The sequence below is a fragment of the Niameybacter massiliensis genome (genome assembly GCF_001282685.1).
Taxonomy (GTDB): Bacteria; Bacillota; Clostridia; order Lachnospirales; family Cellulosilyticaceae; genus Holtiella; species Holtiella tumoricola.
The window spans coordinates 57,672-115,342 of sequence record NZ_LN875030.1 but is presented as its reverse complement, the minus strand read 5'-3'; the positions used below and the strand labels follow the sequence as shown (position 1 = coordinate 115,342).

The window sequence follows — 57,671 nt, the reverse complement described above, 5'->3', positions numbered from 1 at the left end:
AGTATTTAATTCGTCTTCTATTTGATCTGCAGTATGTTGTACAAGTACCACTCTACTTACCATATTGCCAGCTTCTTGATTAAGAATATAGCCTCTTGCTGTTGCTAATAAATCATATCCTTCTGCTCTAAGTAATGCAATATCTTGAACTACTACTTGTCTACTAATTCCAAATGCATTAGCTAAAGCTGTCCCACTTAATGGCTTAGTTGCCTCTAATAACATACGTATCATTTCTTTTCTTCTTGTTTGTCCATCCATTTTCTCACCTACTCGTATACTTTTTTCCTCAAGTATATCAAATCTTTACTTAAAGTGATACTCCCTAACTCCTACCCTATACTTCGTTGTATAACAAAGAGGTCGCTAAAAGCGACCTCTCTTTTAATTAATCATTAATTCTTTTTACAAGTACTTCTCTTAATTCTTCATATCCTTTTTTACCAAGTAAAGCAAACATATTTTTCTTATATTCTTCTACACCTGGTTGGTCAAAAGGATTTACACCTAATAAATAACCACTAATACCACATGCCTTTTCGAAGAAGTAAATTAATTTACCTACTGTAAAAGCATCTAATTCTGGCACATTTACAACAATATTAGGTACGCCACCATCTACGTGAGCTAAAAGTGTACCTTCAAATGCTTTTTTATTAACGAAATCCATTGTTTGACCTGCTAAATAGTTAAGGCCATCTAAGTCTACTGATTCTTCTTCTAATGTTACATCTAATCTTGGACTTTCTACATTAAGAACTGTTTCAAATAAAAATCTTTGACCATCTTGAACATATTGACCTAATGAGTGTAAGTCTGTAGAGAAGTTTAATGAAGATGGGAAGATACCTTTTTGATCTTTTCCTTCACTCTCAGCGTAAAGTTGTTTCCACCATTCTCCAAAGTATTGAAGACATGGTTCATAGTTTACAAGAATCTCAACGTTTTTGCCTTTTCTAAGAAGTGCATTTCTTACTGCTGCATATTGGTAGCAAACATTTTCTGCTACATTTTCATTTGAATATTCACTTCTACCTTCTGCTGCACCTTGCATTAAAGCTTCAATATCAATACCTGCAACAGCAATTGGTAAAAGACCTACAGCTGTAAGTACTGAGAATCTACCGCCTACATCATCTGGAATAACAAATGTTTCATAACCTTCTTCTTTTGCTAATGTAAGAAGAGCACCTCTAGCTGCGTCTGTTGTAGCATAGATACGTTCTTTAGCTGCTTCTTTACCGTATCTTTCTTCCATATATTTTTTAAATACTCTAAATGCAATAGCTGGCTCTGTTGTTGTACCTGATTTTGAAATAACATTAACACTAACTTCTTTACCTTCACAAACATCTAATAAGTTTTTAAGGTATGTACCAGAAATGTTATTTCCTACAAAATAAACTGCTGGTGTTTTTCTTTGTTCTTTAGATAAGCTATTATAGAATGTATGAGATAAAGCTTCAATACAAGCTCTAGCACCTAAGTAAGAACCACCAATACCAATAACGATTAATACATCTGAATCATTTTTGATTTTTTCTGCTGCTTGTTGAATTCTTTCAAATTCTGCTTTGTCATAATCTGCAGGAAGGTCAATCCATCCTAAGAAATCGTTTCCAACTCCTGTTTTATTGTGTAGCATCTCATGTGCTAATTTTACTTGTGCCTCAAAAAACTCTACTTCATGCTTATTAATACCTGTTTTAGAATAATCTAAAGTGATTTTACTCATCTTCATCCTCCTTAATTAAGGCATCTACTTGTGAAGTCTCTATTTAGTCTGCCTTTTTTCCAAACCCTATTATAACCTATAATCTTTAATATTCCAATAAATGTAATAGAATTTTCATTTAAAAAAGACTTTTGCACGTTACTCCACATAATATTGCATAAATATTTATGCAATAACCTTTTTTGAATACCATCATTTAAACTCCTACTTATTTTATGGAGATAATATTTTTTCATACAAAAAAGCATTCTCTTTTTAGAGAATGCTTTATAAATCTATTTTGCTAAGTAATATCTTAATGTCTTCTTCATTTATCTGGGTCGCTTGAGGAAGCTTTTCATTTCCCATATGATATTGTTCTAACTCTGCCTCTAATTCCTCTATCCTTGCAAGTAGTGCCTTAACATCTTTTTGTTTATCTTTCCATTTCATTTCACTTGGATAAGTATTAATCATAAAATCTTGAATCTTAATAAAAAGTTGTTCTCTTTCTTCAACAATATTTTTAATAACCCCCATTAAGGAAATGATTAAGCATAAAATTGTACTTGCAATAATAAAGATAAAATTCTTAATAGAACTTCCAGGTGATTTACTCAAAATCTCTATAAATACTTGTATACTTAAGACTCCCCACATAACAAGCTTACTTTTAAGTGCAATATTTTGTATCGTAATATATGAAAATCTACCTATTCTCTTCTCATAAAAGGCATTTTGAACCATTGTTTCTACTTCAATGTTCTCTCCATTTTGAGCTTCAAAAACACGTTGGTACTTATCAATTAAATTACGTATAAAATCTATTTCACTTTCTGTTTTATAGGCCTTAGGATTAAGATAGACCTGAATACTCTTATTAATTTTTTCAAAATGATTTTGAAGCATACGCGTTGTAAATGTAACAATTAAAGCTAGTAAAGCATTTATCCCAAACAATACCCCTATCATATATACCCCCACTTAATTATACTTAACTATATTATACCATTTTTTTACATTAGCACAAGTACGTTGTATACACAATTCTATCCAACTTTTGTTACAATGCTTTCTATCATCTTACTTGCATTACGTGCAGCTAAATTAACAAATTCCTCAAAATTCATTTCTGCACCACTATTTGCTTTATCTGAAATCGCACGAATTACAACAAATGGAATTTTATTTAAATAACAAGTATGTGCAATTGCTGCACCTTCCATTTCTGCACAGTATGCTGTAAATGTTGTATAAATATCTTGTTTTACTTTAATACTTGCTACAAATTGGTCACCACTAGCAATGCGTCCTACCCAAACTTTATGTTCTTTAAGTACTTCATTAGCTGCATCTTTTGCTAATTCTACTAATTGGTTATCTGCTTCAAAGAATGAATTATCCATTCTTGGAATAACACCTTTAGGATCTCCAAAAGCTGTTGTATCCATATCATGTTCTACTGTATCACTTGATATAACTACATCTCCAATATTTACTTCTGGATGAAGTCCACCTGCAACTCCTGTATTAATGATGTAAGTTGGATTAAATCTATCTATTAAAATTTGTGTACATACAGCAGCATTTACTTTGCCGATACCGCATCTTACTACAATAACTTGTACATCTTTCATTGTACCTTCATAGAATTCCATCCCTGCTATTTGATGAACCTCTTTAAGTTCCATTTTTCTACGAAGTGATATTACTTCCTCTTCCATTGCTCCAATAATACCTATTATTTTCATTGATTTTCTCCTTCTAATTATATTGATTTCATTATACTATAAAATGACTTTATTCTTAAAGCATTTATTATGACTTTCCTCATTAAAAAAGGTTATAACAAAGCTATCTATCTCTGTCATAACCTATTTTTTAATTTTTTATTCCTAAATCATTGAAACATCTTTCCTATTAATATCTTTTTAAGAGTATTAATTACTTCTGCTTGATTTGTTTCCCAATTTGCAGCTATATAATCCATTTGATCAATTGCAACATCTATAACTGTATTAATCCATGTAATAATCTCTTGTGGCTGCATAAAAGAATCATAATAAATCGTTACAACTCCGGAAGTAAAATCTGGTTGTATCTCATTAATACCTTGTTTTAATTTTAGAAATTCATATATATAAGGTGCAAACTGTAAATAGTCTTCATTTAGTTTAGGTAAGTTATTTACCTTTATCTTTAATATCCCCGGGTCACTACTTACTAACTGCATCTTTAAATAATTTTTGATAAGTTGCTTTTTTAGGCTCATATAGGCACCCCCAATTACACGAAACATTCCTATTCACCTATTTATATGCTTTATAAACTGATTTTATGTCTAATATCTTCTACCTTACCTACTCTTTCGAACGCTGCCTGTTCACCCCTTAGCTCCGCCTTTAACTGTTCATTATAGTACATCTGAAGTTCCATTTTTCCATCTAATACTTCATACACAGTTCCTTTCATGGCACCTTTATTCGGTGCTTTTAGCATATGTCCCTTATCATAATAAGTTTTTATTCGTATAATTTCTTTACCCTGTCTAATACATACTTCTATACTATCTTCTTCCTTTGTTATCTGTTCAATTCTTGCTCCTGTATAGGTTGCAAAAATTCTTGTTTCATCCTCTATACTTATAACGCATAAAAATCCTCTGAAATTACATGCTAAAAATGGAATATCCGCTATCGCTAGCATAACTGATAAAGATGATTGAGTAAAATGATTACATTGCATCCAGAGATAGCTTTTAGGGAAACTATTTCCCCAATCCCTCTCAATATAACCTTTTCCATTTTCAAAGTTCATAAGGTTATCGTTAATTAATAGCTTCCCCCATAGGTTATGTCCCATAGAAAGTACATCATGATAGCACTCCATAAAAGGTATATATCCAAACGGTCCCATTAATCCCTTTTGTAATATTTTCTTAGGTAATCTAGTAAAGCTATCAAAATAGATAATTCCTTTAATATTAATAGAACCACTAATATTTAGATATATATAGTCTTCAGTAAAAATACTATTGCCTATCCGTAAACTAAAAGGACTTTCTTGATAGCTAAATGTCTTGATGTCATAAGGAATATAATAACTCTTAGAATCTCCATTTCTAATTACCTGGATAAATGCTTCTTCACCTTTCTCCCTAGCCTTACCTACAATGAATACAATTGTATTCTCCTGTGTATTGCACTTAAAATACCATCCTTCAAAATAACATCTATTATTCACTTTGACTACTCCTATTCCATTTTGATCTAACGTTTACAATACATCTACTTATTTAGAGTCTTGTCGGAATGGATAAGTCTTATGCTTTCTTTCATAAAAAATAGAGATTACTACATCTCTAAAGTCTGTTAGCAATCCCTTATAATAATTTTCTATTCAAAAAATGTCCCATACTTTCTAAAACGTTCATAACGTTGATTTACTAAGTCCTCTTCATTTATTCGGTTAAGTTCATCAAGCTGACTTATTAAATAGGTTTCTAACATTTTAGCTGCTTCTTCTGGTGCTTTATGAGCTCCTCCTAATGGTTCATTCACAATATTATCTATGATTTGACTTTCTAGAAGGTCTACTGCTGTAATCTTCATCATCTCAGCAGCTTCCCTAGCTTTACTACTATCTTTCCATAAGATGCTCGCAAAGCCTTCTGGTGAGAGAATGGAGTAGGTTGTATTTTCTTGCATAAATACCCTATCCGCTACACCAAGTGCAAGCGCACCACCACTTCCACCTTCTCCAATAACACCTGCAATTATAGGCGTTTTTAATCGTGCCATTTCCATTAAATTTCTAGCTATAGCTTCACCTTGACCACGTTCTTCTGCACCTAAGCCACAGTATGCTCCTGGTGTATCAATCAAACATACTACTGGTCTATGGAATTTTTCAGCTTGTTTCATTAATCTTAAAGCTTTACGATATCCTTCTGGATGAGGCATACCAAAATTTCTTTCGATATTTTCTTTAGCATTCTTTCCTTTGTTTTGAGCAATAATGGTTACAACATGCTCACCAATCTTACCAATACCACCGATAATCGCTTGATCATCTTTAAAACTTCTATCACCATGTAGCTCTACAAAATCTGTAACAAATTGATTGATATAATACATACTTCTTGGTCTATCCATCATTCTTGCGATCTGAACTTTATCCCATGCAGTATAATTATCAATAATTTCTCTTTCTAATTTTGTAGAAAGGGTTTCTAAACGCCTAATTTCTTCTGCTACATCTATATCATTACCTACTGATTTAAGATCATCTATCATCTTCTTTAAGTGTTCTAACTTTTTAGTATCCTCCATTACTTACCTCCTTTATATGCAGTTTAAGGAGTGTATAGAGTTCTTCCCTCATGTTCTTTCTTTCTACAATGCAGTCAATCATCCCGTGTTCAAGCAAGAATTCTGCTCTTTGAAACCCTTGTGGGAGTTTCTGTTTAATCGTTTGCTCAATAACACGTGGACCTGCAAATCCAACTAGTGCATTCGGTTCTGAAATAATAATATCACCTAGCATAGCAAAACTTGCTGTAACGCCACCTGTTGTTGGATTAGTTAATACGCTAATAAAAAGAAGACCTGCATCATCGTGCCTAGCAAGTGCCGCACTGGTTTTTGCCATTTGCATTAAAGAAAAAATTCCTTCTTGCATTCTTGCTCCACCAGAAGCTGAAAAAATAATAATAGGTAATTTATGATCCGTTGCGTATTCAATAGCACGTGTAATCTTCTCACCTACTACAGACCCCATACTTCCCATAATAAATCTAGGATCCATAACTGCTATAACTGTTTCAATTCCTTTAATCATGCCTTTTCCTGTTATAACAGCTTCTTTTTGTTCTACTTTTTTCATAGTAGTTTTAATCTTATCTTCATAACCTTCAAAGTCCATTGGATTTGCACTGGTCATATCTTTATCAAATTCTTCAAAGGTTTCTAAATCTATTAATTTACTAATTCTTCCATTTGGTGAAATAGGTAAATGATTACTACAACTTGGACACACTCCAATATTTGATATAAGATCAATTACATAGATATTTTTCTTACATTGAGGACACTTAGTATACATTCCTTTAGGGACCTCTGGCTTAGCTTGAGTAGTCTTCGTCCTAGCATACTTTTTCTGCCTACCAATAAGTGCACTTAACATACTACTACTCCTCTCCTAAAATAACCTCTAAATTCTTTTCAATAAAAGATGTATCAAAATGCCCTTTATCAAATTCTTTTGTATGAATTAAATCATATTGAAACTCTATATTTGTATCTATACCTTCAACTACAATTTCAGCTAATGCACGTCTCATAATACTTAGTGCTTCTTCACGATTATCACCATAAGCAATAATTTTCGCTAACATAGAATCATATGTTGGTGGCACATTGTATCCCGGATAAATAGCTGTATCTACACGTACACCTCTTCCACCAGGTAAATGAAGTTCTGTAATTTTACCTGCACAAGGTCTAAAGTTCATAGCTGGATTTTCTGCATTAATACGGCATTCTATCGCATGCCCTTTAATCTGAATATCCTCACTTGTAAAACTTAACTTTTTCCCTGATGCAATACGTAGTTGTTCTTTGATTAAGTCAATACCTGTAATCATTTCTGTTACAGGATGCTCTACTTGAATTCTTGTATTCATTTCAATAAAATAGAAATTCTTATCTTTATCTAGGATAAACTCTATTGTTCCTGCATTTTCATACTCTGCAGCTTTAGCTGCCTTAATAGCTGCTTTTCCCATTTCTTCTCTAAGTTCTTCTGAAATACATGGTGAAGGTGCCTCTTCTATTACTTTTTGATGACGTCTTTGCATAGAGCAATCTCTTTCTCCTAGATGCACTACATGCCCATATGCATCACCTAGTATTTGAAACTCAATATGTCGTGGTTCTACAATATACTTTTCTAAGTACATGCTGCCGTCACCAAAAGCAGATAAAGCTTCATTACTTGCTGTATTAAAAGCCTTTTCTAAGTCTTTTTCTTGCCATACAATACGCATACCTCGGCCACCACCGCCAGCTACTGCCTTTAAAATAACTGGATATCCTACTTCTCTTGCTAAATTTTTAGCTTCTGATACTTCTTCTATGATTCCATCTGACCCTGGAACTACTGGCACCTCGGCTTCTATCATCATCTGACGTGCTCTTGCCTTATCTCCCATGGCTTCAATCATTTCTGGTGAAGGTCCGATAAACTTAATATTGCATTCACGACATATACGTGCAAACTTTGCATTTTCTGATAAAAATCCAAATCCAGGGTGTATTGCATCTGCACCTGTTAAAACTGCCGCTGTTATGATACTCTCTATATTCAAATAACTATCTTTAGGTTGTGCTTTACCGATACATACAGCTTCATCTGCTAATTTGACATGTAAAGCATCTTTATCTGCTACCGAATAAACAGCAACTGTTTCAATACCCATTTCTCTACACGCACGCATAATACGTACTGCAATTTCTCCTCTATTGGCAACCAATACTTTATTGATCATTCCCTCACCTCCTTTAGCCTATGGCAAATGTAAGTTCAGCCTTCGCTACGACTTTACCATCAACTGTAGCTACAGCCTCTCCTATTCCAATTGGTCCTCTTTGTTTTACAAGTCTACACTCTAACTTCAAAGTATCTCCAGGTACAACCTTTTCTTTAAACCTTGCTTCCTTAATACCACCAAAGAAAGCTACTTTCCCTTTAAATTCTTCTTGTGAAAGAATAGCTATAGCGCCTACTTGAGCTAATGCTTCTATAATAAGTACACCTGGCATAACAGGAAGTCCTGGAAAATGTCCTTGGAAAAATGGTTCATTCATCGTAACATTTTTATATCCTACAGCTCCTTTGCCATCTTCATCAATCTCAGCCTTATCTACTAATAAGAAAGGATAACGATGAGGAATGATTTCCATAATTTCTTGTGTTGTTAGCATGTTATCTCTCCTTATCTAATACGAAACATAGGTTGATCAAACTCTACCATATCTTCGTTTTCTACTAAAATTTCTATAATTTCACCATCTTGGTCAGCTTCTACTTCATTCATTAGCTTCATAGCTTCAATGATACAAATAACATCACCTTTTTTAACTTTTGTTCCAACTTGAACAAACTCTGGTTGATCTGGTGCACTTGCTCTATAGAAAGTACCTACCATAGGTGATTTGATAAGGTGTCCTTCTACTTTCACCTCACCTTGTGGCTGTTCTGTAATATTAATCTGCGCTGTTGCTACTTGTGGTGCTTGGATCATTGGTGCTGAAGCTACTTGTATAGATGTAGAACGTTCAAGTTCTAATTCAAACTCTTGACTCTTTAGTTTAATACGAGTTAAATCACTATCTTTAAATTCGTTCATCAGTTCTTTTACAAGTTCAATATTCATTACGCTTCTCCCTTCCACTTTTTAAGTAAAACAGTGCCATTGTGCCCACCAAATCCTAATGAATTGCTTAATGCATATTCAAGCTTTACTTCTCTTCCTACATTTGGTACATAATCTAAATTACATTCTTCATCTGGCACTTGATAACCAATAGTAGCTGGAATAAATCCTTCTTCTAATGCTTTTGCAGTTGCAATAACTTCAATAGCTCCTGCTGCTCCAAGTAAATGTCCTGTCATAGACTTAGTTGAACTTATTGCTACTTTTGTATCTTCTCCAAACACTTTTTTAATAGCAAGTGTTTCAAATTTATCATTATATTCTGTGCTTGTTCCATGTGCATTGATGTAGCCTACTTGGCTTGGTGTAATGCCAGCTTCATTAATAGCCTCTTCCATAGCTCTTGCTGCACCTTCTCCTTCTGGATCTGGAGATGTAATATGATACGCATCACCTGTTGCACCATATCCTACAACCTCAGCAAGAATTTTTGCACCTCTTTTTGTAGCATGCTCCAATGTTTCCATTACAACAATCCCTGCACCTTCTCCCATAACAAAACCATTTCTTTCTTTATCAAATGGAATTGATGCACGCTTTGGATCTTCTGACTTAGATAGTGCTGTGAGCGATTGGAATGATGCAATTCCCATAGGCGTAATAGATGCTTCTGCTCCTCCAGCAAGGATTACATCATTTGTTCCTCTTTGAAGTGCTCTAAATGCTTCACCAATAGAATGCGTACCTGATGCACACGCTGTTACCATACTTGTGCAAATGCCTTTTGCTCCTGTATAGATTGCAACGTTTCCTGCACCCATATTTGAAATAACCATCGGAATAAATAAAGGTGATACACGTTTTGGACCTCTTTCAAAAAGTGTTTTCATACCTGTTTCGATAGTTCCTAATCCACCAATACCTGACCCTACAATAACACCTACTTTAGTTGGGTCCTCTTGCGCCATATCAATAGCAGCATTTTCTAATGCTTCTTTAGCTGCATAAATGGCATATTGTGAGAAAAGATCTAGTCTTCTTACTTCTCTTTTATCAATATATTTACTTGCATCAAAGTCTTTTACCTCTGCTGCTAATGTAACGTCATAGCCTTCAACTAAGTCAAATTTAGTGATACGATCAATACCACATACACCTTCTTTGAGGTTATTCCAAAATGCTTCTCCTGTATTTCCAAGTGGTGATACCACTCCAACTCCTGTAATAACAACTCTATTCTGCATAGTTTTCCTCCTTAATCAACATTACATTGCCATGCCGCCATCAACTTTGATGACTTCACCTGTTACATAACTAGATAAATCACTTGCTAAAAATAATGCTACATTTGCTATTTCTTCAACATTTCCAAATCTATTAAGTGGAATACCTTTAAGGGTATTTTCTTTAATTGTTTCTGGCAATTTATCTGTCATATTAGATACAATAAATCCTGGGGCAATTGCATTAATACGCAAATTTTTAGATGCAAATTCTCTTGCTGCTGACTTTGTCATACCTATTACACCTGCTTTTGAAGCAGAATAATTACATTGTCCAATGTTTCCATGTAGACCAACTACAGAAGACATATTAATAATGCTTCCACCTTTTTTCATCATGAAACGTGTAGCATGCTTCATACAGTTAAATACACCTTTTAAGTTAATGTTAATAACACTATCAAATTCTTCTTCTGTCATTCTAAGAAGAAGCATATCTCTTGTAATACCAGCATTATTAACTAAAATATCTATTGTACCAAAAGTATCTACTGTCACCTTCATAAGTTGTTTAGCTTGTTCAAAATCAGATACATCTGCCATAACTGCGATAGCTTCACCACCCGCCTCGATGATTTCAGCTACTATTTTTTCTGCTTCTCCTTTTGATCTCTCAAATGGATAATTAATAACTACCTTAGCACCATTATGTGAGAACGTACGAGCAACTTCTTTTCCAATTCCGTTGCTACTGCCTGTAATTACTGCTACTTTATCTTTTAACATTATTGTTCTCCTCCTAAAATGTTCATTACATTTGTGAGTGATACCATATCTTCTATATTAAGAACTTGAACATCTGATGAGATTTTTCCTACAAAATTACAAAGTGTCTTTTTAACACCGATTTCAATAAAAGTATCAAAACCATCATCTATAAGTTTTTCTATACTTTCTCTGAATCTAACTCCTCTTACAATTTGAAGTGGAATATTTTTCATAGCTTCATCTTTATTCATATAACCTGCTGTTACATTACTTACAATAGGTGTTGTTACTTCATTAAATATATGATTTGGAAGCTCTTCTTCTAAATGCCTTGCTGCATCGTCCATAAGTGGACTATGGAATGCACCACTAACATTTAGAGGCATAACGCGTCTTGCTCCCTTTTCTTTTAATAGAGGTGTTGCTTTTTCAATTGCTATTTTTTCGCCTGATATAACAACTTGCCCTGGGCAGTTATCATTTGCGACTACGAGTTCCAATCCTTCTTCTCGAATTAGTTGACATATCTCTTCTATTAATTCAATCTGAAGTCCAATAACAGCAGCCATACCTCCATCTTTCTCTTGTGCACATTGATCCATATACTGTGCACGTTTATCTACAATCTTTAAAGCTTCTTCAAAACTTAAAATGCCACTTGCCACAAGTGCACTGTATTCACCTAAACTAAATCCTAGTACCGCTTCAGGTACAATTCCTTGTGACACAGCAGCATTAAAGGCAGCAATACTTGTAGTAAAAAGTGCAGCTTGCGTATAACGTGTTTGATTAATAAGTCCATTTTTATCTTCAAAACATACTTCTTGAACATCCCAATCTAATATGTTTGAAGCATCATTGAAAGCCTTTTTGCTTTCTGTATAATTATCATATAAGTTCTTACCCATTCCTGGATATTGGACACCTTGCCCAGAAAATAAAAATGCAATTTTCACCTTTACCACCCTGCCTCTAGTTTGATTTTCAAAGTTTGAAATACAAAGTTTGTTTTTCAAAGTATTTTACATAAGTTTTATTCATTAATGTGTGAAAGTCTTCTGTTCTCTTTTGTCATGATTTCTTCAATTATTTCTTTTGCTGTCTGCTCTTCTTTTACCATACCAGCAATTTGTCCTGACATCACTGTGCCATTTACAACATCACCGTCAACAACTGCAATTCTTAATCCACCTGCTCCTAATGCCTCTAGTTCTTCTACACTTGCTCCTTCTTTTTCAAGACGTGTAAACTCTCTAGATAACTTATTTCTAAGTGCACGCACTGGATGCCCTGTACTTCTTCCTGTAACAACAGTGTCAATATCACTTGCTTTAAGTACACGTTGCTTATAATTTTCATGTACCGTACATTCTTTAGCTACTAAAAATCTTGTTCCAATTTGAACTGCTTCTGCACCTAACATCATAGTTGCTGCAAATCCTCTATGGTCCGCGATTCCACCTGCTGCAATGACAGGAATATTAACTGCATCTACAACTTGAGGTATAAGTACCATTGTTGTAAGTTCACCAATATGTCCTCCCGCTTCACACCCTTCCGCAATAACTGCATCAGCACCTTGTTTTTCCATTCTTCTTGCTAGTGCTACAGATGGGATAACAGGGATAACTTTAATGCCTGCTTCTTTCCACATATTCATGTATTTGCCTGGGTCGCCCGCACCTGTTGTAACAATGCTTGCACCTTCTTCAACTACAATCTTTGCAACTTCTTCTGCATATGGACTAAGCAGCATAATGTTAACACCGAATGGTTTATCTGTAATCTTTTTCAATGCTCTAATTTCATTTCTAAGCCATTCCCCTGGAGCATTACCAGCGGCAATAATTCCTAATCCCCCTGCCTCAGATACAGCGGCAGCAATAGCGTGGTCAGCGATCCACGCCATGGCCCCTTGGAAAATAGGATATTGAATATTTAACATTTCACATAGTCTGTTCATTGTTCAATCTCCTTATCTTGCCTAATTCTTGTAAAGCTCAATTAATTATTGTCTTTCTGTGATGTATTGAACTGCATCACCAACTGTTTTAATACCTTCAACATCTTCATTTGAAATAGAAACACCAAATTCATCTTCAAGAGCCATAACTACTTCAAATAAATCTAATGAATCCGCATCTAAATCTTCTTTGAAACGTGCTGTTTCAACAACTTCTGAAGCATCTACTCCTAATTTATCAGCTACGATTTCTTGTAATTTTTCTAAAATCATTTCTAATTCCTCCTAGAATTTAAATATAATTAATAAATTTATTTATCCTTAAAGGCCTAAAGCCTGTACGGAACTATTCCCATATAAGGAGCACACTGCCCCATGTTACGCCACCACCAAAACCACATAAAATAACAGGATCTCCTGAAGCTAATTGCTCTTGTAAATCATAAAGTGCCATTGGAACACTAGCTGATGATGTATTGCCATAATGCTGTAGATTCTTCACGAACTTCTCACTATCAACTTCTAGCTTCTTAGCTACACTATCCATTATTCTTGAGTTTGCTTGATGTAAAACAAAATACTTAATATCATCTATGTTATACTCTGTACCTTCTAATACCTTTTGAATACTCGTAGGTACTACTGTTGTTGCAAACTTATAGACAGCTCGACCATCCATAAACATATATGGACTAATACGCTCACTTTGTACACAACAGTTATTTAGAGGTATGCTTGGTAAAGTTAGACATTCGCTAAGCTCACCATTACTCTGAGTATAGATGTTAATTATGTTATTTTTATGATGTTTTTTAAAAATTGCTGCACCCGCTCCATCACCAAAAAGTACACAAGTACTTCGATCTTCCCAATCTACTGTTTTACTCAGTACTTCGGCTCCTATAACAAGTGCATATTCACATGAACCTACTCTAATAGCATCTGTAGCAAGCTTAGTCCCATAGACAAACCCACTACATGCTGCTGCAACATCAAATGCCGTAGCATTGACTGCACCTATAGCAGCCTGTACCCTACATGCCGTACTTGGCATAATATAGTCTCCAGTTATAGTTGCTACTATAATCATACCTATTTGTCTAGGGTCAACGCCTCCATTTTTAATAGCTTCTTGTGCTGCAGCAATTGCTAAATCTGTAGTAGTCTCTCCCTCTGAAATATGTCTTTCTTCTATTCCTGTCCGAGATTTAATCCACTCATCTGAAGTATCTACAATTTTTGAAAGGTCATCATTAGTCATATTACGTGCTGGTACTGCCTTTCCCATTGATAAAAGTTTTACACCGTACACGTTGTATCACTCCTTTCTATTTTTTTACAAGGTGATACTTTTCCTTAAAGAAATCTGATAATCTAGTAAGTGACTTAATGAGTACTTCATTATCTTCATTAGATAGACCTTCTATCATATGGTTAACCATAATTTGATGGAAAGCTTCATGTACTCTATGGGCCAATTTACCTTTATGGCTTAACTCAATTTCTACATATCTCCTGTCTTCCTCAGAACGTCTTCTTGTTACATATTCCTTTTTAACAAGTCTATTAATAGATGTTGTAAGTGTTCCTACTGTGATACCTAACTGGTCTGCAACATCTGTCATTGTCCTAGAACCTAGACCAATAGCTTCTAGAACATGCATTTCTGTAATCGATAAATCTTTAAAAGGTGATTCTTGTAAAGCTGCTTTTTCAATCGTTAAGATTTCATTAAAGAGCTGTACTAATAATTCATTCACTAACTTTGCAGTATTCTGCAAATCTCTCGCCTCCACTCATTATGTTTTATATTATACTTTGTATTTCAAATTATTTTATATTCAAAGTATATAGTTTCCTTTTTTACTTGTCAAGTGTTCCTTCGTTTAAACATTCCCTATTCTTGGCAATACTTATCTTTATAGGAGGTTTACCATATGCTAAAATCTATTACCCGTAACCCCTTCTTAGATTTAAGAAGGAAATTAACTCTACTTTATATTCTTAATGCATCTGATATTGTATTTACTTTTGGTCTATTAAAAACAGGTATGTTTGAAGAAGTCAACTCACTTATGATTAATATTGTCGATAACCCTTGGTTAAGTATCATTACTAAGCTTATTGTACCTGCTGCACTAATTATTTATATCTTATTAAAACTTGAAGAGTTGCCTGATAACAATCTTAAAATATGTAATTACTTCGTCAATACTGTTCTTATTGTTTATATCATCATAAATATCATGCATCTAAGTTATTTAGGTCTATTTCTGTTTACGCTCTAACTCCCATTTAATTCATTTTACTTTTTGTGACTTTTTTATTATCATATAGAAGTAAAACAACTAACCAAAGGAGACAATATATGAGCGTTTTAACCGTAAAAAATGTAACCCATGGTTTTGGTTCTCGTAGTATCTTAGAAAATGTATCTTTTAGACTTTTAAAAGGTGAACACGTTGCTCTTGTAGGAGCTAACGGTGAAGGTAAATCTACTTTCTTAAATATTATTACGAGTAAACTTATGCCTGATGAAGGAACAGTAGAATGGTCTAACCGTGTAACAGTTGGTTACTTAGATCAACATTCTGCCTTAACTCCAGGTACAACCATTCGCGATAACTTACGATTAGCTTTCGACAATTTATTTGCACTTGAACAAGAGATGCTTGGACATTATGAAAAAATGGGCGATTGCTCAGATGAAGAAATGACCAAGTTAATGGAAGATGCAGCTGAAATCCAAAACATCTTAGATACAAGTGGTTTCTATATTATTGATTCAAAAATAGAAGAAGTTGCATCAGGACTTGGACTTGGCGATATTGGATTAGACAAAAAAGTAGATGAATTAAGTGGTGGGCAACGTACAAAGGTTCTTCTTACTAAACTTCTTCTTCAAAATCCAACTATCCTTATCCTAGATGAGCCTACTAACTACTTAGATGTTAATCATATTGAATGGCTTAAACGTTACTTACAAAATTATGAGAATGCATTTATCCTTGTATCTCATGATATTCCTTTCCTTAATGATGTATGTAATCTTATCTATCATGTAGAGGACTGTGAATTAACACGCTATGTTGGTAACTATGATGAATTCCTTCGTCTTTATGAACTCAAAAAACGTCAGCAAGAAAAGGCTTATGAACGTCAACAAAAAGAAATTGATAAACTTGAAGACTTTATTGCTCGTAATAAAGCACGTGTTGCAACAACTGGTATGGCAAAAAGCCGTATGAAACAGCTTGATAAAATGGAAATGATTGAAAAACCAAAAGAAAAAATCAAGCCTACTTTTAACTTTAAGTTTTCTAAGGCACCAAGCCGTTTCTTAATTGAAGCACGTGACTTAGTTATTGGTTATGATGAGCCACTAACTCGTCCACTTAATTTTAACATCGAACGTGGTAAGAAAATCGCTATCTGTGGTGTTAATGGTCTTGGTAAATCAACTCTTCTTAAGACCCTTTTAGGTATCTTAAAACCTATTAGCGGTGAAATCGAATTTGGTGAAAATGTAGATATCGGATATTTTGCTCAAGAGGATTCACGTGATAATAATAATACTGCTCTTGATGAGCTTTGGAATGAATACCCTTCACTTACAAATCATGAAGCTCGTTCTGAACTAGCTAAATGTGGTCTTACAACTGATCATATTACTAGTCCTATGAAAGTATTATCTGGTGGAGAGAATGCCAAAGTTCGTTTATGCAAAATCTTATTACAAGATTTAAATCTACTCGTTCTAGATGAGCCTACCAACCATTTAGATGTAGATGCTAAAGATGAATTAGAACGTGCCCTTAAAGATTTTAAAGGTACTGTAATTCTTGTATGCCATGAGCCATACTTCTATGAAAGCTTTATCACTGATGTATGGAATGTAGAAGACTGGACAACAAAAATCATCTAATAAAAAGTCCTTAGAAGAATGTCTATCTCTTCTAAGGACTTTTGCTATCTTATATAATATTTTCTATCGTTTTATTTAAATTATAATGTTCTATACATTTATCAAAGAGTTTTTCTTTTAATGGTTGGCTTATGTAGTATCCTTGTATCAAGTCACACGCTATACCTCTTAGAATTTCTACTTGAGGCTTTTCCTCTATACCTTCACATACTACTTCTAAATTTAAAGTATGTGCTAGGTTAATTAATGTCTCTACGATAGCTAAAGATTTATTATCATCTTCTATCTTAACTAACAAAGATCTATCTATTTTTAAAGTATCAATAGGTAGCATCTTGATATGATTAAATGAAGAGTAGCCTACCCCAAAGTCATCTAATGCAATTTTCACACCTAATAATTTGAGTGCATTTAAGATTTTAACGATATATTGCGGATAATCTAAAACCTCATCCTCTGTAACTTCTATTTTTAAAGCACTTGGATTCAAATTATATTTAAGTAAAGTACTTCTGATGATTTCAACACAATTAGGGTGTTTTAGTGAACGATATGACATATTGACTGATATAGTAAATTCTTCTATTCCTCTTAAACGCCACTGCTTACAAAACTCACATGCTTTATCTAAAATTTTATAATCAATTGCTATAATATCACCTGTTTTTTTAGCAATTGGAATGAATCGATCTGGTACAATAACTTCTCCACCCTTTTCCCATCTTACTAGAGCTTCTGCCCCAATAATTTTATCATTTCTAATATCATAAATAGGTTGATAATATGGTATAAATTCTTCATTTTTAACTGCATCTTTTAATGAAGCTTCAACTTCTAATTCTTCCATCATAGTATCTGTAAAAATATGAACACTATTTCCACCACTATGCTTACTTTTATACATAGCAATATCTCCATATTTAAGTAAAGTATTAACATCTAGTGCTTGTTGTGGATATATACTTACTCCAATACTTACTTTAATATCAAAATTATAAAGTGCATATTTAAAACGTTTATTAACTAATTGAATAATATCTTCTCCATATTTCATAGTATCAGTAGGGTCATATACCCCCTCTCTAACAACTATAAATTCATCTCCACCTAACCTCCCAATACACACATTACTACTTGCTAATTTCATTAATTCATTTGCTACATGATGTAATACCTTATCTCCTTCTCTATGACCTACTGTGTCATTTAAAGTTTTAAAATTATCTAAATCCATAAAATAAATAACAAATGGTTTATTAATACGTTTTAAAGAATGTAAATATTGATATAGACTAAACCTATTTTTCAACTGTGTAAGCGAATCATATTCTGCTAAATACTTCATTTCTTCTGAAAAACGTTTGAGTTCAGAAACATCATTTACAAGGATTGTAAAATAACCTTTTTCTATAATATTAAGTGTTAAGTCTACCCATTTATCCTCTCTTAATTTTATTTGATTAAAAACTATAGGTTTATGTGTATCATTAATTTGGCATAATACATCACTTAAATTAATCTCACCTATATATGTATTATTAATAAATTCACTAAACTTCTTACCTAACATTTCAGCTCGGTTTACATTCATTAATTGACTAAGAGCATCATTAAACTCTTCACATATGGCATCTAGAATACGTCCTTGTTCATCTCTCTCAATTCTATAATATGCAAACCCATTAGTCATAGTTGTTAATACACCACTATACTTTGCTTCTTTAGATCTAATATAATCATTTGCCATCTCAAGTGAATCAAACATTTCATTAATATCTTTTTCCAATGTACCAATCTCATCATCTATTTGATCAATTATAATTCTCTCTGAAAAATTTTTAGAAGTCTTAATGCTATTAATCCCTCTATTAATATTAACAATACGCCTTACAACAAACCTTTCAATAATCATTGCTAAAATAAAATTAATCACTATACATAATGCAATAAGAATAGTTGTAAACATATCTATATTTCTCTTGGTCTCTTGTTTCACTACAAGTGGCTCTGTAACTCGTATATAAAATTCTTCTTCTATATGGCTACCTAATAGTTGATAATAGGATGCTATATTATCATCATTGTAGATTAGCATGAGTTCTTGGTCACCCATCGGTTGTATTTTAGATATTCTATTTCTATCTAGTTCTTCAACAAGTTTAATATTTTTACCCATAGACTCTTCAATACTCGTTAATAATTGTTGATCTATTGCTTTTACACCTACAAAATAGCCTATTATTTCATTATTAACGTTATTTTTAAGCGTACTAATCCCTATCCAATAAACATGTTTTTCGGTACTTAAAATATCTTGTATAAAAGTTTTGTCATCATCTATTAAATCTAATACTAATTCTTGAATATATACTTTTTCTACTTCTGAAATTGCATGTTTATGTTCAAGTTCATATGTCTGCTTAATCTTTAAATTGGGTTCTATTAATATCTTATATTCTATTCCATCTGAAGCAAATTTTTTATAAAGCCCTAACTCTTCCATAAAATTTACATCATTTTTATCATCTAACTTTTCTATCATCTCAAGTATTGATGCATATTCTTTAACTTTTCCAACAAACTTTCCTTTTTCCCCTTCAATCCTGTTTATGACTCCACTACTGATACCTGTAATACGTGTTAACTCACCCTGATAAAGATAATCCACCATAATATTGGAGGATACTAGGTACAGAATAATTGTTAATACTGTCATTACCGTAAATATGGCTGCAATCTTCAAAGACAGCTTCATACCCTTTGCCCCTCCTAAAAAAACTCTAGTATAATTAATATATTAATTATACTAGAGTTTTTTAATTTACAAAATATTTTATTTAAAAATAATGTTTAAAAATCTGTTTTTTTAGTAGATGCTTCGACAAAATTTAAGAACAATGGATGTGGTCTATTAGGTCGAGATAAAAACTCTGGATGGAATTGACTTGCCACAAACCATGGATGATCTCGCAACTCTATAATTTCTACTAATTTATCATCTTGTGATGTTCCAGCAATAACTAAACCTTTTTCTTCTAATAGTTCACGATATTTATTATTAAACTCATAACGATGTCTATGTCTTTCTTCTACATTCTTTTGTTTATATGCATCGTAAGCTAATGTTCCTTTTTTAAGTTTACAAGGGTATACCCCTAATCTCATGGTTCCACCTAAATCTTCAATCCCCTTTTGATCTAGCATTAAATCTATCACTGGATATGGAGTTTGTGGCATAATTTCTGAACTATGTGCATTTTCTAGTCCTGCTACATGTCTAGCAAATTCAATAACTGCACATTGCATTCCAAGACATATACCTAAGAATGGCACCTTATGTGTCCTTGCATATTGAATAGCTATAATCTTTCCTTCTATCCCTCTATCACCAAAACCACCAGGTACTAATATACCATTGCTATCTTTAAGAAGATCTTGTGCAGTCTGTTCATTAACCTCTTCAGCATTTATCCATAATATATCTATATCTACACCGATTGCTATACCTGCATGTTTTAAAGATTCTACTACTGAAATATAAGCATCATGTAATTCTACATACTTCCCTACTAATGCTATTTTTACCTTTTTATCTATACCTGCTTCTTTATCAATAATTTCTTGCCACTCTACCAAGTTAGGCTTTTTATCTGTAAGACCTAATTTTTTGCATACAATTTTAGCTAAACCTTCTTCTTCTAACATAATAGGTATTTCGTACAATGTTTTAGCATCTAAATTTTGAATAACGCAGTCATAATCAATATTACAGAAAAGTGCAATCTTCTTCTTCATATCTTCTGGTATTTCATGTTGAGTACGGCACACCACAAGGTCCGGTTGAATCCCTATTGAAAGTAGCTCTTTAACAGAATGTTGAGTAGGTTTACTCTTCATTTCACCTGATTTTTCTAAGTAAGGAATAAGGGTAACATGAATATAAAGTACATTTTCATGACCAACCTCTGAAGCTACCTGTCTAATAGCTTCTAAAAAAGGTAAGCTCTCTATATCTCCAACGGTCCCCCCTATCTCTGTAATAACAACATCCCTCTCAGCCCCTATTTTACCCACTCTATAAACACATTCCTTAATCATATTGGTAATGTGAGGAATTACTTGTACTGTTGCTCCTAAGTAATCTCCTTTTCGTTCTTTATTCAATACTGACCAATAGATTTTACCTGTTGTTACATTACTATACTTATTTAAATTCTCATCTATAAACCTCTCATAATGCCCCAGGTCTAAATCTGTCTCCGCTCCATCTTCTGTAACAAAAACTTCCCCATGTTGATATGGACTAATTGTTCCTGGATCAATATTAATATAAGGGTCAAATTTCTGTATAGTTACTTTTAACCCTCTTGCCTTCAGTAACCTTCCTAAGCTCGCAGCTGTTATTCCCTTTCCTAAACCAGAAACAACACCACCTGTCACAAATATATATTTTGTCATACTCACAACCTCACTTACATATATTTTCCTCTTATTATGAGTAATTGACATTTTATTCATACCTCTTAAATACCATTTAATAATAAAAGAGGGCATTACACTTGTGTAATGTCCTCTTTTACCTATGCATTCATTATTTTTAATTGCTTTAATTGTTGGATCATAGCTTCTGTTTGATTCATTGTCTCATTAATGTGTCTGAAAGACTGTTGAATATCACTTCCACCTTCTATTAAATGTTTTACTTCATTAATCAATTGTGATACTGCCTCTCCACTTTTCGAAATACCTATAACTTGGTATTCACAACCCTCAATGTATTTATCTAAATCATGTACTAAACCATTCACATTTTTCATTTGTTGTTGTACATCTAATATGGTATCTTTATCTTCTTTTATGTTATCTACCATTTCATTTAATTTTGATTCTACATTAGCAATACCATTTGTTGTTACTACTACTTCTTCGCTTGTTTTAATAGATGCTTCTTCAAATGAACGTAAAAATCTATTCATATCATCCAATAATTCTTTAGTTCCATCTGATAACTTTCTAATCTCTTCTGCTACAACAGCAAACCCACGTCCTGCTTCCCCCGCACGTGCCGCCTCAATTGAAGCATTAAGAGCTAGTAAATTAGTTTGTTCTGCAATTCCTGCTATGCCTGCCATATTAGTTGATACATTTTTTACTGTTTCAATAAAAGTATCCACTTGTTGTTTCATAAAGGAGGAGTTCTCTCTAATTGCTTGAATATCTGTAAGAATAGTATTAATGAGCTCTTCATTATGAACTGTTTTTTCTACAGATGTATTGATTTTTGAACTTGCACTTTCTAGTACTTCTTTGATAGCTTTGTCATTTTCTTTAAAGGCTTCATAACCATCTTTAAATGTTCTAATTTCTTTTATTGTAGAACCATTTTTTTGCTCTAAATCTATCATACATGAATTAATTTCAGTTAAATCACTTCCGATTTTTTGCTCTAATGCCTCTAATTCTAATTTTACTGATACTCTATTATCTACTGCTTCGTAGACAGCTTTTTTAAGGCTTAGTATCTCTTCTACCGTCTCACTTTTTAAAAGCATGCTCTTTTTTTCTTGAAGTTCTTGAATCAGTTCTTCTAATTGACCCTCTGCAAGTTTTTTCATCATTTCAACATCTGTTTTTTTTCTAAACATATTTATCCCCCTGATTGTCTAATATTTAAATAGTTATTTGTACTTTCTAATTTCTGTCATTACTTTTTCAGTACCACTCATATTCATTGCTTTTTTCATAGCATCTTTATAAGTATTAATATTTTTATATAACTCTTGGATATTATTAATTAAGGAATCTTTAGTAAGTGCTTCTTCTTCTAGCACAAGAGAATAACCTTGTTTTTTCATAGAATCTGCATTTAAAATTTGATCGCCCCTACTTGCATTTTGTGAAAGTGGAATAAGTAAATTGGGAATCTTAAGCGCTACTATTTCTGCTAAAGCATTGGCTCCAGCTCTTGAAAGCATCATATCTGCCATAGCAAATAGATGTGGTAGTTCATCACTTACATATTCAAATTGATAATAGCCCTTTGTACCCTTTAAATCTTCATCTACATTATTTTTCCCACATATATGAACTACATTAAAGTTGTTTGTAAGTTCACTTAAAGCTTCTCTTAAACATTGGTTAATTTTAACTGATCCTAAACTTCCACCCATCATAAGTAATACAGGTTTATGATCTGTAAAGCCACATAATTTTCTACCTTGCTCTGCACTACCTTTAAAAAGTTCTTCCCTAATTGGTGTTCCTGTCATGACACCTTTATCACCAACATATTTAAGTGTCTCTGGGAAGTTTACACAAATCACTTTAGCACCTTTTGATGCTATTTTATTTGCTAATCCTGGCGTAATATCCGATTCATGAATAATAACAGGTATGCCTAATAACTTAGCTGCTAATACTACTGGAACTGTAACAAATCCACCCTTTGAAAAAACTACATTAGGTTTTATTTTTTTAAGTAAGCTATATGCATCAAATAACCCTTTAACTACTTTAAAAGGATCTTTTAAATTTTCAAGTGAAGCATATCTTCTTAACTTGCCTGAAGAAATACCATAGTAAGGAATATTTTCTTTTTCTATAAGTTCTTTCTCTATTCCATTCTTACTTCCTATATATTGAATATTCCATCCTTCTTTTTGTAAGATTGGAATAAGTGCAATATTAGGTGTTACATGTCCTGCTGTTCCGCCACCAGTTAAAACTATCGTCTTCAATCTATTATGCCTCCTTATTTGCTACACACTTCACAGCTTCTGCTACGCAATCAGCTACACCTTCCGCAAAGGCCTGAGGTAAGATGCACTCTGGACCAAGTTCGTCTTCTCCTACCATACTAGCAATAGCATAAGCCGCTGCTAATTTCATATCTTCTGTAATTTGACTTACTTTTGCTAAAAGTGCTCCTTTAAATATACCAGGGAATACAAGTACATTATTCACCTGATTTGGAAAATCTGATCTACCCGTTCCTACAACTAGTGCACCTGCTGCTTTTGCTTCATCTGGCATAATCTCTGGAGTTGGGTTTGCCATTGCAAAAATAATAGCATCCTTATTCATTAATTTTACCATATCTCCAGATACAATATTTGGGGCAGACACGCCAATAAATACATCTGCACCTACTAATGCTTCTTTTAAACTACCTTTAAGTCTCTCTGCATTTGTTTCTGCTGCTAACTCTTGTTGAGCCCAGTTCATCCATTCCTCGCCTTCACACAATACACCTAGTTTATCAACTACTATTATATTAGTAAAACCTGCTTTTAATAACAGTTTTGTAATAGCAATACCTGCTGAGCCTGCCCCATTAACAATTACTTTAACAGTTTCCTTTTGCTTATTCGCTACTTTAAGTGCATTAGGTACACCTGCTAAAACTACAATGGCAGTACCATGTTGGTCATCATGGAAAACTGGAATATTTAACTCTTCTTTAAGCCTTGCTTCAATTTCAAAGCAACGAGGTGCTGCAATATCTTCTAAATTAATACCACCAAAAGTTGGTGCGATTTGTTTAACAAACTTAATAATTTCTTCTGTATCTTTTGTATCAATACAGATTGGTACAGCATTAATACCTGCAAATTCTTTGAATAGAACTGCTTTTCCTTCCATAACTGGCATAGCAGCTTCTGGCCCTATATCACCTAATCCAAGCACAGCTGTTCCATCAGAAATTACTGCTACAGTATTGCCTTTCATTGTGTACTTATAAACATCTTCTTTGTTTTCTTTAATCTTTCTACAAGGTTCTGCTACTCCTGGTGTATACGCTACAGCTAAGTCTTCCTTACTATTTACTTTAGCTTTTGATACAATTTCTAATTTCCCTTGCCACATTTCATGCATTTGTAATGCTTTCTTATTAATATCTGTCATATGCTCTCCTTCGTATAATTCCCTAATACCTGATATTTTTAGCCATAATAATACTTTTATAATACTCTTTTTTTTTCTAATTCGCAACTTAACACTTTTTTCTTTTTTATACTTAATTTCTTTTTATAAAAACCTGGTTTATTATGCGAGATTACGGCAATACTTTACTCAGAGTTCATTGCTTTTACACGTAATGTATGGTAAAGTTTTTATGTATTATTTTAAGAAAGGAGCCCTTACATATGTGTGGTTTTTGTGGCTTTGTAGATACAGAACTTGAAGATAAAAAATCAGTCCTCACAGGTATGATGAATAAAATTATACACCGTGGACCTGACAGTGACGGGCAGTTTATTGATGAATCAGCTGCTTTAGGATTTAGACGTTTAAGTATCATCGATTTAGAAGAAGGTTCTCAGCCTTTATACAATACAAATAAAACTTTAGTGCTTACTTTTAACGGTGAAATTTATAACTATCAATCAATTCGTGAAACACTTATTCAAAAAGGTTATGAGTTCAAAACTCATACTGACTCTGAAGTACTTGTTCATGGTTATGATGAATATGGTACAGACTTACTCTCTCATTTACGTGGTATGTTTGCCTTCGTTATTTGGGATCGTGAAAAACAAACACTTTTTGGTGCCAGAGACTTCTTCGGTATTAAACCTTTCTACTATTATAAAGAAGGTAACCGCTTTGTTTATGGTTCTGAAATTAAATCTCTTTTAGAACATCCAGCTGTAAATAAAGAACTTAATGAAGAAGCACTTGAAAACTATTTAACATTCCAATACTCACCTACAACTGATACATTCTTCAAAGGTATTTCAAAATTACCTCCTGCTCACTTCTTTACTTTTAAAGATGGCGTATTAGATATAAAAAGATATTGGGAACCTACATTCATCGAAACAGAAGGCTCTCTAGATGAATATGTTGATATGATCGACCAAACTATGAAAGAATCTATCCAAACTCATAAAATCAGTGACGTTGAAGTAGGTTGTTTCTTATCAAGTGGTGTTGATTCAAGTTATGTAGCAAGCTGTTTTAAAGGTGATAAAACCTTTACTGTAGGTTTCGATAATGAGCAATATAACGAAATTAGCTACGCCAAAGAACTTTCTAAAGAAATTGGTATTGAGAACTTCCACAAAGTCATTACACCAGAAGAGTACTGGGGTTCACTTACAAAAGTTCAATATCATATGGACGAACCTTTAGCTGACCCTGCTGCTGTTGCGCTTTACTTTGTAAGTGAACTTGCTAGCAAACATGTTAAAGTAGTTCTATCTGGAGAAGGTGCAGATGAACTTTTCGGTGGCTATAATATCTACAAAGAACCTGTAGATAATGCTAAATATCACACTTTACCACAAGGTCTTAGAACATTCCTTGCTAAATTAGCAAAAGCTCTTCCATTTAGCTTTAAAGGGAAAAACTATCTCATTCGTGGGGCTCAAACGATTGAAGAACGTTTTATCGGAAATGCATACATGTTCTCTGTAGATGAACGTAAAAAACTTCTTAAAGTTTCAACTCCTGCTAAGGATCCAACTACTCTTACAGCACCATTCTATGCAAAAGTTAAAGATAAATCTGATGTTACTAAGATGCAATACTTAGATATGCATATGTGGCTAGCTGGAGATATTCTTCTTAAAGCAGATAAAATGAGTATGGCACACTCTCTTGAACTTCGTGTACCATTCTTAGATAAAGAAGTATGCCGTCTTGCAACAAAGATTCCTCTTCGTTACCGCGTTAATAAAGAGAATACTAAGTATGCGATGCGTCTAGCTGCTAAACGTAACATGCCTGCAGCTACTGCTAATAAGAAAAAGCTTGGATTCCCTGTACCAATTCGTGTATGGCTTAAAGAAGATAAGTACTATAATATCGTTAAAGAAGCATTTACTAGCGCTCCTGCAAGAAAATACTTCAATGAAGATATGCTTATTCATATTTTAGATGAACATAAAAATGGTCATAAAGATAACAGCCGTAAAATTTGGACAATCTTTATGTTCCTTGTATGGTATAACCAATACTTTGGTGAGGCTACTGCCTAAATAAAAAGACGACTTTGATTAAAATCAAAGTCGTCTTTTTTGTTATTATATTTTATTTAATTTATTCTATAGATAACTTTTAATAAGTTCAGCCGTTTCAGCTAACTCTTCAAGTGTTGTTTCCATATTTGAAGTTTTATTAAGTGTAACTTGATCATTACTAAATCTAGGCACTATATGCATATGGAAGTGAAATACAGATTGACCTGCTGCCTCTCCATTGTTCTGAATAATGTTAATACCATCAGCTTGTACTGCCTTTTTCACTGCAGTAGCAATATGTTTTGCAAGTGGATACACTTTTTGACTAATTTCTTCTGGTAGCTCAAATAAATCTTGATAGTGACCTTTAGGTAATATAAGTACATGTCCACGTGTAGCAGGAAAACGATCTAATATAACTTTAAAACTTTCATCTTCATATACTACAAATGATGGAATATCTCCATTTAAAATTTTACAAAAAATACAGTCTGTGTTCATTTGTCTATCCTTCTTTCTTTTGTATTATTACTTATCTCTCTGTTAGCATCTTTACTAACCTTGTTTGATAAATATATTCATCACTTAACATACTACTTATCATCTTATATAATCTAAAATCCTCTATAGGCTGACTAATATTTGACATAAGTTGAATATTACTAGCAACTGCCTCTAAACGATTATTAAGTTCCTGCTGCGCAGAAGAACTCATTACAACATTATGCTTAAACGGATCAATTTTAATTTCTTCATTCAAATACTCTTTGCATATGTCTTCTATCATTCTTTCATGCTTGTACTGATCTTGTACACGTTCATGCATCCATTTTCTCTGTGTAGGTTTAGCTAATGCTTGTAGTAACCTTTCTTCAATCATACGCTGTTTACGCTTTGTTATAACAAGCTCTTCAAACAGGTTATACATTTGCTTATCACTTAAACCATGTTGTAAATCCACATTCTCATCTCCTTCTAAACGCCTATCTATTGTCATTTATATGAGATGTCCTACTTATTTATACGTTACATAGCTTTAAAAACTTGGTCTAGCTTAGATAATACTGCAAAATTACCCCTTACTTTTAATTTACCTATCATAAATGCCTTTTGATAAGTAACTTGTTTTGATAAAACTTGGGATAAAATTTCTTGTGACATAGTAATTTCAATGGTTGGGGATTCTATTATACCCTCTTGATAAGTACAATCTCCATCCCTAATAATAATTACACCCTTATCTGCTGAATCTGTCATTAGGTATTGGATTACCATATTTATATCTCTGTTATGCTGCCCAATAAAATAGTGTGGAATATGATGTAATTTAACTTTACTACTTGTGTCAGCATTTTTCCTCGGATAATTATATGTTGCTTGAGACATGTGTACAAATTCTTCATCATTTCTTTGCATCTGTGTTTTTAATAACTGAGTTAACTCTTGGATATTTTGTTCCTTTGTAGATAAATCAAAATATGACTTATCCTCTTTATGTCCTTGTTCTGAAACTGGTTCTACCAATAATTTTGTATCAATCTGAGTATCAGGAGTAGGTATACCTTTTTTTGCTTCAGGCTGTACTTTAGAGCCTTTTAATGAAAGATAGCACTGTCTTTCACTACTCATAATGTAAGCTCTTCCTTGCCTCATTATACGATAAAAAGCCTCTATGCTTTTTTCTATACTTGGCTGTACATCCTCTATGACAGTACAACGATTCAGTGCTATATTACCGCCATCTATCCCCCCTAAAAGTTCCCAAGCTTCTATCATTTTATTCGCAGCCTGCTTCTCACCCATAAAGCCGCTATATGTAATTGCAAATAATGGCTTATCTGCAATCACTTCTTCCCATTCTACTAAATGCTCAAAAAAGTTTTGCATAGAACTATGCATCCCTGCAATATGTACATGAGAAATTGCAACAACCCCCTTACTTTCTCTAATGGATTTTGCAATATTCTCAAACTGCCAACTTTTTTCTCCTTGATAATACTGTAAACGCTCTAATTCTATTACTTCAATATTAACTTCTAATTCATCAAAGACATTTTTTGTTATCTGCCTAATTTGTTGCAGTATAAGACTTGTACAATTAGCTAGCAAAAGTACGATTTTCATATTTAAATTTCCTTTCATATTGCTGCACTCTATCTTTAACTACATTATAACGAAACTTCTCTTGAAATTAAAGATACTGAGCAGCCTTACTTGGATAATATGCCTTTAACTCTTCTATTTCCCAATATATAAAAAATATTTTTCTTTTTAAGGTAACATGTAAAATATCATCAACTTTAAAGTTATACATCCAATCTCTACGCATAAGTACCTTACAGTATTTTTGCCCATTAATTTTACTAAGTGCAATATAACCTTCATCATTGATTTCTTCAACTCTAAATAGCCCCTGTTCATACATAGCCATGCTATCTCTATGTTGCTGCTTATCTCTATATTCACGGTAACTTTCTAGATCTATAATCGTTGGTGTCATACTAATAATAGGGTCACCAACCATCTTTCTAACAATCTCATTTACTTTATACACCCTTAAATATTCTTCTCCATAGTAATCTAATACAATAGGTGTATTATCTTCACTATTGTATTTCTTATGAATAAATGTCAATAAATCCTGTACAGTATATGCAATATTAAAAGCTTCTTCTACTTTTAAATATTTTTTGTGTTTTGGCACCCATACTGCTAAAAAATAATCTAATGCATCCACATATCCCTTTGGAATAGTATGTGAATGTTTTAAGTCTTCATTGAAGCCAAGAAGCAATTCTAATCCTTGCTTTTGCAAACTAAATATATACGTATTTTTCTTGATATATTCTATATAATCTCTAACTTCATTGAGTAAATTCATGCCTTGCCTCCCAACTTAAAGAATTCCCTAAAAATGGTTTCTTCTAAGTTTATACAAGGAAAACAAAGTTTATACATATTTGTCCCAAAAAAAAATGACCACATCAGGGTGGCCAAAAGTCAGGATTGATTTAAGTGTGTTCGAATTATACACAGAGATGTGAACAATTAATCCACAACTCTATCCACAAAAAATTATATCATCTATTTATATACATGTCAATATTTTCTCTTAATTTACTTGTATTAAGGTCAATATATTTCTTTTTTACAATTAACAGTTAACAGATATTATTCACAGTTTGTTGATAAATATATCCACTTATGCACATCCCCTTGTTACTATTGTTAATATCTCTTTTTTAAAATAAAAGGATGAGGTTTTGTTAAAACCTCATCCTTTTATTTTGTTATTTTATTTTTCTCCACATAATGCAAGAAGATGTTCCCATCTCTTATCAACTTCTGCTTGAAGTTCTGCCACTTTTTCTGGGTCTTTTGTAATGTGACGGAAGCGTCCTTGAGCCTCTAACCAATCAGAAATTGGACGTTTATTTTTAGGCTTATAAGTTAATTTATATACACCATTTTCTACTTCGAAAAGTGGCCAGAAGCATGTATCTACTGCTAATTGTGCCATTTCAATAAGTTTAGGTGTATCATAACGCCATCCACGAGGACATGGAGCAAGTACATTTAAAAATGCTGGCCCTTCTGTATAGATAGCCTTCTCTGATTTTTCATAAAGATCTTTGAAGTTTCCAATCGGAGCTGTTTGAGCTACATATGGAAGATTATGTGCTACCATTACTGCTGTAAGGTCTTTTCTGTATTGTTGTTTTCCTGGTACCACTTTACCTGCTGGTGAAGTGGTTGTATCTGCATATTTAGGTGTTGCAGAAGAACGTTGGATACCAGTATTCATATAAGCTCCATTATCATAACATACATAAACCATGTCATGACCTCTTTCCATTGCTCCTGAAAGGGATTGGATACCGATATCATATGTACCACCATCTCCACCAAATGCAATAAACTTATACGTATCATCTAATTGACCTGTTTTTTTCATGTTTACATAGGCTGCTTCCGCCCCTGCACAAGTTACTGCAGAGTTTTCAAAAGCTGAATGGATGAAAGAATCTTGCCAAGCTGTATAAGGGTAAATAAATGTAGAAACTTCTAAACATCCTGTTGCAGATGTAATAACTGCTTTATCCTCTGGTTTTAATGCACGAAGTACGGTACGTGCTACAACTGGTGCACCACAACCAGCACACATACGATGTCCACCAGTTAATCTTTCTGGTTTAAGGCTTGTTTCTTTTAAATTGTATGCCATCGGTTTCCCCTCCTTAACGTTCTGCATCTACTACGCCTAAGTAACGATATGGATCGTTAACTTTGCCGCAAGCTACAATTTCTGTAAGATCATTGTATACTTTTTCGATATCATCAACACGTACATCACGTCCACCTAAACCATAAATATAGTTTACAGCAAGTGGTCTTGTTTCATCAAAGTACATTGCTGTACATACTTCATTAAAGAGTGGTGCACCTTTACCTGTGAATCCATCACATTTATCAAGCACTGCAACTGCTTTACATTTAGCTAAAGAAGCTGCCATTTCTTCTGCTGGGAATGGACGGAATACTCTTACTTTGATTAAACCTACTTTTTTACCTTTTGCACGTAATTCATTTACTACTGCTTTTGCTGTACCGGCAGTTGAGCCAATGATAACAATTGCTTTTTCAGCATCATCCATCATATATTCTTCAAATAATCCATATGAGCGACCTGTTAGTTTTTCAAATTCTGCAGATACATTTAAAATAACTTGTTTTGCTTTTCTCATACCTTCTGCTTGATTACGTTTATGTTCAAAGTAATAGTTTGGAAGGTCAAGAGGTCCTACTGCAATAGCTTGTTTTGGATTAAGAAGGTAGTTTTCTGGTTTATAAGTACCAACAAAGTTTCTAACTACATCATCTTCAATAAGATCAATATTTTCAATAGCATGTGATGTAATAAACCCATCATAACAGTTCATAACAGGAAGAAGAACGTCTGGATGCTCTCCAATTCTAACTGCCATAAGTTCATTATCATATGCTTCTTGATTATTTTCTCCATAGATTTGAATCCATCCTGAATCACGAGCTCCCATAGAATCTGCATGGTCATTATGTATGTTAATTGGACCTGAAAGTGCACGGTTAACTGTTGCCATTACGATTGGCAGTCTACTTGATGCTGCAATATAAAGCATCTCCCACATAAGTGCTAAACCATTTGCAGAAGTTGCTGTCATCGCACGTACACCAGCAGCACTTGCACCGATACAAGCTGACATTGCTGAATGCTCTGATTCAACAGGGACAAACTCTGTATCTACCTGTCCATTATTTACAAAGCTTGAGAAGTATTGAGGTACTTCTGTCGAAGGTGTAATAGGGAATGCTGCTACAACTCCTGGATTGATTTGTCGCATTGCAACGGCAACGGCTTCGTTACCAGATAATTTCTCACGAATTGCCATAACTTTTTCCTCCCTCTTATGCTCTTACCATATCGATTGCTTTAAATGGGCAAACATTTGCACATACACCGCAACCTTTACAGTGGTCATAGTCAATACCAATCATTTTTTTGTCCTGGGTCATAATAGAACTATCTGGACAAACTGGGAAACACATTAAGCATTGTTTGCATTTTTCTGCATCCCACTCAGGTTTATCTGCTCTCCAACCACCAGTTTCATAGTAATGAGCATTTCCTGAACATGTTACAACACCACCTTTAGTCGTTTCTTGCCAAGGTGTAAATGGTTCAATAATACATTTATCTTTATCTGTCATTACCCTCTTACCTCCTCTAAAGCTCTTTTTACAGCAGCCATATTAGGTTCGATAACTTGTGGCTTACTAGCAAACTTATGTTTGAATGATTTCTCCATTGAACTAATAAAAGTATCTTCATCCATAATTTTAGCAATCTTTATAATTGCTCCAAGCATTGGTGTATTAGGGAAGTATTTTCCTAATGTTTCCATAGAGATTTTGCGTGCATCAATCGTACATACGCGGCCTTCATATCCCTTTAACTTAGGTGCTAATTCTTCTGGAGTTTTTTCTGAATTAATAAGAATAGCCCCTTCTTTTTTCAGTCCTGCTGTTACATCAACTACATCAAGTAAAGTTTCGTCTACAACAATAACATAATCTGGGTCATAAATATTTGAGTGAATTGTTACTCTTTCATCGCTGATACGGTTATATGCAGTAATAGGTGCACCCATACGTTCTGGGCCGTATTCTGGAAAACCTTGAATATACTTTCCTGTATCAAATGCAGCTTCAGCTAATAATAAAGAAGCAGTTTTTGCCCCTTGACCACCACGGCCGTGCCAACGAATTTCAACCACGTTGTTCATGCATCGATTCCTCCTTGCATTGCTATTATGAATTATAATTTATGAGATTAAATTATAAGACAATTTTATCATTTTTATAAATTTATATCAAATATAATGTGTATTGTATACAATATAATTTATATAGTTAATGCTATATTAGTACATTTGAACTAATATATACCACTGCGCATATAATTGTCCCTATTTTCAAACTATTCTTTTTTATTATCCTTTATATTTCTTTTTACTCTCGCTTTCTTCTTCTTTTCATCCTTGTTTGATGCTTTATACATTATCAATAATTTGCTTATCTCTCTTTCCAAATCGAAGAATTCGGTTATACTATATTTACATACTTTAAGACCCAATGATAAAGGAGACCGCTATGGCAAAATTCAAAAAAACATCAACTCACTTTACCACACTTGAAAATCTATTGAGTTATAAATACATTACAAATAGCTATAAGCTATTTTGGTACAAAAGTTTACTCTCAATGGCATCTTCCAAAACTTCAGAATCTACTTTAGAAGATTTAGGTTTTGAAATGGTTTTAAATGCTTGGGAACTTGTTGTAAAAAAAGAAATTACTTTTGGCCGTTTAGATAAATTACATCGTGTAATCGAACTTATTTCTACTCAATATAATGTTTCTGATGATGCTACCCCTGAAGATTTAAGAGATTTCTTCCCTACTATTAAAGACAAAGAAATTCTAGAACTTCTTGATGAAGTATCCGAAGAGGCCTGTTTCGAATTTATTGCTCCCCTCTTTGAACAAAAATTAAAAAAAGTTTCTTATAACAAACGTTTTGTAACTATAGGTGACCTTAGTCAAGAAAATACTAGTACCCCATATGTTATCTTCCAAGATAAACGTAAAATTAAATTTAATAATGATTGGATGAACTATCTTGCCAAAAATTCAAAGGAAACAGAAAATCTATTTCATGATTCTTTGGCGTTCTTTTTAGATAGACATGCTATGAGCAAAAAAATAAACAGGAGTTGTTAGATCAACTCCTGTTTTTCTTTAAAAGTTTTTAATAATATTGATTAGATACATTATAATTACTCCTGGAATACCTAATAATGCAGTAATAATAATGCTAATCCATGTAATGCCTACTTGCCACATCACTGGCATAAATAAATCACATACATAAATGCAGCATACTCCTAGCAACCCATTTTTGATCCATTTTGCAACATATTGGTCAAAAATAATTCCCACTAATAATACTGCACATCCTACCAAACTCATCAAAATAATGGGATGTATTCCTTGCATGCCTTCCACCTCTATATACTCTTATCTGATGACTATCATCTGTCTATAATATATAGATATGGACATCCTTTACATTACATTCCTACTTTCTTCGATTTCATAATAAACCTTTTTTAATTTCCTAAGTAGATAACTATGCTTGATTTGGCTTGCCTTATAATAGTATGTGTAATATTCTAGTAAATCTGGCTCTATTGTATCTGAAAAATTATTAAGAGTAGCTGCCATTTCTTCATGGAGAGATGTAATCTCATCCGCTAAGGCTTGCCTTTCTTCTTCTCTTTCTTGTGCTATTCGTTTTTGCTCTTTTTTTGTCATTGTTTTCCCTCCTTTTTTGAGGAGTATGGCCTAAGCCTAAGAAAACTATTCAACCTATCTTTGAAGAAGTTGCATAACTTGTTGTGGTCTTTGATTTGCTTGAGCAAGCATTGCGGTAGCTGCTTGTGAAAGAACATTCTGTTGTGTATATTGTGCCATTTCATAAGCCATATCCGCATCTTGTATACGAGATAGTGAAGATGTCATATTCTCTTCGCTTACACCTAAATTGCTTGTTGTATGCTCTAATCTATTTTGTACAGCACCTAATGCTGCTCTTTGTGAAGATACCATTTCGATAGCTTGATCTATTTTTGTAATCGCTTTACCTGCATCTTCTGAATTTCCTACACTAATTGCAGCTTGTGTTGGTGCTTTATCTTTCCCATTAGTAACAGTTGCTGTATCTGCAAAACCATCTTGCCCAGGTTTCCCTACTAGGCCTAGCTTATCTGCACTCATACTCCCTATTGAAACAACCATAACTTGTTGTTTATTAGATCCAATTTGAAGGGTTATCTTTTGATCTACAATACCTTGATCTTCAGTTTTGATAAAGTTCCCTTGTGCACCTGGCTCATTAGCTGTTATGACTAATTTATTTGTATCTGTAGTATCTACAGTCATTGTTACATTTTCTAATTTACCATCAAGAGATTTTTGGAGATTTTCTGTAAGTTTATTACTTCTATCTATATCATCTGCAATAGTTGTAGATAAAATCTCTTTTAAATCTACCCCTACACCAGAACCATTATAAGTACCATTAGTAGAATCATAAAACTCTACAACTTGCCCATCAATTGTAAAACCTGAACCTAATAGTTTTTTTGCTTCTTCTTCTGTAAGAGGTGAAGGAATTGTAATAGACCCTGTTGCTTCAGTACCTGGAGTTCCGTCTGCTCCTCCTGTCATATCAACAAAAGTAAATCCTGTTTCTTTTAACGTTTCCCCTTTTAAAAGGGATTTTGTGTTAAACTCAGTATCCTCAGAAATACGATTAATCTCAGAAAGTAATTGATCAATCTCTTGTTGAATTTGTGTTAGGTCACCTTCTGAATAACTTCCATTAGATGCTTGTACGCTTAGCTCTCTCATACGTTGTAACATTGAATGGACTTCATTTAATGTTCCTTCTGCTGTTTGTACAAGCGATACGCCGTCCATTGTATTACGATTAGCTTGTTGTAACCCTTTAATCTGTGCATCCATTTTGTTTGCAATCGCTAAACCTGCTGCATCATCTGCTGATCTATTGATACGAAGTCCTGAAGAAAGTCTTTGCATAGTAGTAGCTGCTTTATCATTAGCTTTGCTTAATGAGTTAAGTGTTCTAAGCGCTGGTATATTATAATTAATTTTCATCTATTCACGTTCCTTAATCTTATATATTTTGTTTTCTATAAATTATCTTTTATAAAGCTCTTACTTATAGCCAATATATAAAGGTGCCTTACATTCCTATCCTATATGTAATATTCCTTTATACTTCTTATACCTGATAACCTCTATTAGGTGATTCTATGATCATTTCATTTAAATCGTCTTTTCCATAAGTCATTCCCGCATATACTGCTTGAGTATTTTGCATCGTCTGTACTTGATGTCGACCATTCTCCGCTATTTCTTTATACCCTTCATAAATAACTTCAATAAGTTTATAACTTTCTTCAAGCTTACTTTCATCTTTATAATGGTTAATAAGAATGTCCTGTATGTAAATATAAAGACTCATTAGATTACGTGCTACATCTACTTCTAAATTTAAGTTTTCACTTAGTACGAGCAATACCTCTCTCGCTCTATTTATATAAACTTTTCTTGCTTGTCCTTCAACCTTTAAAGCCTCTCGTATTGCTTCTAAAAATAACTCATATGTTATACAAATCAACTGAGCATCCGTAGCTCCTGCAATATATGCCGTTGTAACCATTATACTTCTCCTTCTTGTCCATGGACTTTCGTACCTTGAGCTTTATCTATTGCTTCAAAGTAATCCACAAAACTCTTTACAATATTTAATAAATCCTTTTTATTATCTTCCTTTTGATTGGTTGATTGATTTTTATTAGATGATGACTTCAAATTCACTTTCTCCTTTAAGAACTTGAGTTGCTATTGGTTCTGCCTTAACTGTATCTTCTTTGTACTGTTCATGTGTTACTTGATATCCTAATTGGCCTAATAATTGCTGTAATTGCTGCCTTTCTTTCTCTAACGCCTTGGCTGCTTGCTGAGATTCTGTACGCATTTCATAACCAATATGCTCACCTTTAATTGTAAAGTAAGTTGTAATTGTACCTAATTCCTTCGTCTCGTAGCGCATAATACCTGTTAGTCCTTCTTTATCCATAAGCTTAGCTTTGCTTTCTTCTTTAACATAGAACTGAACTAACTTTGTTTCACCATTTATGCAATATGGAATTTGATAAAAGCCTTCTTTATCCATAAGCTGCTTTTGTACATCTAACATCTCTTCTAGTTGCTTATAGTTTTTGTAATTAAGGATATCCCCTTGCTCCATACTCATTTCTTTATGGTAATGGCTTTCCTCTCTTAATTCTTCAACGACTTTCTCAAGGTCCTCCATCTTATCTGGAAAATCTTTATCTTTTAGAACTCTATCCATCCCTGTTTCTTTTAGCATTGTATTATAAAGTTCTGGATCTTTGCTCATTTGATCTACCCAATAAATATTAGAAATTGTAAGAGGTATTTTATGTTCTTTCATAACTTCTAACACTTCTTTAGACGTTCCTTTAATCGCATCTACTTTTTCTAATAAACTAGATGGTAAAGTATTAACTCCATCAAACTTACCAAGTTCCTTTTTCACTGTAGCCTTAACAAAGGGCATTAACATACTCTTTAGTACCTCTAGCTCATCTACTCCTGAACGCTCTAACTGCATCGGCATAGACTCTACTACTTTAACAGCCTCTAGAAGTTTCTTTAACTCTTCATTTGCCTCATTAATTAAAGTCTTAGCTGTTTTACTATCATATTGTAAAGATTCCAGTTCTCCGAAGTTATCATCTATATTCGCCTCAATATGAGACTTTTTGCCTGAATAACGAACAGCCTCTTGAAGTTGCTCTACTGTTAATGGAAGTTGATTCTTAAATAAATACCCAGCTACTTGCTCTTTATTTTCCACTACTCCATTTAATATCTTATAAAGACCTATTAAACTTTGTTTTTGCTCCTCATTAACTAGCCCTTTTTCCTCCAAAGATACAATGGCCCTTGCAACTGTTTCTTTAGTTTGCTTAAGCTCTGTTTGCTTACTCCACTCTAAAACATTAGGTACTGAAGAATGGTAAGGATTTATGCCTTCTTTAATAAGCTTAGCTGCCATATACGGATTCATTACTTCTAAGAAATCATTAATCTGACTCAGTGCCTGCTTAGCTGCTTCTAAGTTTTCTACTGTTAAATCCATTTCATTTTGAATTAAGGCTTTTGCACTTTCTACTGTTAATGTATCTGTTGGTAGATTATGCACTTCTAAGAAGTTTTCAATCTGCATTTCTACAGATTTAATGCTTTCACCAAATCGTACTTCCACCTCACTAAAATGTACCTCATAGGAATTAATTGCTCCATGAATTTGCTCTAATGTTTCCACTTCTGAACTTGGCATCTGAGTGATTGTTGCAAATTCTTTATGTTGGTTTATTTTCTGAGTTACATCCATTACTTGTTCAAGTATTTGCTTATTCTCATCTGTAGGCTCTACATCAGCTTGAACTAAAGCTTCTTCTTGAATTTCTAGATCTACTTGTCTTAGTCCCTCTGCTACTTTTGCAAGTTCACTACTTTCAAGAGGCATTTTACTACTTAATCTCTGTGCTGATTCTGTATTTAACCTTGCACGAATTTCATTGATTTGCTTTTTGATTTCGCCTATATCTTGAGCTGGCTCTTGGTCTGAATCTGCTTGCTTCTTCTGGCTAGTAATCTGTTCTGTATTCTTAAAGAGCTTTTCTCTTAAATTCTGTATGTTTGGTAATTCACCATCTTTGATAACCTCTTGTATGGTTCTATCATCAACTTCTGCTAAATCCTTTTGAATAGCTTCTATAGAGTGCTTATCATAAAGAAGTTTTTCGCCTTGTATCAGCGCATCTTCTTCTCTTCTTTGTTGTAATTCCTCTAGTTCTTGTTGCCCCTCTTCAAAACTCTCTAAACCATCTACTGCCGCTTGGATATTTTGAATTTTAAGTACATCCCCCTTAGAAACCTCCATTCCTAAGTTCAATAACTTATCTGCCGCCCATTCATTACCTGTATTTAGTTCAATCCCATTTAGATTTAATACATTTTGTATATCTTGTTTTGTATATGTAATAGGATTAATAGCACTTGATCCTGTAAAACTTCCTTTATATAAATCATTAATTGTAAGTGTACCTTCAGATTGCATTGCATAAGTGTACATACTATCTGTATGTTCTTTAAGACGTTTAATTTTATTATTTACTGTTTCAGCCTCTTTTGAAGTAATACTTTGATTTGTATCTTCATTTTTTATATTTATTAATGCTTTGTAAATAGTCTCATAGTCTAACACTTCTACTTCATATCCTTTTTCTTGAAGTAATGCTAGCTCTTCTTCATTTAAATTTAAAAGCATTTCTTTTTCTTCTTCAGATAAAACAGCTTCATTTATAGTTTCCTGCTTATTACTATAAGATGGGTAAATCTCTTCCTGATTATCACTGTGTTCAAATAAAGTTTCTAAACTTTTATCTTTTGGCATGCGCATACATTTAGGCGCCTGATACTGAAATAGATCATCTGCTGTATAAGCTTGCGTTTGTCTTGCTTTTACTCCATCAATCATTTTTTCACCTCAACTTTGTCTACTATATATGTCGGTTAAATGTTTCTCTTGCTTTAACTGTTTAAATTAGCATAAGAACTTTCATTTTGGTGTATATTATTAGCAGATTAACAACGGGGCATCTTAGTTGCAAAATACCATAATTTATCTTATAATGTGTCTATTAAATTTTGCTAACTTTTATAAATAATTCATCTTTTTCAACTAGAATAGGTAGGTAAGCAAAATTTACACATTATTTTTTATTGATTTAGGAGAGTGATTTAAAATTGGATTCGGTACTGTTGGTACAACTTGTAGTTCTTGTCATTTTACTAGTAGGCTCAGCCTTTTTCTCAGCATCTGAGACTGCCCTTATGGCTATTAGTAAAATCGATGCTCGTCATATGGTGGATCAAAACATTAAAAATTCAAAAATTGTAAGCAAACTCGTAGAAGACCCTAACAAATTATTAGGTGCTATCCTTGTAGGAAATAATATCGTCAACATTGGTGCTTCATCTTTGGCAACTGTTATTGCAACAGACTTATTCGAAAGTGCTGGTGCTGGTATTGCTACTGGTGTTATGACTATCTTAGTCCTCATCTTCGGTGAGATTACGCCAAAGTCTTTATCAACGCAAAAGACACATGAAGTAGCATGTTTTGTAGCAAGACCTATTTCTATTCTTGTGACAATTTTTAATCCTATTGTTAAAGTCCTTATGTTTATCTCCAATCTTATTATTAGAATATTTGGTGGTAAAATTGATACGAGTAAGCCTTTCATTACAACAGATGAACTAAAAACCATTGTTACAGTAAGTCATGAGGAAGGCGTCCTTGAACAGGAAGAAAAAGAAATGATTTACAACGTATTTGGTTTTGGTGATTCTTATACAAAAGATGTTATGATTCCCAGAACTGATATGATAGCTGTTGACGCAAATGCTACATATGAGGAGATTATCGATTTATATAAACAAGAACAATTTTCACGTATGCCTGTTTATCAAGAATCTCACGATAACATTATTGGTGTTATTTATATGAAAGACCTCTTATTAAAACAATTTAGTCCTGATGAATTTGTTATGGCTGATTTTTTAAGAGACGTATATTTCGTTCATGAATTTAAACGTATTGATGAACTCTTTAAAGAAATGCGTTCTAAAAAAATTGGTATGGCAATTGTTGTAGATGAGTATGGCGGTACTTCTGGTATTGTAACGCTTGAAGACTTAATTGAAGAGATCGTTGGAGATATTGATGATGAGTACGACATGACTGAAGATAGTTTTGTAAAAGTTGATGATAAAGAATATCTTGTAGATGGTTCTTTTAGAATTAGTGATTTTAATGATGAACTTAACCTCAACATCTTATCTAATGAATTTGATTCTATTGGTGGTTTTATCATTGGACTTCTAGATCGTTTCCCTGATGAGGGAGAAGTTGTTACTTTTGAAGGTATTACTTTTAAAGTCGAAGAAACGATGAACAATCGTATTAATAAATTAAGAGTTATCTTATCTAATGAGATAGCTGAAGAAATATCAGACGAACAAAAAGAAGATTAAGCTTGGCTTAATCTTCTTTTTGTTTATACCTATAAAATTTTCCTTATACTGTTTCTGATGGAAGGTTACCTAGGTTATTAGATTCATCTCCATCTGCTAATGAACGTAAATAAGGTGTACCAGCTTTAGAAGTAGATACCCCTACATGTTGAAGCTGATTGTTCATTGCCATTTGAATAGCTTGTTCACAAGAAACATGGCTACCATCTGAGAGTACATAACCTACTACATCTCCACCTTGTTTTAAAAGTTTAGTAATGCTTTGTGCACCAGCTCCACCTTCTGAAACAATACGATTTGTATTTTGTGCTAAGAACTCTGTATTACTCTCTGTAGCTGCTTCCATACTATGTGGATGCCCTTCTACAACTTGACCATTAATAATTTGATTATCATGTGGCTCGTTTACACTATTGTTTTGTGTATTATCGTTCATACCAATCACCTCAATATTAGTATGGATGACTACACAAGTTTTATTCTATTTTCTTTTAAAGTTAGGAAAACCAAATGCAATGGCTAATAGACCACAGATTCCCATAAGCATTGGATAATAAATATAAGGTAAAAGTTCCATTGGTGAAACAGCTGCAAGACCTGCCGCTGCTAAGATTTGTGCACCATATGGAATCATCCCTTGCCAACAAGATGAGAAAATATCTAAAAGACTTGCTGTACGTCTTGGATCAATATCATATTCCTCTGCAATGTCTTTCGCAAGTGGTCCCGCCATTACAATAGCAATGGTATTATTAGCTGTACAAAGATCTACTACGCTGACTAAAGCTGCAATTCCAAACTCTGCACCTTTTTTACTTCTAATACACTTTTTAATGCTATTAAGCAAGAAGTCAATACCACCATTATATTTAATAAGAGCTAATGTTCCTCCAATAACAATAGAAAGCATTGCTAAGTCTTCCATACCCATCATTCCATCTCCAGCCGCTTGCATAAAGCCAAAGAAATCAAATGAACCATTAAACATTCCTATAAGGCCTGCAAAAACAGTCCCTCCCGCTAGTAATACAAATACGTTAACACCTATAAGTGCTCCTACAAGTACTGCAATATATGGTACTACTTGAATAAAGCTATAAGTGTAGACACCCTTCATACTACCTTGGTATTTACTTGTTAAAACAGTTAATATAATAATTGTAATAATTGCTGCCGGTAATACAATTAAAAAGTTTGTTTTGAACTTATCTTTAAGTTCACATCCTTGTGTTCTAACAGCGGCAATTGTTGTATCCGAAATCATAGAAAGGTTGTCCCCAAACATACCTCCACCAATAATAGCCCCAATAACTAAGGCTATTGGCATACCTGTTTCTTGTGCAATTCCAAGACCTATCGGTGTAAGAGCTGTAATCGTTCCTACTGATGTTCCCATAGAAATAGAAATGAAACAAGCAATAATAAATAATCCTGCAACTAATAAATGTGTTGGTAAAATAGATAAGCTAAGTTGTACAGTAGATTCAACTGCCCCCATAGACTTCGCTACATTACTAAATGCACCTGCTAATAAGAAGATCATACACATTAAAATAATGTTGCTCTCTCCAGCACCTTTACAGAAAATCTCAAGTTTTGTTTGCATCTTCTCTTTTGGATTTAAAAGAAGTGCTACAGTTGCTGCAATTAAAAATGCCACAAGTACTGGCATTCTATAAAAATCTTGTGTTGCTATCCCAGTTCCAAGAAATAGTATTAAGAAAATTCCTATTGGCAAAAGGGCAAGGGCATTACCTTTTTTAGGCTCCTTTGTCATATCTAGTCTCCTTCTATTATGTAAATTTACTCACTGTTATACATTACTATACAAATACATTACTTTTCAACATGTAATTTTTATCTATTAAAAATTTTCTCTTTACCTACTACTAAACTTATTAGTAACTCTATCATTTGATCCACTTTATTAGTTAAATACATCAATCCATAAAATATGGCTACTACATAAATGTAGTAGCCTCTCTCTATTTAAAAAATATGCCATGTTAAAATAAACATTCCAAATACAATAGATACCATCGCCATAAGCTTAATAATAATATTAATAGCTGGCCCAGCTGTATCTTTAAACGGATCACCTACTGTATCTCCAACTACAGCTGCTTTATGGCTATCAGAACCTTTACCACCAAAGTTACCTTCTTCTATATACTTCTTCGCATTATCCCAAGCACCACCTGAATTAGCCATCATAACTGCTAAAATAAATCCTGTCGTTGTGGCGCCTGCCAAAAGGCCTGCTACCCCATTAGGACCTAGTAATAAACCTACTACTAAAGGTGTACCTATACCTATCAAAGCTACTTTAATAAGTTCTTTTTGTGCTGCCTTTGTACAAATATCTACACAAGATGCATAATCAGGTTCTGCTTTTCCTTCCATAAGTCCTGTAATCTCTTTAAATTGCCTTCTAACTTCTAATACAATTTTACTTGCTGCATTCCCTACTGCATTCATGGTAAAAGCAGCAAATACAAAAGTAGCCATTCCTCCTATAAACAACCCAATCAATACTTGTGGATTAAGAAGAGACAAATTAAAAGTAAAATCTATATTATTCTTCTGTACTAACAACTCAATAGAATCTTTATACGCTGCAATAAAAGCTAAAGCAGTTAATGCTGCTGAGCCAATTGCAAAGCCTTTACCTGTAGCTGCTGTTGTATTACCTAATGAATCTAGAGCATCTGTACGTTTACGTACTTCTGGGTCAAGTCCTGCCATCTCTGCTATACCACCTGCATTATCTGCTACCGGTCCATATGCATCTGTTGCTAATGTAATACCTAATGTTGAGAGCATACCTACTGCTGAAATTGCAATTCCATATAACCCAAGATTAAAGTTCTCCATACCACCTGATAATATAAAACTTACGATAACAGAAATACCTACTATAATAACTGGCACTGCTGTAGAAAGCATACCTACTGATAGACCTGTAATAATAACTGTGGCAGAACCTGTTGTTGAAGATTCTGCAATATGTTTAGTAGGTTTATAACTAGAATTTGTATAATACTCCGCAAAGAAACCAATTCCTATTCCTGCTACAAGACCACTAATAATTGAAAAATAGATACCTATATACTCATTTCCTAATACACCTGTCACAATAAAATAAGATACACCTACAATCAAAGCTGCTGCAATATATACCCCACGTCTTAATGCACTTAAAAGTTTCTTTTGAGATACTTCCTCTCCTGTCTTTACAAAGAAACTACCTATAATAGATGCAATAACACCTGTTGCTGCTACAACTAAAGGGATCATAACACCACTTAATGATAAACCTGCTGAAACAGCTAATACACAAGAAGATAATACTGCACCTACATAGGATTCATATAAATCTGCACCCATTCCAGCTACGTCCCCTACATTATCCCCTACATTATCTGCTATAACAGCTGGATTACGTGGATCATCTTCTGGTATACCTGCTTCTACTTTCCCAACCAAATCGGCACCTACATCCGCTGCTTTTGTAAATATGCCTCCACCCACTCTAGCAAACAACGCCATAGTAGAAGCACCCATTCCAAAAGTAAGCATTGTAGATGTAATATTTACAACTCTTTCTGCTACTGGCAGTGCCCTATAGTACCAATCCAATATATAATACCAAATGCTCAAATCTAAAAGCCCAAAGCCTACTACCACAAATCCCATTACTGCACCACTTGAAAAGGCCACCTTAAGCCCTTTATTTAGACTTTTTGTGCAAGCTGTTGTTGTTCTACTATTAGCTAGTGTAGCAATCTTCATTCCTATAAAGCCACTTAATCCTGAAAATACACCACCTGTAATAAAAGCAAATGGTACAAAAATTGAAACATACCCCATACACCCTAACACAAATAATAAAATAAACATTGCAATAAAAAATAAGCCAACACCTTTGTATTGCCTCCTTAGGTATGCATTAGCACCTATTCGTATTTTTTTTGCAATATCTTTGACTTCTTGCGTACCCTCTTCCATCTTAGAAATTTTTATTCCTTTGTAAAGTGCAAAAATGAGTGCTAATGCTGCACCAATAGGTGCTAATACCATTAAATCCATATTTATCCCTCCTAAGAATTTACACTAATATGGATGGTTCTACTCTATTTTTATGCTGAATTTTTCTAACTATGAATAATACTGCACTCTACAAACTTCTTTTAATAGTTTATAATAAGAACGGTTAAACTAGATTTATTAAATCCATTGGAGGAATAGCTGTGTTTAAAAACAAATTCAACCTAGTCAAATATGGTATATGGCTTATCTTATTTTGTATAGGTTTTTTATTCATTTATAAACCTTTAACTTCTGTACATTTATCTCTTGTCCTAGATACTTTAAGACATGCACCTTTCTTACATATGTGCCTCTTATTTATAGGAGGACTTATGGTGGTATCCCTTACTACCCTCTATGACCTTATTGTATGTCATGCTTTTAAACTTAACCTAAAAGACTTAGATATCTTTAAGATTTCCTGGATAGCTTCTGCAGCCATAAACTTTGCAGAATATGATGACCGCAGAAAAGGAAGTTTACGCTATCATCTCTATTGTAGTGAAGGAGTCGATTCTCAAAAAGCTCTCTTCTTAGATTCGCTTAAAAATATGTTGCTCTTTAACACAGATGGTGCACTTCCTATTACATTCCGCCTGAACTTCTTAACTCGTGCAAAGCTTATGTTCAGTGTGACACTAAGATGGACAATAACAGGGTTATTCTTTTGCCTAATCTTTAAATTGTTTGAGGTTCCTTTTGATCTCTTACAAGTATTACTTGTATTTGGTTTTTCTATTTTTATCTCTACTATTAGTTTAGTACCTTATGGATTAGGAATCTTTGAATTAGTAAGCTTCATTTTATTACATGCTCTAGGATATAGCCCTGATGATTTAGTACTCGTTCTTATTACCTTTAGAATTTTCTATTCTCTTATTCCTTGGATACTTACACTATTTATCCTTGCACTAGGCCCAAGTGAGAATCAAAAATCAAAGCTTAATAAAGGTCAAAAACAACTGGTCAATCTACTCAGTGTAAAATCTTTTGCATCCCTTATTTTCTTTTCTGGTATTTTGCTTATTATCTCTGCCTCATTACCAGAAGAAACCATGCGCCTTTCACTTATTCATCAGGTCTTTTCCTTTGAATCTGTAAATGCATTTCGAATAAGTACAATGGGTGCAGGTTTGATACTACTTATTCTTTCTAAAGGTATTTGGGATAAAGTAAGCTTTTCCTACAGCATTACTTTATTTACTTTAGTGACAGGAAGTCTATTAGCTCTACTAAAAGGATTAAATATAGAAGTTGCATGCTTATTAATACTCATTGCTTTTCTACTTGCTCCAGCAAAACAAGTATTCTATAGAAAGGGTTCTACTCTTCAATGGAAAAAGGTATCGTTTTACTTTGTATGTACAACTACTATCAGCTTATTGTATGTCTTAATCTATAACTACTTTACCCAATTTAATCCTTCTTTAGTATTTAAGTCTATCTCAACATTCCACATTGTAGATACGGTTATCTTCCTTTTATTCATGCTAGTGAGTGCATGCTTGTTAAATGCTCTTTCTATCAAACGCACGGATTTTATCTATCCTACAGATGAAGACCTAGAAGAACTTAAAAGCTTTCTTACTCAATATGAAGGTAATGCTATGACTCATCTCCTATTCCTAAAAGATAAGTGTTTCTTCTATACACTAGATAAACAAGTACTCATTGCTTATCGTCCTTATAAAGATAAATTAATGGTATTAGGCGATCCTATTGGAAATCCTAAGCTTTTTAAAGAAGCCATCAATAACTTTAGACAATTTGCAGATCAGTATGATATGATTCCTATCTTTTACGAAATTACTGAAGATAAACTCCCTATTTATCACGAAAATGGCTTTAAGTTCCTCAAACTTGGTGAAGAAGCTGTTGTTGATTTAAAAGAGTTTACACTGGCAGGTAAAAAAGGTGCACCCCTTCGTACTATTAAAAACAAAATGAATCGTGGAGAACTCACTTTTGAGCTTTTAAATACACCATTAGAGCCTGAACTTATGACTAAGCTTCATCATATTTCAGAACTTTGGTTAGATGGTCGTTCTGAAAAAGAATTCTCTCTCGGTGCCTTTGACGAAGACTATATCAATCTTGCTCCTGTAGGTATTATTAAGGTAGAAGATGAGATTGTAGGCTTTGCAACCATTATGCCTATGTATAATAAGCATACTATTTCATTAGATTTAATGCGTCTTATTCCTAATCCACCTAATGGAGCTATGGATGCACTCTTTATCGGACTTATAGAATGGGCTATTAGTGAACAATATGACTATTTCATCTTAGGAAAAGCCCCCCTTTCTAATGTAGGTATGAATCAATTTTCTACTACTAAAGAAAAGGTTGCTAAATACATTTATCACTATGGCAATAAAATATATAGTTTCAAAGGACTACGAAAGTATAAAGAAAAATTCTATCCCGAATGGAAAAGTAGTTATCTTGCTTATCCAAAAGATACACACCTTCCAAGTGCACTTATTCAACTTACAAAGATGATTAGTGGTTCAAAAGATGATAAATAGAGGGCTGTTGCAGATATGCAACAGCCCTCTATTTGTAATGCTTAATCAATACCAAATTTGTATCCTACTCCCCAAACAGTAAATACATACATTGGATCCCTCGGATTTTCTTCTATCTTCTCTCTTAGTTTTCTAATATGCACCATTACTGTATTTGTATTTTCAAAATATGGCTGCCCCCATACACGTTCATAGATTGTTTCTGTCTTAAAGGTAATACCTTTGTTTACCCATAACAGCTTCAATATGCCATACTCTGTTGGTGTGAGTGGTACTTCTACATTATTTTTATACACTTTCCCTGCTTCTAAATCCATTGCAAGTTCGTCTTCTTCTAAAATATTTTCCTTATTTTTAGAAAAAGCATTAAGTTTTGTTGCACGTCTAAGCTGTGCCTTTACTCTTGCAATAAGCTCTAAAGGATTAAATGGTTTTGCAAGATAATCATCCGCCCCTACTGATAACCCCATTATTTTATCAATGTCTTCTGTTTTTGCTGAAAGCATAATAATGGGTACATTAGATGTTTGACGAATCTCCATACAGGCATCAATACCATTTACTTCTGGCATCATTACATCTAATATAACTAAATCTACTTCTACTTCTTTCATTACTTTTAGTGCAGCTAAACCTGTACCTGCTAAAATGATTTCATAGCCTTCATTTCGTAAATATATTCCTACTAAATCTCTAATTTCTTTCTCATCATCTACAACTAAAATTCTTGCTGTTTCCATTTTAATCACCTCATTCTACAGCTTTTCGTAATTTGACGTTGAAACTAATCATATCCTGATCAAGTTGCGCCCATATCTTGCCTTCATGCATATCTACTATATTCTTCGCGATAGCTAGGCCTAATCCACTACCGCCAGCTGTACTATTTCTAGAGCTATCACTACGATAAAATCTATCAAATAGTTTAGGTAAATCTTCTTGTTTAAGCTGATTACTCGTATTACGTACTGTTACATAAATATATTCTCTTGTTTCTTGTATAACAACCTGAATTCTGCCTCCCTCTTCTGAGTACTTAATAGCGTTCTCAATGAGGTTTTCAAATACACGGGTAATCTTCATTACATCCACCCATGCATTGGTTTCCTTTGCTGCAAGATGATAAGTAATGTTAATGGATTTCTCTTCTGCAAGTGGCATTAATTCTTCTGTAAGCTGGCTCACTAGAGTAGCTATAGAAAGTTGTTCTTTTTTAAGTTTAACAGAGCGATTGCTAAGCTTTGTATACTCAAATAAATCTTCTATTAAAATTTTCAAACGTTCAGCTTTATTATAGGCAATTTCTAAATATTTTGCACCCTCTTCTTCATCTAGTGCTTTATTTTCTTTTACAAGTCCAATATAGCCAATAACAGAAGTTAAAGGTGTTCTTAAGTCATGAGCTACATTGGTAATTAACTCACTTTTTGTCTTTTCTGATTGAGCACGCTCTTTCATTTGCTCTTTCAGTTCATACTCCATCTTAGTCATAGCACTAGCAACGCGAGCCAGTTCATCTTCTCCTCGCTTTTCAACCTCAAAATCTAAGTCACCCTTAGAGATTTCACCTAAGCAATATCCTAAATACTCAATGTACTTAATCTTTGACTTCGTTCCTCTCAAGATAATATAAATAAATACACCAACACCTACTAAAAAGCCTAATACAGCTGCTGTATCTGTATAGTATCCCTTCTCTACCCCTGTTAAAGTAGTATTGTTCATAATATAATGTACTTCACCTTCAATAATAACAGGATATAGGCTTGTTCTTTGTTCTTGCCCCTGTGCCTCTGTTGAAAGTGAAGATTTTCTAATTGCTTCTAAAAGATCTATACTTTTAATAAAGCTATCACCATAAATAATATTTCCTTTGCTATCTATAAGAAAAGTTTTAGTATCACTAGCATAGCTAATATTAGCATCTAGACGATTTAGAACATACTTAACAGCTTCTTTTTTCAATCGGCTCTCGGTTAGGTCTTGTTGATCAAAAAATGTATTAAGTACTGCAACAACTTCTTCCTCTGTCCATTTATCATTGTCAATTAAACTTGCTAGTTGTTGATATACCTTTTGTATTTCTTCATCTGAAATAGCATAAATATCACTTTTAACTGATTCTATAGCATCATTATAACGTCCATAATTGCCTTCATATTCTAAGCTTTTCATTTCAACTAGCACTTGTGATAAATAGCTTATACTAGCATCATCATTTTTAATAGCTATAATGGTTTCATATAATTCATCTAAATCTAATCGTTGTATTAGACTAGCATATTCCATATCATTGATTTGTCTTACAGCTTGTGTTAACTTACTCTGAAGTTGCTTATTGGCCTCTGTGTAATCCATATAGGTATAGTAACCTACATCAAGCGCTCTTCCTATATTTGTTGTAAAAACACACGCTATTCCCGATAGTATAAAAGCTATAAAAACCATCCATAATATTTGTAGCCTGATACTCTCTAGGACCTTCTTTTTATAAGTAGCACAAAGGGCACAGCTTTTACTTTTTAGCTGTGCTCCTAATGTTTCCATCCTACTTGGGTCTTGTTTTTTATTTCTTTGCTTTTCCTCTTTTTTATTTCGTTTCTTCTCTTCTTTTTTCTTCTCTTTTCCGTTTTCCCTTTTGGATTTCCTAAACATTTTCATCCCTCTTTATTTAGTAATATAGACATTTCCATATCTAGAACCAATAAACATTTTCATAGCTTCATCACCATAATAGATTCTTTTAAGTCCACTATTAATATTTTCACTTTTCACTTCAAAATCTATAAATATATTGCGATCTTCACTTGTTTCTTCTATTGTATTGCCATAATCATCTTCATAGCTATAATAACTTTCATCCATTTGTTTTTTAATTTCAAAACCTGTAATACTTTCTGGAAGTACTGCATGGACATTTATTTCATCACCAAGGATTTCTACACGTTTAGGTGTATTTGTTGGATATAACTTAACATCTCCACTATACCCCTCAACTATTACATTTTGAAGATTTCCTTTTAAATTTACATCTGTATATTCTGAAGTATGAACTGTTGCATTGTATGGTGTGCTACTATTAGCAACTAAGCTACTACTATTTGTATTCAAGTTAAGTTCTCTTACCTTACCATCTACCACAATGTCACCATAGCTCTTGTTAATATTAAGCTTAGCTTCTAAATCGCTTTCAATAGTAAGTGTATCATCTGAACCATGATATTGACCTTTTGTCACATCAACTGATGCAATTTGTCCTTTTAGCTGTGCTGCAAATCCACCTTTTAATTTAACTTGGGCTGGTGTGTTAGATACAATTTCAACTGATCCATTATTCGCTGCAATATCAATATTATTATAACTTCCTTTTAAAGAAAGGTCGATGGATGAAACATCCAAATTCACACTTTTAATATTAGCCGTTGAACTTAATGAGAAAGGATATCTACCATAATTTGTTGAGTTTGTTGATACATTTAAAGTGTCCATATCTTGCTGTGGAATATACACAACGAGTTCTTCTCTTACATTATTTGTAAATATAAAAATCTCTGTGTTTTGAATCTCTTTTAAGTTGATGCGTGAAGTATCTCCTTCACTTGTTACATCTAATTTAAACTTTGGCTCTGGAAACATAACCCCATTGCCTGTTGCTTCAAATGTTACATAAGCTTGACCATCTGTTGGTACGATACGGACTGGTACATCTGAATTGATATATAGATTCTTAAGTGCTGTAGCTTTAAGCTCTTGTCTTTCATTTACTTCATATACTGTTTGATTGGTTTTGTACATTTCACCAAGTGTAACACCTGTGCCTACTACACCTATCCCTATTAATACTAAACATCCTGCTACAAAAAATTTTAAGGCTTTCATGGATTATGCCTCCTCTCTTTCTTTTCTAAGCTGTCTACGTTGTTTTGACCCTACAATTACATTTTTAATTCCAATAAAGATTAGAGCAATAATACAGCATCCTAATCCACCAACACCAATAGCAATCAAGCTACCAAATAAACATAGCATACCCATTGATGCCATTCCTGCTGTTGCTGTAAAGCCTGCCATTCCTAACCCAAGTACCCCCACTCCTAATGCTAAGACACTAAAGAAAATACCCATTCCTAGTACAAAGATTGCTGCTCCTCCAAATGTCACCGCTATAGGCAAACCAAATAAAATAGCACATGCTAATAGAATACCATTTAATAATGAACTTCCTACTTTCTTCTTCTTCTTTTTAAATTCTTCTTTTTTAGCAGAATTATATGATGCGTAAGATGTATCTTGTCTAGGTCCTGCTGTATCTTGTTGTTTATATGATTGCTCATTTGTATTTGTATATTTTTGATATGCCGCTTGATCTTCACCTTGATTATTATGATTTACATTTACCTTTGGTTCACTATAAGTATTGGCCTTTGGTTCTGTGTGAACCTTATCTTCTGTATAAGTGTTATATGCTGATTCATTATGCATTTTCACTTCTTCTTGCTGTTTTGGTTTCTCCTCCACTTGAGACGTTTCTATCTCTTGCACGTTTCTTGAAATCTTTTGAACAGCAACAGCAGCTGTTTCACCTTGCTCCATTCCACCGGTTTTTTCACGTTTAAAATCTTCATCCTCTAATACTGGTAAGAACTCTACATCTATAATATCTGATAACTGATTTAATTTATCTCTTTCATCGCTCATCTTCCCTAGCTCCTTTTTAACTTTATCTTATAAATCTATATTACCCCGAACTTCTTAATGTCCATACCGGATAAAGTTTAAGATTTCTTAAGAACTTTCTTATATTAAATAAAGATAGCACCTCCAAAGCTAGATATACTTTGTCTAACCTCTAGAGATGCTATCTTTAAAACTGTTTATTTTATTCAATAACCTCTATACCAACCATCTTCATGAGATACTTAGCGTTTGTAGTCGTAGAGTGACCTTTTCTAAGCTTATAATCAAATTTAATAGTATCTTCTCCATACTGCTCTTCAAAGTGATAATTACTTACCCCTTTTTCTTCGCCTAACTTACAAAGCTCCATATCATGGGTTGTAATTGCACCAATACTTCCATATTTGCTAAGTGCCTTTACAACACTTATAGAACCTATAATCCTATCTCCTGAATTGGTTCCTCTAAAGATCTCATCTATAAGGAAGCATTGCTTACCTTTATCTTTTCCTGCCTCTATAATCTCTTTTATACGTGTAAGCTCTGCATAGAAGGTAGAGATTCCATGGCTTAGATCATCTCGAATACGCATTGATGTTGCAAGATTCATCTTACTACACTTTAAGTTTTTAGCTACTACTGGTGCACCGCTATAAGCAAGGATCAAGCTTATACCTAATGTCCTCATAAAGGTTGTCTTACCTGACATATTGGATCCTGTGATTACAAATATTTCATCTCTTAGCTGTACATCATTACATACTCTTACCTGCTGTTCAATAAGTGGATGACCTAATACTTCAGCTTCAATATACTGTCCCTCCATAGATACAAGAGGAAAATGTACATCTGATTCAATGTGCCCAATAACACTTAAACTAATAAGGCTTTCCACCTCTCCAATTGCTTTTAGATAACTTTCTATACTTGCTCCATATTTCTTACGCCAGTTCTCTGCTTTCAATATAACTTGCAAATCCCATACCATTAAGCCATTTAATAAAATAGCTACAATAGGCTGATAGGTAATATGTGCTAAGTTACTAATGTGCTCTAATTCTTTTAAGCAATTTAAAGCGTTCTGTTCATCTTTAAATAAACATTCTGTTTGCTCTTTTAAATAGGAACTATTAAATTCTTTATCTTTGATTACATCTAGAATACCTACATACTCTTGCAAATCATAAAGCATACTCATAAGGATTTCTTTCACCTTTGAGATACGTGGCATATAAAATACAACTAATCCATATGTTGCAATAATCAACACTGTTGTTAATGTCTTAATCCAAGAATAAGGTGTGATAAAGCTTAAAACAACTAATACTATTAGTGGATAAGGCAATCCTTTTATAAGTGCTTTAAGCCATCTTTCTTCTATAAAGTTCTCTGTATCTGTAGCATATTCAAGTAGTTTTTTAGGCTCTTCAATTCCTTTTTTACGTCTACTTGTAATCCCCTCAACTTTTTGGCAGAAATCTAAGTCATTTAATAACTCTTTGATAGCCTTTTGCCTTTCTCCTATAATTTCTTCTGTAAAATGATTTTCTAGTAAAGATTCAGCAAGTAGCTTTCTTCCATGCCAAGTATGGGTTGTATTAATCTTTTGAAATAATGACTGTGGTCCTACTATATCTAAATCTAAAGCATAGGGATGGCTATCTATTTCAAACTCATCGCCTCTATCCCTAAATCCATGCCACTCCTTGGTCATTCTCATACTATACTTCTTATTAACATTCTCCATACTTTCATAGTAATCCATTTGATCTTTTATCTTCTGATGTTTATAAAGTAAATAAAAAAAGATAGCAAAAGAAGCCCCAGCTCCTATTATCCATAATAGTTGCTTAGGACTTTTGATGACTAAATAAGTCATATACCCTGCTAAAATTAATACGACTAACCTTAAATTAGCTATTTGATTGTACCTTTTTTTCTCTTCTTGCCACATCTTATGGTACTTTGCTTCTAATTCTTTGAACGGTGCACTCACATTTACTCCTCCTTACTTGATGTATCTGGACTTGTTAACCTCTCTAATTCTTGTAAATACTCTAAAGCTTCCTTATTACAAGTCTTGCACATTTCTTCACTTGGCTCTAACCCACCACATACTTTAGGTCGATCTGGACTTCCAAATATCTTACATCTATTCTCCTCATCTAATTGAATACATCTAACATTTGCAGGCTTACCTTTTGGCATACCTGGTATAGGTGATGAAATAGAAGGAGCAATACAACATGCTCCACATTTTTCTCTACATTCCATGGTCGTCCTCTTTTCTTCTATTCTTGTTCTTGATAACTTGATGTCAATATTAAACTCACTAAAATGAGCACTGTTGCAATAAGTACTGCAATGCCTAATCCACTTAACATATCTTGTATTGGTCGATTATAAACCATATCTTCATAGCCTTTTACAATCCATCTAATAGGTGAAAGATAAGATATATTTTGAATCCATGTAGGCAATAATTCTATAGGTAAAAAAAGATTACTCAACATACAAAGTGGTGTAAGACCTATCCCCATAATTAAATAATAAGTCATACTTTTTTTACTAATAGCAAGGATTAATAAGCTTATCGAAATTCCTACAATACAAAGCACTACTCCGATAATAAGAAACTTAAACCCATCTAGATTAAAATCTACCTTTATCCATTTCATCCCGCAAAACTGAATAATAATCTGGGTAAATACAATGATAAAAGCTCCTACTACATGCCCTAAGATATACTGATACTTCTTCAGTGGTGCTACAACTATACGTTCATACACATAGTATTCTCTTTCTCGCATCATAGGACTAAGGCTAATCCCTACAGTAATAAGAAACATCATTACAAAGAAACTAAAGCTAATCTTCATGGTCATCATTGTCTTTATATCATTTAAAACATGAATCTTAGGTTCACTTTGTTTGACTTCCTCATATAAGCGATAAAAGCCATCTTCACTTTGAGATGCTTTAATTAATTGATTAAAATAGTTCACTTGAGTCGTAAAAACTTCCTTTAAAGTTTCTATCTTACCACTTACTTGATCTTCTTCTAATCGTACAAACTCATAAGGCATAGAGTCCTTTTTCAGAGCTTCATAACTATTATCATACGCCATTATTATGCCTAAGTCTATGTTGTTTAATCTAACTGCGTCCTCTAATTTTCCCTTATCCTTGTAATGAGTAATATTGACTTGAGCTGCTATAAGCTTTTCTTCTATCAACTGTGTCACATCACTTGTATCTTCTACATAAATCCCTATCGCTCCTATTGCCATCACCTGACCATCATTAAATAGAAACTGTGTAAACACTGATAGGAGTATAGGTACAAATAAAATCAATATTCCCCAAGGCCTTAGAAAAAACATTCTTATATTATGCTTTGCTATTTTTAAGATTTGATTCATAAACTCTCCTCCCCCCTTCTAAGCTTCAATACAACAATTCCTAATAGAATTACAAAAATAATTACTATATACCCTATAAAAGAACCCCTATTCATTAGCTGACCTGTTTGTATAATATCTTCTAATTGTTCTACTAAAGGCTTAATAGGAGATAAATTTGTGATTTTACCTAACTCAAACATAGGCATTAGTTTGCCACTAAGTATAGCTGAAAATGTAATAATAATAGAAAGGATATTTTCTCCCATGTCTTTCTCTCTTACATACAACCCTATCGTCATCCCTAGAAGCGTTGTTAATAAGCTTGCAATGAGTAATATTAAAATTGTAATGGTAGGTACTTTGAAAAAGTGCACATTAAAAATAACTTGATAGCATGCCGCTGTTACTATTCCCATGATCCAGATAATAAAGGAACTTGTCGTATACTCCATTATAAATAACTTATAGGATGATATAGGAGCTGTTAAAGCACGCCATCCTACAGCTTGCTTCATATAAAATATTTGATTGATACCAAAGCTCCCTCCTAACATAATCCCAAATACTAACATGGTCACTACTAATGGCGTTAAAAAATCACTAGTTCCTTTGCCTTGTATAATCGTTTCTTCTATTACTATGGCTTCTTCTTGTAATACTTGCATCTTTACTTGTAATCCATATCTACTTGCAAATTGCTCTAGTATGCTGATAAGTGTACTTTCCTCTATCATGTCTCCTGATTGATTAACTACGCTTATCACCTGCATGGTTTCATCAATCTGAATAACCAAAGCTGCTTCTTCCTCTTGTACAAGCTCTAACTGTATGGATTCTTCATGAGAAAGTTGCTCCATGAAACTAGATACAGCTCTCGTTAATACCCCCTCTTGTTGCTGTACATGAACACTTAAAGTAATAGCCCCATCAACATTATTCGTTACTGTAAACATCTTTACAAAGATTATTGTAAGCATAATAGGAAAGATACTCATAAGTAAAAGTGTCTTGTAATCTTTTAGCTTCCGTCTTAAAATGTTTAGCCATATTGTCATCTAATCCCTCCTAATCTCTAAGCGCTCTCCCCGTTAAGTTTAAGAACACATCTTCTAAATTTAGTTCTTTCATATGGATATCCGTAAGCTCTGCTCCACCTTGTATCAATACCGCTATAATTTGATCTAAGTTGGTCACTTCTCTCCTTGAATAAATGGTTAAAACATTACCTTCAAACTGAACACGTTCTACTCCCTTTACTACAAGAAGCTTCGCTTCTTCAACCTTTGAAATTTCTCTCACTGTAACTTGTAGTGTTGAACATTCCTCAATCAAATTAGCTAACATCTCTTTTGTACCTAATGCAATAATATCGCCTCTGTCTATAATGGCGATTCTATCACAGATGCTTTCTGCCTCCTCCATATAATGGGTTGTATAGATAATAGTCGTCCCCTTTGCCTTCAAAGCCTTAATAGACTCTAATATATAATTTCTAGACTGTGGGTCTATCCCTACTGTCGGCTCATCCATGATAACAAGCTTAGGTTCATGCACAATGCCACACGCTATATTTAGCCTTCTTTTCATGCCTCCGGAAAAATGTTTTGATTTATCCTTCATTCGATCTTCTAAACCTACAAACTTTAATGCTTGATTAACCT

General features: G+C 33.5%; 52 protein-coding genes and 2 pseudogenes (2 of these 54 cut by a window edge). 6 read left to right on the top strand and 48 right to left on the bottom strand.

The window, feature by feature from the left end:
• The 17 genes and pseudogenes from BN2390_RS00895 to BN2390_RS00810 form a co-directional block, all read right to left on the bottom strand.
• Window positions 1-261: the 5' portion of a transcription repressor NadR gene (locus BN2390_RS00895; RefSeq protein WP_053982479.1), read on the bottom strand. It extends 249 nt beyond the left edge of the window; the window shows 261 of its 510 coding nt (coding positions 1-261); its start codon is at window positions 259-261; its stop codon lies off the left edge, out of view.
• A gap of 127 nt (window positions 262-388) precedes the next feature.
• The gene (locus BN2390_RS00890) at window positions 389-1,735 is read right to left on the bottom strand and encodes a glucose-6-phosphate isomerase (protein WP_053982478.1); all 1,347 of its coding nucleotides are present in this window, start codon (window positions 1,733-1,735) and stop codon (window positions 389-391) included.
• Window positions 1,736-2,002: 267 nt separating this feature from the next.
• Window positions 2,003-2,686: a hypothetical protein gene (locus tag BN2390_RS00885; protein ID WP_053982477.1), complete on the bottom strand. Its 684-nt coding sequence runs from the start codon at window positions 2,684-2,686 to the stop codon at window positions 2,003-2,005.
• 77 nt (window positions 2,687-2,763) lie between these two features.
• Entirely contained in the window at window positions 2,764-3,465 is a 702-nt protein-coding gene (locus tag BN2390_RS00880) for a 5'-methylthioadenosine/adenosylhomocysteine nucleosidase (RefSeq protein WP_082238519.1), read from the bottom strand.
• 149 nt (window positions 3,466-3,614) lie between these two features.
• The gene (locus tag BN2390_RS00875; RefSeq protein WP_154668745.1) at window positions 3,615-3,986 is read right to left on the bottom strand and encodes a hypothetical protein; all 372 of its coding nucleotides are present in this window, start codon (window positions 3,984-3,986) and stop codon (window positions 3,615-3,617) included.
• Window positions 3,987-4,036: 50 nt separating this feature from the next.
• Window positions 4,037-4,957 (bottom strand): tocopherol cyclase family protein, encoded by a 921-nt coding sequence (locus BN2390_RS00870; RefSeq protein WP_053982475.1) that lies wholly within the window; start codon window positions 4,955-4,957, stop codon window positions 4,037-4,039.
• 152 nt (window positions 4,958-5,109) lie between these two features.
• Window positions 5,110-6,898 (bottom strand): annotated as a pseudogene (locus tag BN2390_RS22430) (acetyl-CoA carboxylase carboxyltransferase subunit alpha).
• Between the two features lie 4 nt (window positions 6,899-6,902).
• Entirely contained in the window at window positions 6,903-8,261 is a 1,359-nt protein-coding gene (locus BN2390_RS00855) for an acetyl-CoA carboxylase biotin carboxylase subunit (protein WP_053982472.1), read from the bottom strand.
• Window positions 8,262-8,274: 13 nt separating this feature from the next.
• The gene (gene fabZ, locus BN2390_RS00850) at window positions 8,275-8,697 is read right to left on the bottom strand and encodes a 3-hydroxyacyl-ACP dehydratase FabZ (protein ID WP_053982471.1); all 423 of its coding nucleotides are present in this window, start codon (window positions 8,695-8,697) and stop codon (window positions 8,275-8,277) included.
• 11 nt (window positions 8,698-8,708) lie between these two features.
• A complete protein-coding gene (accB, locus tag BN2390_RS00845) occupies window positions 8,709-9,149 on the bottom strand; it encodes an acetyl-CoA carboxylase biotin carboxyl carrier protein (RefSeq protein ID WP_053982470.1) in 441 nt (146 codons plus the stop codon).
• Window positions 9,149-10,393, bottom strand: a complete 1,245-nt coding sequence (gene fabF / locus BN2390_RS00840) for a beta-ketoacyl-ACP synthase II (RefSeq protein WP_053982469.1) — start codon at window positions 10,391-10,393, stop codon at window positions 9,149-9,151. The genes accB and fabF overlap by 1 nt, the downstream gene beginning before the upstream one ends.
• 21 nt (window positions 10,394-10,414) lie before the next feature.
• Window positions 10,415-11,158, bottom strand: coding sequence for a 3-oxoacyl-[acyl-carrier-protein] reductase (gene fabG, locus BN2390_RS00835; protein WP_053982468.1), 744 nt, complete (start codon window positions 11,156-11,158; stop codon window positions 10,415-10,417).
• Complete coding sequence (gene fabD, locus BN2390_RS00830) at window positions 11,158-12,096, bottom strand: ACP S-malonyltransferase (RefSeq protein ID WP_053982467.1); 939 nt, start codon at window positions 12,094-12,096, stop codon at window positions 11,158-11,160. The genes fabG and fabD overlap by 1 nt, the downstream gene beginning before the upstream one ends.
• 77 nt (window positions 12,097-12,173) lie before the next feature.
• A complete protein-coding gene (gene fabK / locus BN2390_RS00825; RefSeq protein ID WP_053982466.1) occupies window positions 12,174-13,103 on the bottom strand; it encodes an enoyl-[acyl-carrier-protein] reductase FabK in 930 nt (309 codons plus the stop codon).
• A 45-nt stretch (window positions 13,104-13,148) separates the two neighbouring features.
• Window positions 13,149-13,373: an acyl carrier protein gene (gene acpP, locus BN2390_RS00820; RefSeq protein WP_053982495.1), complete on the bottom strand. Its 225-nt coding sequence runs from the start codon at window positions 13,371-13,373 to the stop codon at window positions 13,149-13,151.
• Window positions 13,374-13,449: 76 nt separating this feature from the next.
• Window positions 13,450-14,415 carry a beta-ketoacyl-ACP synthase III gene (locus tag BN2390_RS00815; protein ID WP_053982465.1) on the bottom strand — a complete coding sequence of 322 codons (966 nt, stop codon included), beginning with the start codon at window positions 14,413-14,415 and terminating at the stop codon, window positions 13,450-13,452.
• 16 nt (window positions 14,416-14,431) lie between these two features.
• Window positions 14,432-14,863, bottom strand: a complete 432-nt coding sequence (locus tag BN2390_RS00810) for a MarR family winged helix-turn-helix transcriptional regulator (RefSeq protein WP_330373648.1) — start codon at window positions 14,861-14,863, stop codon at window positions 14,432-14,434.
• Between the two features lie 177 nt (window positions 14,864-15,040).
• Here BN2390_RS00810 and BN2390_RS00805 point away from each other — a divergent pair, with 177 nt between their 5' ends.
• Window positions 15,041-15,391 (top strand): DUF5658 family protein, encoded by a 351-nt coding sequence (locus BN2390_RS00805; RefSeq protein ID WP_053982463.1) that lies wholly within the window; start codon window positions 15,041-15,043, stop codon window positions 15,389-15,391.
• Window positions 15,392-15,471: 80 nt separating this feature from the next.
• The gene (locus BN2390_RS00800; RefSeq protein WP_053982462.1) at window positions 15,472-17,028 is read left to right on the top strand and encodes an ABC-F family ATP-binding cassette domain-containing protein; all 1,557 of its coding nucleotides are present in this window, start codon (window positions 15,472-15,474) and stop codon (window positions 17,026-17,028) included.
• A 49-nt stretch (window positions 17,029-17,077) separates the two neighbouring features.
• Here BN2390_RS00800 and BN2390_RS00795 read toward each other — a convergent pair whose 3' ends face one another.
• The 5 genes from BN2390_RS00795 to BN2390_RS00775 form a co-directional block, all read right to left on the bottom strand.
• Window positions 17,078-19,783 carry a bifunctional diguanylate cyclase/phosphodiesterase gene (locus BN2390_RS00795; protein WP_053982461.1) on the bottom strand — a complete coding sequence of 902 codons (2,706 nt, stop codon included), beginning with the start codon at window positions 19,781-19,783 and terminating at the stop codon, window positions 17,078-17,080.
• Window positions 19,784-19,878: 95 nt separating this feature from the next.
• On the bottom strand, window positions 19,879-21,486 hold the full coding sequence (locus BN2390_RS00790; protein WP_053982494.1) for a CTP synthase: 1,608 nt from the start codon (window positions 21,484-21,486) through the stop codon (window positions 19,879-19,881).
• A gap of 122 nt (window positions 21,487-21,608) precedes the next feature.
• Window positions 21,609-22,673 (bottom strand): methyl-accepting chemotaxis protein, encoded by a 1,065-nt coding sequence (locus BN2390_RS00785; protein WP_053982460.1) that lies wholly within the window; start codon window positions 22,671-22,673, stop codon window positions 21,609-21,611.
• 33 nt (window positions 22,674-22,706) lie between these two features.
• Window positions 22,707-23,765, bottom strand: a complete 1,059-nt coding sequence (locus tag BN2390_RS00780; RefSeq protein ID WP_053982459.1) for an undecaprenyldiphospho-muramoylpentapeptide beta-N-acetylglucosaminyltransferase — start codon at window positions 23,763-23,765, stop codon at window positions 22,707-22,709.
• Window positions 23,766-23,769: 4 nt separating this feature from the next.
• Window positions 23,770-24,933 carry an NAD(P)-dependent malic enzyme gene (locus BN2390_RS00775; RefSeq protein WP_053982458.1) on the bottom strand — a complete coding sequence of 388 codons (1,164 nt, stop codon included), beginning with the start codon at window positions 24,931-24,933 and terminating at the stop codon, window positions 23,770-23,772.
• A 242-nt stretch (window positions 24,934-25,175) separates the two neighbouring features.
• Between BN2390_RS00775 and asnB the strand changes: the two genes are divergently transcribed.
• Window positions 25,176-27,011, top strand: coding sequence for an asparagine synthase (glutamine-hydrolyzing) (asnB, locus tag BN2390_RS00770; RefSeq protein ID WP_053982457.1), 1,836 nt, complete (start codon window positions 25,176-25,178; stop codon window positions 27,009-27,011).
• A gap of 66 nt (window positions 27,012-27,077) precedes the next feature.
• Here asnB and BN2390_RS00765 read toward each other — a convergent pair.
• The 8 genes and pseudogenes from BN2390_RS00765 to BN2390_RS00730 all read right to left on the bottom strand — a co-directional run.
• A pseudogene (locus tag BN2390_RS00765) lies at window positions 27,078-27,500 on the bottom strand (HIT family protein); the annotation flags it as partial.
• 25 nt (window positions 27,501-27,525) lie between these two features.
• Window positions 27,526-27,954, bottom strand: a complete 429-nt coding sequence (locus tag BN2390_RS00760; protein WP_053982455.1) for a hypothetical protein — start codon at window positions 27,952-27,954, stop codon at window positions 27,526-27,528.
• 65 nt (window positions 27,955-28,019) lie between these two features.
• Window positions 28,020-29,117, bottom strand: coding sequence for an SCP2 sterol-binding domain-containing protein (locus BN2390_RS00755; protein WP_053982454.1), 1,098 nt, complete (start codon window positions 29,115-29,117; stop codon window positions 28,020-28,022).
• 67 nt (window positions 29,118-29,184) lie between these two features.
• The gene (locus BN2390_RS00750) at window positions 29,185-29,874 is read right to left on the bottom strand and encodes a hypothetical protein (protein ID WP_053982453.1); all 690 of its coding nucleotides are present in this window, start codon (window positions 29,872-29,874) and stop codon (window positions 29,185-29,187) included.
• 414 nt (window positions 29,875-30,288) lie between these two features.
• Window positions 30,289-31,218, bottom strand: coding sequence for a thiamine pyrophosphate-dependent enzyme (locus BN2390_RS00745; protein ID WP_053982452.1), 930 nt, complete (start codon window positions 31,216-31,218; stop codon window positions 30,289-30,291).
• 13 nt (window positions 31,219-31,231) lie between these two features.
• On the bottom strand, window positions 31,232-32,422 hold the full coding sequence (gene porA / locus BN2390_RS00740) for a pyruvate ferredoxin oxidoreductase (protein WP_053982451.1): 1,191 nt from the start codon (window positions 32,420-32,422) through the stop codon (window positions 31,232-31,234).
• A 16-nt stretch (window positions 32,423-32,438) separates the two neighbouring features.
• Entirely contained in the window at window positions 32,439-32,741 is a 303-nt protein-coding gene (locus BN2390_RS00735) for a 4Fe-4S binding protein (RefSeq protein WP_053982450.1), read from the bottom strand.
• Window positions 32,741-33,316, bottom strand: a complete 576-nt coding sequence (locus tag BN2390_RS00730; protein WP_053982449.1) for a 2-oxoacid:acceptor oxidoreductase family protein — start codon at window positions 33,314-33,316, stop codon at window positions 32,741-32,743. The genes BN2390_RS00735 and BN2390_RS00730 overlap by 1 nt, the downstream gene beginning before the upstream one ends.
• Window positions 33,317-33,683: 367 nt before the next feature.
• Between BN2390_RS00730 and BN2390_RS00725 the strand changes: the two genes are divergently transcribed.
• Window positions 33,684-34,313 (top strand): hypothetical protein, encoded by a 630-nt coding sequence (locus tag BN2390_RS00725; RefSeq protein WP_053982448.1) that lies wholly within the window; start codon window positions 33,684-33,686, stop codon window positions 34,311-34,313.
• 18 nt (window positions 34,314-34,331) lie between these two features.
• Here BN2390_RS00725 and BN2390_RS00720 read toward each other — a convergent pair whose 3' ends face one another.
• From BN2390_RS00720 to BN2390_RS00700, 6 genes are all read right to left on the bottom strand, one after another.
• Entirely contained in the window at window positions 34,332-34,589 is a 258-nt protein-coding gene (locus BN2390_RS00720; RefSeq protein ID WP_053982447.1) for a pro-sigmaK processing inhibitor BofA family protein, read from the bottom strand.
• A 69-nt stretch (window positions 34,590-34,658) separates the two neighbouring features.
• Window positions 34,659-34,907, bottom strand: a complete 249-nt coding sequence (locus BN2390_RS00715; RefSeq protein WP_053982446.1) for a DUF2508 family protein — start codon at window positions 34,905-34,907, stop codon at window positions 34,659-34,661.
• Window positions 34,908-34,961: 54 nt separating this feature from the next.
• Window positions 34,962-36,272, bottom strand: a complete 1,311-nt coding sequence (locus tag BN2390_RS00710; RefSeq protein WP_053982445.1) for a flagellin N-terminal helical domain-containing protein — start codon at window positions 36,270-36,272, stop codon at window positions 34,962-34,964.
• Window positions 36,273-36,399: 127 nt separating this feature from the next.
• The gene (locus BN2390_RS00705; RefSeq protein WP_053982444.1) at window positions 36,400-36,840 is read right to left on the bottom strand and encodes a flagellar protein FliS; all 441 of its coding nucleotides are present in this window, start codon (window positions 36,838-36,840) and stop codon (window positions 36,400-36,402) included.
• Window positions 36,840-36,992 (bottom strand): hypothetical protein, encoded by a 153-nt coding sequence (locus BN2390_RS21525; RefSeq protein ID WP_154668744.1) that lies wholly within the window; start codon window positions 36,990-36,992, stop codon window positions 36,840-36,842. Before BN2390_RS21525 ends, BN2390_RS00705 begins: the two co-directional genes overlap by 1 nt.
• A complete protein-coding gene (locus BN2390_RS00700) occupies window positions 36,976-39,753 on the bottom strand; it encodes a DUF6240 domain-containing protein (protein ID WP_053982443.1) in 2,778 nt (925 codons plus the stop codon). Before BN2390_RS00700 ends, BN2390_RS21525 begins: the two co-directional genes overlap by 17 nt.
• A gap of 269 nt (window positions 39,754-40,022) precedes the next feature.
• Between BN2390_RS00700 and BN2390_RS00695 the strand changes: the two genes are divergently transcribed.
• Window positions 40,023-41,312: an HlyC/CorC family transporter gene (locus BN2390_RS00695; protein ID WP_053982442.1), complete on the top strand. Its 1,290-nt coding sequence runs from the start codon at window positions 40,023-40,025 to the stop codon at window positions 41,310-41,312.
• 43 nt (window positions 41,313-41,355) lie between these two features.
• Here BN2390_RS00695 and BN2390_RS00690 read toward each other — a convergent pair whose 3' ends face one another.
• From BN2390_RS00690 to BN2390_RS00680, 3 genes are all read right to left on the bottom strand, one after another.
• Complete coding sequence (locus BN2390_RS00690) at window positions 41,356-41,748, bottom strand: DUF3892 domain-containing protein (protein ID WP_242847629.1); 393 nt, start codon at window positions 41,746-41,748, stop codon at window positions 41,356-41,358.
• A gap of 45 nt (window positions 41,749-41,793) precedes the next feature.
• A complete protein-coding gene (locus BN2390_RS00685; RefSeq protein WP_053982441.1) occupies window positions 41,794-43,089 on the bottom strand; it encodes a Na+/H+ antiporter NhaC family protein in 1,296 nt (431 codons plus the stop codon).
• 212 nt (window positions 43,090-43,301) lie between these two features.
• A complete protein-coding gene (locus BN2390_RS00680) occupies window positions 43,302-45,401 on the bottom strand; it encodes a sodium-translocating pyrophosphatase (protein ID WP_053982440.1) in 2,100 nt (699 codons plus the stop codon).
• A gap of 161 nt (window positions 45,402-45,562) precedes the next feature.
• On the opposite strand from BN2390_RS00680, the gene mprF reads away from it, so the two are divergent.
• On the top strand, window positions 45,563-47,929 hold the full coding sequence (mprF, locus tag BN2390_RS00675; protein ID WP_053982439.1) for a bifunctional lysylphosphatidylglycerol flippase/synthetase MprF: 2,367 nt from the start codon (window positions 45,563-45,565) through the stop codon (window positions 47,927-47,929).
• Between the two features lie 41 nt (window positions 47,930-47,970).
• Here mprF and BN2390_RS00670 read toward each other — a convergent pair whose 3' ends face one another.
• The 9 genes from BN2390_RS00670 to BN2390_RS00630 all read right to left on the bottom strand — a co-directional run.
• Window positions 47,971-48,669: a response regulator transcription factor gene (locus BN2390_RS00670; protein WP_053982438.1), complete on the bottom strand. Its 699-nt coding sequence runs from the start codon at window positions 48,667-48,669 to the stop codon at window positions 47,971-47,973.
• Between the two features lie 10 nt (window positions 48,670-48,679).
• The gene (locus BN2390_RS00665) at window positions 48,680-50,584 is read right to left on the bottom strand and encodes a sensor histidine kinase (protein ID WP_053982437.1); all 1,905 of its coding nucleotides are present in this window, start codon (window positions 50,582-50,584) and stop codon (window positions 48,680-48,682) included.
• Between the two features lie 12 nt (window positions 50,585-50,596).
• Complete coding sequence (locus BN2390_RS00660; protein WP_053982436.1) at window positions 50,597-51,808, bottom strand: DUF4097 family beta strand repeat-containing protein; 1,212 nt, start codon at window positions 51,806-51,808, stop codon at window positions 50,597-50,599.
• A 3-nt stretch (window positions 51,809-51,811) separates the two neighbouring features.
• Window positions 51,812-52,627, bottom strand: coding sequence for an MFS transporter (locus BN2390_RS00655; RefSeq protein ID WP_053982435.1), 816 nt, complete (start codon window positions 52,625-52,627; stop codon window positions 51,812-51,814).
• 181 nt (window positions 52,628-52,808) lie between these two features.
• Window positions 52,809-54,602: a MutS-related protein gene (locus BN2390_RS00650; protein WP_053982434.1), complete on the bottom strand. Its 1,794-nt coding sequence runs from the start codon at window positions 54,600-54,602 to the stop codon at window positions 52,809-52,811.
• 2 nt (window positions 54,603-54,604) lie between these two features.
• Window positions 54,605-54,880 carry a YkgJ family cysteine cluster protein gene (locus BN2390_RS00645; protein ID WP_053982433.1) on the bottom strand — a complete coding sequence of 92 codons (276 nt, stop codon included), beginning with the start codon at window positions 54,878-54,880 and terminating at the stop codon, window positions 54,605-54,607.
• Between the two features lie 17 nt (window positions 54,881-54,897).
• Window positions 54,898-56,028, bottom strand: a complete 1,131-nt coding sequence (locus BN2390_RS00640; RefSeq protein WP_053982432.1) for an ABC transporter permease — start codon at window positions 56,026-56,028, stop codon at window positions 54,898-54,900.
• Complete coding sequence (locus tag BN2390_RS00635; protein ID WP_053982431.1) at window positions 56,025-57,065, bottom strand: ABC transporter permease; 1,041 nt, start codon at window positions 57,063-57,065, stop codon at window positions 56,025-56,027. The genes BN2390_RS00640 and BN2390_RS00635 overlap by 4 nt, the downstream gene beginning before the upstream one ends.
• Window positions 57,066-57,075: 10 nt before the next feature.
• On the bottom strand, window positions 57,076-57,671 hold the 3' portion of the coding sequence (locus BN2390_RS00630) for an ABC transporter ATP-binding protein (protein WP_053982430.1). It continues 340 nt past the right edge of the window; only the last 596 of its 936 coding nucleotides appear in the window; the start codon falls outside the window, past its right edge; the stop codon is at window positions 57,076-57,078.

Excerpts from the sequence above, each read along its gene's own strand:
- BN2390_RS00890 (WP_053982478.1), bottom strand. The coding sequence starts at position 1,735 with ATGAGTAAAATCACTTTAGATTATTCTAAAACAGGTATTAATAAGCAT.
- BN2390_RS00885 (WP_053982477.1), bottom strand. The coding sequence starts at position 2,686 with ATGATAGGGGTATTGTTTGGGATAAATGCTTTACTAGCTTTAATTGTT.
- BN2390_RS00880 (WP_082238519.1), bottom strand. The coding sequence starts at position 3,465 with ATGAAAATAATAGGTATTATTGGAGCAATGGAAGAGGAAGTAATATCA.
- BN2390_RS00875 (WP_154668745.1), bottom strand. The coding sequence starts at position 3,986 with ATGAGCCTAAAAAAGCAACTTATCAAAAATTATTTAAAGATGCAGTTA.
- BN2390_RS00855 (WP_053982472.1), bottom strand. The coding sequence starts at position 8,261 with ATGATCAATAAAGTATTGGTTGCCAATAGAGGAGAAATTGCAGTACGT.
- fabZ (WP_053982471.1), bottom strand. The coding sequence starts at position 8,697 with ATGCTAACAACACAAGAAATTATGGAAATCATTCCTCATCGTTATCCT.
- accB (WP_053982470.1), bottom strand. The coding sequence starts at position 9,149 with ATGAATATTGAACTTGTAAAAGAACTGATGAACGAATTTAAAGATAGT.
- fabF (WP_053982469.1), bottom strand. The coding sequence starts at position 10,393 with ATGCAGAATAGAGTTGTTATTACAGGAGTTGGAGTGGTATCACCACTT.
- fabG (WP_053982468.1), bottom strand. The coding sequence starts at position 11,158 with ATGTTAAAAGATAAAGTAGCAGTAATTACAGGCAGTAGCAACGGAATT.
- fabK (WP_053982466.1), bottom strand. The coding sequence starts at position 13,103 with ATGAACAGACTATGTGAAATGTTAAATATTCAATATCCTATTTTCCAA.
- BN2390_RS00805 (WP_053982463.1), top strand. The coding sequence starts at position 15,041 with ATGCTAAAATCTATTACCCGTAACCCCTTCTTAGATTTAAGAAGGAAA.
- BN2390_RS00800 (WP_053982462.1), top strand. The coding sequence starts at position 15,472 with ATGAGCGTTTTAACCGTAAAAAATGTAACCCATGGTTTTGGTTCTCGT.
- BN2390_RS00795 (WP_053982461.1), bottom strand. The coding sequence starts at position 19,783 with ATGAAGCTGTCTTTGAAGATTGCAGCCATATTTACGGTAATGACAGTA.
- BN2390_RS00790 (WP_053982494.1), bottom strand. The coding sequence starts at position 21,486 with ATGACAAAATATATATTTGTGACAGGTGGTGTTGTTTCTGGTTTAGGA.
- BN2390_RS00785 (WP_053982460.1), bottom strand. The coding sequence starts at position 22,673 with ATGTTTAGAAAAAAAACAGATGTTGAAATGATGAAAAAACTTGCAGAG.
- BN2390_RS00775 (WP_053982458.1), bottom strand. The coding sequence starts at position 24,933 with ATGACAGATATTAATAAGAAAGCATTACAAATGCATGAAATGTGGCAA.
- asnB (WP_053982457.1), top strand. The coding sequence starts at position 25,176 with ATGTGTGGTTTTTGTGGCTTTGTAGATACAGAACTTGAAGATAAAAAA.
- BN2390_RS00755 (WP_053982454.1), bottom strand. The coding sequence starts at position 29,117 with ATGAAAATCGTACTTTTGCTAGCTAATTGTACAAGTCTTATACTGCAA.
- BN2390_RS00750 (WP_053982453.1), bottom strand. The coding sequence starts at position 29,874 with ATGAATTTACTCAATGAAGTTAGAGATTATATAGAATATATCAAGAAA.
- BN2390_RS00745 (WP_053982452.1), bottom strand. The coding sequence starts at position 31,218 with ATGGCATACAATTTAAAAGAAACAAGCCTTAAACCAGAAAGATTAACT.
- porA (WP_053982451.1), bottom strand. The coding sequence starts at position 32,422 with ATGGCAATTCGTGAGAAATTATCTGGTAACGAAGCCGTTGCCGTTGCA.
- BN2390_RS00735 (WP_053982450.1), bottom strand. The coding sequence starts at position 32,741 with ATGACAGATAAAGATAAATGTATTATTGAACCATTTACACCTTGGCAA.
- BN2390_RS00730 (WP_053982449.1), bottom strand. The coding sequence starts at position 33,316 with ATGAACAACGTGGTTGAAATTCGTTGGCACGGCCGTGGTGGTCAAGGG.
- BN2390_RS00725 (WP_053982448.1), top strand. The coding sequence starts at position 33,684 with ATGGCAAAATTCAAAAAAACATCAACTCACTTTACCACACTTGAAAAT.
- BN2390_RS00720 (WP_053982447.1), bottom strand. The coding sequence starts at position 34,589 with ATGCAAGGAATACATCCCATTATTTTGATGAGTTTGGTAGGATGTGCA.
- BN2390_RS00715 (WP_053982446.1), bottom strand. The coding sequence starts at position 34,907 with ATGACAAAAAAAGAGCAAAAACGAATAGCACAAGAAAGAGAAGAAGAA.
- BN2390_RS00710 (WP_053982445.1), bottom strand. The coding sequence starts at position 36,272 with ATGAAAATTAATTATAATATACCAGCGCTTAGAACACTTAACTCATTA.
- BN2390_RS00705 (WP_053982444.1), bottom strand. The coding sequence starts at position 36,840 with ATGGTTACAACGGCATATATTGCAGGAGCTACGGATGCTCAGTTGATT.
- BN2390_RS00700 (WP_053982443.1), bottom strand. The coding sequence starts at position 39,753 with ATGATTGATGGAGTAAAAGCAAGACAAACGCAAGCTTATACAGCAGAT.
- BN2390_RS00690 (WP_242847629.1), bottom strand. The coding sequence starts at position 41,748 with ATGAACGATAATACACAAAACAATAGTGTAAACGAGCCACATGATAAT.
- BN2390_RS00685 (WP_053982441.1), bottom strand. The coding sequence starts at position 43,089 with ATGACAAAGGAGCCTAAAAAAGGTAATGCCCTTGCCCTTTTGCCAATA.
- BN2390_RS00680 (WP_053982440.1), bottom strand. The coding sequence starts at position 45,401 with ATGGATTTAATGGTATTAGCACCTATTGGTGCAGCATTAGCACTCATT.
- BN2390_RS00670 (WP_053982438.1), bottom strand. The coding sequence starts at position 48,669 with ATGGAAACAGCAAGAATTTTAGTTGTAGATGATGAGAAAGAAATTAGA.
- BN2390_RS00665 (WP_053982437.1), bottom strand. The coding sequence starts at position 50,584 with ATGTTTAGGAAATCCAAAAGGGAAAACGGAAAAGAGAAGAAAAAAGAA.
- BN2390_RS00660 (WP_053982436.1), bottom strand. The coding sequence starts at position 51,808 with ATGAAAGCCTTAAAATTTTTTGTAGCAGGATGTTTAGTATTAATAGGG.
- BN2390_RS00655 (WP_053982435.1), bottom strand. The coding sequence starts at position 52,627 with ATGAGCGATGAAAGAGATAAATTAAATCAGTTATCAGATATTATAGAT.
- BN2390_RS00645 (WP_053982433.1), bottom strand. The coding sequence starts at position 54,880 with ATGGAATGTAGAGAAAAATGTGGAGCATGTTGTATTGCTCCTTCTATT.
- BN2390_RS00640 (WP_053982432.1), bottom strand. The coding sequence starts at position 56,028 with ATGAATCAAATCTTAAAAATAGCAAAGCATAATATAAGAATGTTTTTT.
- BN2390_RS00635 (WP_053982431.1), bottom strand. The coding sequence starts at position 57,065 with ATGACAATATGGCTAAACATTTTAAGACGGAAGCTAAAAGATTACAAG.